This window comes from Dyadobacter sp. HNCC25DJ183, assembly GCF_056895175.1.
Genome location: NZ_JBXHAP010000010.1, coordinates 171,466 through 229,136 on the forward strand (window position 1 = coordinate 171,466; position 57,671 = coordinate 229,136).

The window sequence follows — 57,671 nt, forward strand, 5'->3', positions numbered from 1 at the left end:
CAATGTCGGGATGTACGAGCGTGCAGTACAGATCGTCAGGTACTGGAATGGTAAAAACGTCAAGTGGGTTGTAGCTTCTGATCACTACAAAACCGCCCAGAAGTGAGGGACCTACGTTATCTGCATGCGCGGATCCAGAGGCAATGCGCTCCCCCTCCATCGCAAAAGGCAGCAGCTCCTCGCGGGTAAGTGGCTTGCCAAGCATTTCATTGATCGCTACCACACCAGCGACTGCGCTGGCAGCGCTGGATCCCATTCCACTGCCCAGAGGCATATTCTTATGCAAAACAACTTCGCAGCCGAAATCTGTAATGCCCAGGTATTTGAGCAAATGCAGCATAACCCCGGTTACCGAATTTTTGGCTGCATTACGTGGAAGCCGACCTTCATCTCCGGTAATATCGGCGATAACGATGCCCGGCTCATCACGGCGGCGCAGCTCCACGGTATCCCCCGGCTCTTTGATCGCAAAACCAAATATATCAAACCCGCAAGCCACATTAGCAACCGTAGCAGGGGCAAAAGCTTTTACATAATTCACTGTAAGTGGTTGTTTTCTTTTAAGTATTGAAGGGTTGTATTAACGAATTGCGCTGCATCCTGAACCGACTCTCTGGCGTCTTCTTCCAAAACTTCGTCATAATCATAGTCGCTGAATTGCCTCTTTTCAAATGCTCTTTGCAACGTTGTATTTAACTCAATGTCCAAAATTCCTGTTTTTATGAATAACTCGCGAAACTTGGTATGTGAGCCTACGTGCGTTTTGACTTGCACGTTCGAAACAAAAAGCAGGGCTTGAATACAATGGAAGATTGCGTAATATGCCCGGTTTACGCTAGCTTCATTTCTGGCTTCTTCAAGGAAGCTTTGACTCACTTCCAGGCAATCCTCGGCTTTTCTTAGTATTTTTTCTAATGTGACCTCACTCATAATACGATACCTTCTTCATGAATGGCAGCGCTCAAAAGTGCATTTCCAGGCAGCAGTTTATCCACCGTAAACGGAATTGCTGAAATCCATAAGTTGTACTTCAAACCAAGCGAGCTGGTAATAGGAGACATTTTACTTATTTCTGCGAAAGTTTTCAACTCCCTATCATTAAGAACAACTAGGTAGTCCACGTCGGATTCTTCGTGCTGCTCACCTCTCGCATAGGACCCGAAAAGGATTACCTGATGCAGCCTCGTGCCATAAAGCGCACGCACCTCGGCAACGAACTCTTCTGTTAAAGCTTTTACCGGCTCCGGCACCTTCCTGTTGCTCATAGTTCAAATGGTTGAAGTACAATGCAATTTAATACATTACCCCAAATAGCTGCTGATACTCATGATGTCGGCGAAAACACCGGAGGCAGTTACTTCGGCTCCGGCGCCTGGGCCTTTGATCACGAGTGGGCGGTCTTTGTAGCGTTCTGTCGTGAATGAGATAATGTTATCACTGCCCGATAAAGTATAAAATGGATGCGACGGGCCAACTGTTTTCAGCTCGATCGTCGCCTTGCCATTTTCCAGCGTGGCGATGTAGCGCAGCTTTTCATTATTTACTTCTGCCTCAGCCTGCTTCTCTGCGAAGTAGTTATTTGATATTTCAAGCTCCCTGAAAAAAGCATCCACAGTAGGTGCATTCAGACAGTTACCGGGCAAAATCTGTGAAATCACGATTTCTTCCGGTTCGAGCGGCACGCCTACTTCCCGCGCCAGGATCAGGATTTTCCTTCCTACATCGGCCCCGCTCAGGTCATCGCGCGGATCGGGCTCCGTAAAACCTTTCGCTTTTGCTTCTTTCACTACATCAACAAAGCGGTTTTCCGAATTGAAATTGTTGAAAATGTAAGATAAGGTACCCGACAATATCGCCTCTATTTTCAGGAATTTGTCCCCACTTGCCATCAGCCCCTGAATGGTATTGATGATCGGCAAGCCGGCGCCTACATTGGTTTCATATAAAAATTTAACCCCGCGCTGTAAAGCAGTTCTTTGCAGCGACACATATTCGGAATAAGAACCGGAGTTGGCTACTTTATTGGGTGTTACCACCGAGATGCTCGCATCCAGCAGAATCTGGTAGTACTGAACAATATCCTTGTCCGAAGTACAATCCACGAAAACGCTGTTTGGCAAATTGAGCTCGATCATTCGCTGCACAAATGCCGGCAAGCTTGTCTTCACGCCCTCGTCCATCACCCGGTCACGCCAGTTTTCAGGTTTGATGCCGTCGGGATCGAGGAGCATTTTCTTGGTATTGGACAAGCCCGCGATATTGAGGTTCAACAGTTTCTCTTCTCTCAGGTATTTGGTCTGGTTGCGGATCTGTTCGATCAATGTACCGCCTATCAGCCCCACTCCCACTATAAACAGGTTCAGCGAGCGTGTTTCCGATTGGAAGAAAACGCCGTGAATCGCATTCAATGCTTTTGAAAGGTCGCTTTTTGCAATTACAACAGAGATATTCAGCTCTGAAGAACCCTGTGCGGTCGCTACGACATTGATACCGTTTTTACCCAAAACAGAAAACAACTTGCCTGAAACCCCCGTGCTTTTCTTCATCCCCTCACCAACTATCGCAATAATCGAGAGGTTTTTTTCAATTGAAATACTGTCGATATGCCCAAGGCTGATCTCTATCGCAAATTCTTTTTCCAATACCTCGGTTGCCTTTTGCGCATTTTTTGGGTCAATGGAAAAACAGATCGAATGCTCGGAAGAAGCCTGCGAGATCAGGATCACACTGATTGCATTCAGGGAAAGCGCCGTGAAAAGACGGCCGGATATCCCCGCAACCCCGATCATCCCGCTACCCTGGATATTCACCAGCGCAATCTCGTCTATGGACGAAATGCCTGTGATCGCATATTCTTTCCCGTTTGCTGCTTTCTGAACATAAGTACCTTCAAAGGCTGTATTGAAAGTGTTCAGTACTTTCAAGGTAATGTTTTTGGCAAAAGCAGGCTGCAAGCTGGGCGGGTAAATGACTTTCGCACCGAAGTGTGAAAGTTCCATCGCCTCAGCATAAGAGATAGAAGGAATTGTAAATGCATTGGTCACCTTGCGCGGATCAGCCGTCATCATCCCGTCCACATCCGTCCATATTTCAATGGAGTTCGCATCCAGCGCTGCCCCCAGAATGGAAGCGGTATAATCCGAGCCGCCGCGGCCGAGCGTGGTAGTAACTCCCTCGGCAGTGGAAGCAATAAAGCCTGTTACGCATTGTAATGCCGCGTTTTTGGCAAAATATTCAAGTATCTGTTTATTGGTAATTTCAAAATTCACGTCACCCATTCCATAAGTTGCATTGGTATGGATGATCTGGCGTGCGTCACAGAACTCGGCGTCGATACCTTTGCTTTTCAGGATTTCGGTGATCACCATGGTGGATAATCTTTCGCCGAAACTCATGATCAGATCGAGCGTGCGTTCTGATAGTTCTTTAATCCACGAAACGCCGCGGAGTATATCTTCCAGCTCATTGAAAAGTCCACGTATAGCCGCAAACGTACTGCTCTGGCTTTTCACCGGTATCAATCCTCTGACCACCGCGAAATGCCTTTCTTCAACGCCTTTCAGGAATTCAATGTAATCCGTATTTCCGGCTGCGGCCATTTTGCCGATCTCTATCAACCGGTTCGTGACCCCTCCCATTGCAGAAAATACAACCGCGAAACGCTCGCCTTTCGCAAGGTTTTCTTCGAGGATACTGATAACTGTTTTAATGCTGTCAACCGAACCGACAGAGGTGCCGCCAAATTTAAGAACCTTCATTGAACGCAATATTCGAATACACTTTGATTTACAGCCGAAATGGCCGCTTCTGTACTTGACGCAAATATAGCAATTCAAACGCCCCATACTTCATAGATACACCGAAATGACGGCTGCACCTCTTTCCCGATAAGGAACCTGCAAGTGAAAAGCCGGCCGGAATGAGTATAATATGAAGATGTTTTTTCAAAATATTAAATTTCAAATATTGTCGGTATTGTAGATAAATATTTTGCATTAATGTTTTTGAAAGAGTAAAAATTTTACAAAACTTAATAGACGTAAAATTTTGTTTGCCTAACTATCATTTTCACTCCTTAAAAATTCAATTATGAGAAAGAGCTTTACTTTAAGCTGTTTGTCCTTTCTGATGCTGCTCTCCGCAGCCAGCTTTGGACAAGAACTCAACCTAAAAGGGAAAGTGCAGTCTTCGGACGGAAATTTGCCCGGCGCCAGTATCCTCATCAAAGGGACCAGCCGCGGAAGCACAACCGATGCCGACGGACAATTCATGATCAGCGCTCCCTCCAATGCAACCCTGGTGGTTTCATTCATAGGCTACAAAACGCTTGAAGTGCCTGTGGGGTCCAGGACTACTTTTGACATTATGCTTGAACAGGACGCGACTCAGTTCAATGAAATCGTGGTGACTGCATTGGGTATTGCCCGCGAGAAAAAGGCGCTCGGCTACGCGGTGCAGGAAGTAAGCGGAAAAGCGCTGACCCAGGCGCGCGAGACTAACCTTGTGAATTCACTTTCAGGCCGGCTGGCCGGGGTACAGGTGACTAACTCCAACGGCGCCCCGGGATCTTCTTCCAGAATGATCATTCGCGGTGCGAGTTCAATCGGAAGCAACAACCAGCCACTTTTTGTGGTCGACGGTGTGCCGGTTGACAATAGCAATTTCGGATCGGGTACCGGTGTGGATTACGGTAATGCGGCTGCCTCCATTAACCCCGATGATGTAGAGTCAATCAGCGTACTGAAAGGCCCGAGTGCAGCTGCGCTTTATGGTTCTCGCGGAGCAAACGGAGTAGTACTGATTACCACCAAAAGCGGAAAAGGCACCAAGGGAATTGGTGTTTCCTTTAATACCAATACAGCATTCGAAAGTCCATTCAGACTACCTGAGTGGCAGAATGAATACGGACAAGGCGCAGGAGGTCAGTTCTCTTATGTGGATGGAAGAGGCGGCGGCAAGGGCGACGGGGTCGATGAAAGCTGGGGACCTAAGCTTGACGGCAGATTGCTCCCACAATTTGATTCTCCCATTGCCGCAGATGGTACACGGACCCCAACTCCTTGGATCGCACACCCGGACAATGTTGACAAATTCTTTGAAACCGGCAGAACGTATACGAATAGCGTTGCAGTTACCGGCGGGAATGAAACTGCTGATTTCCGACTGTCTTTTACCAATCTGAGCCAAACCGGTATCCTGCCTAACACGGACTACAAACGCCGCACTGTATCCTTAAATGCAGGCTGGAACCTGACCAAAAAACTTAGCGTGAGAGCGACCGGAAACTACGTTAAAGACGGAAGCGACAACCGGAACAATTTCGGTCTCTACTTCATCTGGTTTGGCCGCCAGGTGGATATGGACAAGCTTACTTCCTATAAAAAACCTGGCAGCATTTACCAATATAATTGGAATGATAACTACTGGACCAATCCTTACTATCTGCTGAATGAAAGTACGAGAGCAAATGAGAAAGACCGCCTGTATGGTAATTTTTCGGCTACATACAAGTTCACAGACTGGCTGACACTTACAGGTAGAAGCGGAACTGACTTTTATGAAGATCGCCGCAAAACCAAGGGCGCTGCCCGCCAGCCGGTAATTGGAACTTCCAACTTATTTGACAGCTACAATGAAGAGCAGATTTTTGTACGCGAATCGAACTCCGACTTTCTGCTTAATGCTACCCGCAAATTTGGCGAGTTCGACGTAACTGCTAATATTGGCGGCAACCACCGGACCAACTATGCGCAACGCAACTATATGGGAGCAACCGAGCTGGCCATTCCAAGAGTGTACAACTTCGGTAACTCCCGCCAGAAGTTGGTTGGTGAAAACAGCTACATCAAAAAGACAGTCAACAGCCTTTACGCATCTGCTAACCTGGGTTTTAGAAATTACCTGTTTGTAGACCTGACTGCCAGAAACGACTGGTCGAGCTCACTGCCTTCTGACAATCGTTCTTATTTTTATCCTTCTGCTGCTGTAAGTGCAATTATTACAGATATGTTCAATGTGAAATCCTCTGTACTTTCTTTTGCCAAAATCAGAGCAGGATTAGCACAGGTAGGTAACGATACTGATCCATACCGTCTGGTGAGTGCATATAAATATGAAAATGCATGGGGAAGTACGCCAAGCTTGTCGGAGAATAATTTGATGCTTAATGCAAATCTGAAACCGGAGATTACTTCGTCCTATGAGATTGGTACTGATATCAGATTGTGGCAAAACCGGGTTGGGATCGATGTTACTTATTACAGCAAGATCTCCAAAAACCAGATCCTGGACGTGAACATTTCCAATGCGACCGGGTTTGCTTCCAAATTATTGAATGCGGGAAAAATTAAAAATGCTGGTGTTGAGGTTCAACTGACTGCCACTCCTGTGAAGCTGAATAATTTTCAATGGGATATTGGTCTGAACTGGGCTAAAAACAACAACAAGATACTTTCGCTTGAAGGCAACCTGACCACTTATGCGCTGAATTCAAGCTATAATCCACTTACCCAGACGACCACCAACAATGCATTCCGTGGACTGGCGGTTGAAGCGCGGGTAGGTCAACCTTTCGGTACTTTCTTCGGAAAAGGGTTCCTGCGTGCTCCCGATGGGCAGATCGTGTATGATGAAAAGGGATATCCGATGATCGATCCGGTAAGCCGCGTGCTGGGAAGCTTCACTCCTGACTGGATCGGTGGAATTTCCAACACATTCACTTACAAACGCTTCTCATTAAGCACTTTGATAGACATTAAATCAGGTGGCGATATTTTCTCCCAATCTATCAACATCGGGCGCTACACCGGGGTTTTGAAGGAAACTACATTGGGTCGTGAAGAAGGTGTGATCGGAGCAGGCGTGGTTAATAAGGGTACTGCCGCCAGTCCTGAATATGTACCAAACGAAACGCGGATCTCTTCGGAAGAATACCACCACAAGTACTACCTGCTGACCAACAACGAGAACACCATTTTCGATGCCAGCTATGTAAAGCTGCGCGAAGTGAAGCTGACATATATGATCTCCGGCAAAGCCTTTAACAAACTGCCTTTCCGCGATATCGCTGTTTCAATTGTCGGACGTAACCTGGCTTTACTAAAAAGCAACCTTCCGCACATTGATCCTGAGACCAGCTATTACAATGACGGGAACCTGCAAGGCATAGAAAACGGCCAGATCCCTACAACAAGAACAATGGGTTTCAACATCAGCTTTAATTTATAAGCCAATTATTAACCGAATTGATATGAAAACGATTATAAATTCATTCATTTTCAGAGTTCTTCTTTCCGTCAGCTTACTGGGCTTTTCGAGCTGCACCGGAGAATTCGACGAAATCAACACCAACAATAACGGTGCATTCAACGCCACAGCCGACTTGTTCCTTCCTCACGGGATTCAGAGTGCAGTGGATATTTATTGGGGAGGTGCTCTCGGAATGGATGTGGGTGATGGTTTCTCTCAGCATTGGGCCAGAGTTCAGTATACCGACATTGATCAGTATACGGTTTCAAGCGACGTTTACACAGCCGGCTGGCAGGGACTATATACTGAATCGCTGGCCGATTACCAGCGCATTTACAAGATTGGTCAGGAAAGCGGCAATGTGAATTATCAGTCTGTCGCTATTATATTAAGGTCGTGGGCCTTCTCTTTGCTGACCGACATTTACGGGGATATTCCCTATAAAGACGCATTGCAAGGTCTGGAAGGCAATTTGCTACCTAAATATGACAGACAAAAAGATGTGTACGCAGCACTTTTGGTTGAACTAAAAACTGCTGGCGAGACGATCAATACGACTGACAATAACATGGCAATCACTGGCGACATTCTTTTTGGCAATGATCTTAACAGATGGAAAAAGTTTGCAAACACGCTTAGCCTGCGAATTCTCAGCAGGATGATTGACAAAGCAGATGCACCGGTTGACGTAAAGGCCGAAGTTACCCGGATTTTGAGCGATCCCGTGAAGTATCCGGTCATCACCTCGGTTTCTGAAAACATTCAGCTTAATTATCTGGACGTGACCAACAACCAGAACCCTGTGAATGTAAACCGCAAAACACGCGACGATCACCGCGTAAGTGCTACATTGGTTAATAAACTCAAAGCCTTGAATGATTCCAGGCTGCCTGTTTATGCCAACCTGTCTACGAAAAACCCGGCTTATGTGGGTGTGCCAAATGGACTATCCTCCTCAGAAGCAGGCGCATTGGGGCTGGAATTCACTTCACGTGTGGGCTCCTATTTCATCGCGCCTAACGCACCAGCTGTGATATTAAGCTATGCAGAACTGCTTTTTCTCAAAGCCGAATTTGCTTACAAAGGTATTGCAGCCGCCGGAGATGCCGCCAAGAATTATACAGATGCAATTACCGCTTCTCATGCGCAGTATAAACTCACAGTTGCTCCTGAATACTTGACAGCCAATGCGCTGAAAGCAGGAGCAGACGGTTTCACCCAGATCATGGAGCAAAAATGGATCGCATTGTACGGACAGGGATTGGAAGCCTGGACAGAATACCGCAGAACCGGCCTGCCTGCCTTGCAACCTCCTGTTTTGAACACGAACCAAAACGTCATTCCTACCAGAATGCCTTATCCCGGATCAGAGGAATCGTTGAATTTTGAGAACTTCAACGCAGCTCTTACTGCTCAGGGTGGAAAGAATGATATGAAAATGAAACTCTGGTTTGCCAAATAAGCATTTATACCTACGGCATTTAGTATGCCCGTAGAGGCTTTAAGTTCTTATACCTAAACAGTTTTGTTTGATAAAGACCCGGTCTGCACAGGCCGGGTCTTTTTTGCACCTGGAACTATGATTTCAATCATCGTATTGCTCTATTATTCATTTTATTGGCCCGATTATTCGGCACGAAAGAATTCCTTATTCCTAACACATGTTCTTTTGGTACGCTTGAAAACTTCATTTGTCGATGCATTAATATAATTCATCGAAGAAATAAATGTATTGGTCGAAGAATATTTTTTAAAAGGATAGGATCATCGATCTTCAATACATCAAATGCATTTTTTGTACATGCTACATTTCTATTTACACAAATAGAAATGTCCTTCGTATATATCAGCTTCTTATTTCGTAAATACTTAGTCAAAATGACCAAAGCATTTTTCAAACAGATTGTGACATGATTTGTTCAGCCTGCAATCTGAACACATAAGCAATTTCATATAAGCACAAATCGACATTGTTAAAAGAATACCTAGCAAAATACAATGTCAGAATTAAGGAATTAAGTATTCTAAATAGAATTGCCTAAAACAAAGCAACGTAATCGATCAACTTAAAGTGAAAAAACTCATTAAGACATGTTTCGCCATTCTTGTTTATTCACAGTTTTCGAGCTATTCAGCGGCTCAGGATCTGGCACAAAAACCTCCCAAGTGGGAAGTTGGCGTAGATCTGCACTCCCTCCTGTTCGACCGCCGTGAGCGGGCAATAATGTCTTCCGGATACAGTCTGATTATCAAGAGGCAATTTCAGGAAAACGCTCTTCGCTTTCGGCCAAATTTCGCACTGGAATACATGCCCAATCCCTCAGTGAAGGGTACAAATCAGCCAAGATCATATGACTTGTCTTTTGACCTTGGCTACGAGAGACAGCGGAAATCCAGGCGGTTTGTCCATTACTATGGTGTTGATTTTCGCCTAAAATTCATCAAAGTGAATAGCACGGTTGGAATTGGATTAAACGATTCCACTTCGACATTTACACAGGAGAAAGGACACACTTCTGGAATCGGAATAGCGCCTTTCATTGGGGGCAAGTACTTTATTACCGATCGAATTGCCATTTCCTTAGAAACGAGATGTATGTTGTCATATTTGAGAGTCCGAAGTAGTACTCAGCAAGTCAATATAGATAACCAACCGGTATCTCCCAAACTAGACGCCGCCAATACAAATGGAGTGAATTTCGATATACATCCCATCTCAGCCATTTTTATAAGTTACACTTTTTAACAGTCGCTATCTCTGTCCCTGCGCCAGCAACAGATCCAGCCGCCACTTGCGTATACTGATGCACGTACCCACCGGGCTGGAGTGGACCTTTACAAACCAACTCTCCAAGTGTTGCGGCGACTGCCTCTCCTGGTAATGCCCCTGCAACGATAAAAGTCGAAGCTAGAAGAAGTGATGGAACAACGAAAAAAAGCATCACTGTGAACATCACACGTCCGATGCCAACAAAGCCGACCATCAACTCTGGTGATATTCTATTATGTACTCCCCAAAACATCACTGCCTCCGCCACGAATGCAACCAACTATGAATGGAGTACAACAGGCGGTATAACGGCAAGCTCTCCTGGTGGGACAAGCACGGCATACATTACAGGCACCTCGGATGGCACGTTGAAGGTAAGATCATATTCGTCTGTTTGCGCAGCTTCAACAATAACGTTACTCAGCGAGAGCAGTGGGAAACAGGTAAAATCTATTAACACAATGCAGGTATATTCAAATTCTGACTTCAAAGGCAGCAAAAAGATTGAAGTTGATGTTCGGGACCTGCCACGTGGTACTTATTATTTGCATATCTCAACAAAGTCAGAATTAAATAAGGTCAAAATCCTACTTCAATAAACTAAATCTTGTGCGGTCTCCATTGCGCAGACCATTGTACAAAAAGAAACCGGTCAGGCTTGCGGCGCCGACCGGTTTTCTTTTTTGGTTTTTATGTAAATCAGAATGCGATACCTAAGCCTGCGCCCACGTTCACCACGCCTACAAATCGCTTTTCAGTGATTGGCTCAGAGAAGTCGAAACTGCCTCTTGTTGCCCGGATTGTCACATCTTTCAATTCTGCCTGACCGCCGATTACATCGCCGCTTAGCTGAAAAAACAGGTTTCCAAGAATTGGAAACCGCAAACTCGCGCCGCCGGCGAGTCCCAATGCAGAAGTCGATGCCGGCCTCAGATCAACCCTGATCGGCTCTCCACCCGTTTCTGACAGCCCAACCAGGTTTACAGAGGGAGAATCCGCCCAGATTTTCCCAATCTGACCATGCACTTCTATTTGCGCCCGGCCCATATTGATGTAAAATGCCGGTCCGATCATCAATGCGTTGAATTTCCATTTCGAGACTTTGGCATCCCACAAAAAAGTCTCATTTAATAGCTGCGCATAATCATTGGCCTTGTCTACAATTGGCTGCGAAATAGTCGTATTAAGGTTCATACTCCCGGAAGCCCGCAACCCGAATCCGCGGGCCAGTCGAAAATCAAAATTAGCCTGCCCGAAGTAACCTGAGCCTGCCAGACCGGAAAACGGATCGTCCAGTTTTTCACGCGCCAGCTCACCTACCGGCAAGCTGTAACCGGCTGTTACAGAAAGAAAGCTCCTTGTATTTTGTCCGTAACTCCGGGTGCAAACCAATGCAAAAAACAGGATTGACAATGCGAAGTACCTGAGGGAAATCTTCATGAAATGTGGGCTTAAAAAGTAACAGAATGGCCGTTTGTAATGATTTTTCACTTATGCTAACATCAAACATAGGTCTTTTATTACATTTTTATTTCACCTACTTAGTTTGGGGAAATTTTATCAACACAATGTTATATAAATGGCCGCAGGAGCCTGCTTTTAGCCTTGGTATAAAAATGGTAAGAGTCTGTTCAAACTAAATCATTGAACCATGGACAGTCGAGAAACAGATAAAGAAGCAAGAGCTACCAAAAACACCAAGAACGTTTGGAAATGGATTCTCGGAGTAGGTATCGTGTTGATGGCAATCGCTTTTTGGGGAGGTTTTTTCAACCATGATGAAAACTTTCGGGAGTCTGACAACCCTTCCCAAAGTGCAGCAACATCGGACACGGTAGCGACAGATACCGCCAATCAAATGTCTGCGGACACCGTAATGGAACACGTAAGAGGTACCGAATAGGTTATCGGATCAATGCTTCCCACAATATTTCAATGGGGTGCTTTGCTTTGCGCCCCGTACCATCCTTGATCTGGTGGCGACAACTTGTCCCGGAAGCAGCTATGATGACGTCATCGGGTTGCTGCCGGACAGTTGGGAAAAGCACCAGTTCGCCGATCTGCATAGAAACATCGTAATGCTCTTCCTCATACCCAAATGATCCCGCCATTCCGCAGCAACCTGAAGGAATAAGCTGTGTCTGGAAGTTTTCGGGAAGTGAAAGCATCTTTTTGGAAGCAGTTAAGGTTGATAATGCCTTTTGATGACAGTGCCCGTGCAGCTTGATAAGCTGCTTTTTTTGTGTAAAAACGGCCTTGTTAATGCGTTTTGCGTCCACTTCCCGGGCAATGAATTCTTCGAAGAGCAATGCGTTTTCAGCGATCCGCTGTGCATTGCTGCGCTCCTCTTCGGGAACAAGATCAATGTATTCATCCCTGAACGAAAGAATTGCCGAAGGTTCAATGCCGATCAGCGGCGTATCGTAGGTGATTTTGTCTTTTAACAAACTGACATTCTCAATCGCCAGCTTCTGCGCTTCTTTCACAAAACCTTTCGAAAGATAAGAGCGCCCCGATTCCGTATGTTTTGGAAAAATGACTTCGTAGCCTAGCGCTTCCAGGAGCTCAACCGCCTTCTTGCCGATCTCTACATCATTATAGTTGGTAAACTCATCGCAAAACAGGTACACGGTACCGATCTGTTGCGCATTAACTGCCGACTTCTTCCTTTTCTTCCACCACTGTGACAGCGTTTGCGAGGCCAGCGACGGCATACTGCGGTCAGGATGAAAGCCTACCATTTTATTAGCCACTTTCCGCAATGCAGGTTGGCCAAATACGCCATTGAATGCCCAAGGGGCGATTGATGCCAATTTCATCTGTTTTGAGAAATTCGCAATCAGCTTACTCCGGGCCGGGATACCGTGACTTTCGTAATATTGCTGCGTGAATTCCGCCTTCATTTTACCAATATCCACACTCGACGGACATTCTGATTTACAGCCTTTGCACGAAAGGCAGAGATCGAGAATCTCCTTTACCATTTCCTGGCTGGCTTCTATTTTCTCCTTTTTGTCGGCTGGTGTAAAATACTGGCGAAGGATGTTGGCACGCGCCCTGGTAGTATCGCGCTCGCGGCGTGTCGCCATGTAGCTGGGGCACATGGTACCTCCCGTCAACTCGGTCTTGCGGCAATCGCCCGAACCGCTGCATTTCTCAGCAAGCCGCAGGATACCTTCCTGCTTGCTGAAATCGAAAATGGTTTTAATCTCCGGCTGAGGTGTATCCTGCTGATATCTCAGAAACTCATTCATAGGCGGGGTATCGACGATCTTGTTCGCATTAAAAATCCCGTCCGGGTCCCAGATCCGCTTCACCTGCCTGAACATTTCGTATACTTCTTCCCCCATCATAAATGGAATGAACTCGCCGCGCAACCTCCCGTCGCCGTGCTCTCCCGAAAGTGCGCCATTGTATTTCTTCACAAGCTTGGCAGTATCTGCCAGTACCTGTCTGAACAGTGCCTTTCCTTCAGAGGTTTTCAGATTGATCATCGGCTCCACGTGCAGCTCGCCGGCGCCTGCGTGTGCATAATATGAAGCGTGCAGGTTGTGTGAGCGCAGCAGCGACTCTACTTCTTCAATGTAGGCAGGTAAGTCTTCAACCGCCACTGCACAATCTTCGATCAGATTGACGGGCTGTGTGTCGCCGGGCAAGTTCCGTATTAGCCCCAAACCTGCTTTACGGATATCCCAGGCCTTATTTGCATCATCTCCGAACAGAAGCGGATACGCATAACCCAGCCGCTGCTCGCGAAGCTGGCTTACCAATGCACTGGCCTGCGCTTCTACGGCCCCCTTGTGGCTCCCCCAAAACTCCACCATCAGCATAGCCGCAGGGTCGCCTTGCATGAAAAACCGGTTTTGCGAATACACATTATGGTCTTTGGTAAAATCCATAATGTACTTATCCACCAGCTCGGAGGCTTTCGGATTAAATTGCATCGCCAGCTGGTTGGCATGAAGGGCTTCGGCAACGGAATTGGTATGAATGCAAACCACGCCGACTGCCGCCGGAGGCACGTCGACCAATGCAAGCTTCGCCTCGGTTACAAAGCACAGGGTACCTTCCGAACCCGCGATCAGGTTGCAGAGATTGACGTTCCCGTGCTCAAAACTCCGCACAAGCGCGTCGAGCGCATAGCCCGAATTTCGTCTGGTTACTGTTGGTTTCGGAAACTGCTTTTTAATTAATTCCTGATCAACAGGATTGGATATCAACCCGAACATACCTGCCATAATAGCCTGTTCGCGTCCGTTCTTCGATTGCTTTTCGGCAATCTTTTTGGTAAAATCAGGTATTGTGTTATTTGTAAAAACGGCTTCCTCGCCGTCGGAAAGCAATGCATTAACTTCGAGCAGATTGCCCCTTGTGTCTCCCCAGGTAATGGAATGCAGCCCGCACGAATTATTCCCGATCATCCCTCCCACCATTGCGCGGCTTGCCGTAGAAGTTTCGGGGCCGAACAACAACCCGTAAGATGCGAGGTATTTGTTCAGGTCATCGCGGATCACGCCCGGCTGCACGCGCACCCATTTTTCCTCCTGGTTCACTTCCAGTATTTTGTTGAAATGCTTGGAGATATCTACCACAATTCCCTTCCCTACCACCTGCCCTGCCAGCGAAGTACCTGCCGCCCTGGGAATGAGGGTTACCTTATTTGTTTTTGCAAACTCGATCAATGCTTTGATATCCTGAACATTCCGCGGCAATGCTACCGCAACCGGCAACTCCTGGTAAACCGACGCATCTGTCGCGTAAATTGACTTTTGAGCTTTATGTAAGGTAGAATCATCGAAATACAGCTCGCCTTGAAACCGGGAGCGCAGCGCGTTGAACTGGAATTGGGAAACAGGACTCATAATGAACAGGCGAAAAATGCCTGGCTAAATTAAGGTACAAATGTTACTTATTGACCAGTAATTGAAAATTGCGCGGCTCCATTTGACAGAAGCCTTGCACAAAGCCGAAAATCCATTACGTATATTGGCACAATTTTTACACACGAATCTTACAAAAAACCGTCACTGATCGAGAACATGAAAAAAATTACATTACTGATACTCACACTATTCAGCTTCTCCGCCTTCGCGCAAAACACTGCTACCATTACCCTTACCGTTTCCAAGCAAGGACCCGTGAATGTCACGCTGATAAGCGAGGATGTTCACTTCCACCCCAATCTGGGCATCGGCCTGGCTGACGCTGAACTGGAACCTGTAATGGCGGTCAACTTTGCTGAAAAAGCCAGTGAGAAGGCAGTAATACAACTTAACAAACCCCAGATGATGCGCTTGCAATACAGCGGCAACAGGCTCAACAAGACGTGGATGCTGTTCATGCAGCCCGGCGACGACCTGACCATCAACTTTGCAGAAAACAATGACATTACATTCACAGGCAAGAATGCAAATTATCAGACTTTCCTGAAAAACTACTTTCTCGAAAATCAATATCAATACCTTCCTGTTTTCGGCTACAAACCTTCGCAGGTTGACAATAAGAGCGTGATCGCGCAAAGCGACAGTCTGAAAAAAGTACGACTGGAAGCTTACGAGAAATTCAAGACCGCCAATCCGGCAGTACCTGCATTTGAAGCCTACGTACTCGCAACAACCGCCACCGAGCCTGCCATTACGCTAAGACTGATACAGGAAAGAATCATGCGCCGCAACCGTGTCGCACAGCTGGATGCCACGCAGCGGAAAGAGCTGGAAGATGCCACACTTGCGGATTTCAAGATCATGCCCGACGACGCATTGCTGAGCCAGGCATACCGCGACGAGCTCCGCAACTGGGCGTTGATCCCGTCTACCCGAAAATATCCGCTCAATGCACAGACGCGTTATGAGATCAGTCCGGAAGCTTTGAAAGATGTGTACGCATTCAGTAAAGAACAACTGGCGCAGTATCCCAAACAGAAGGAGTACCTGCTTACTTACTGGCTCAACTACGCCGCAACCGCGATTCCGAATGTAGAAACTGCTAAAACACTGCTGGAAGATTACAAGACAACTTACCCGCAATCGGAGAACGGGACCTACATCGCTAAACTGATTGAAACCAAATCTTTATTGCAACCAGGAGCGCAGTTGGCGGATGTTACCCTGCTCGCACCCGATAGCAGCGCAGTTACCATTGCTTCTTTGCAGGGAAAACCGGTTTGCATGGTATTCTCTTTCAGCATTGGTCAGCACGAGCCCGGCCTGAAAGCTTTGGAAAATAAATACGGCGCAAAGGTGAATTTCGTCTATGTTTCAGTAGCGCCGGGTATTCCACTTTCAACCTGGAAGCAGTACGCCAAAGAGCGGCCGAATGTGAAGCATTTGTGGGCTTCTGACGAAAACATTGAAGTATTGAAAGACAAATACGCGATCGATATCCGCTATCCCTTTTTAGTCGCCGATGCTTCCGGCAAGATCATCAACCGCTGGATACCGCAGGAATTCCCGGCCAACAATACACTTGAAGCGGAATTGCAGAAAGTGGCGAAATAGACTTAAAAGCGCGGAGCAGTTCTCCGCGCTTTTTTTACGCAAAAACCCTGATACTATGCAGGGAGTCTACGTGCTGGTAATCGATCTGCAAATCGTAGTTATCGCAGATCTGCTTTACAATAGCGAGCCCTAACCCAAGAGACTCTGCTCCATTTGATTCTTTCTTAAACCTTTCAAAAAGCCGGTCGGGCGCGGCCTTCAATGCATTTCCCGTATTGCTGATAATGAAGAAGTCCTTACCGGCAGTTACCGTCAGCTGACCGTCGGGATAGTTGTGTTTGATTGCATTGCTGAGCAGATTCGTAACCAGGATATCTGCCAGTGCTGGCGAGATTATTTTGATGAACTTCCCGGTTTGCTCCGTTTTGACAGTAAGGTTTTTGTGAAGAATGATATCTTCGAAATCTTTCAGCCGCAGCAGGATTAATGCAGCCAGGTCCATTTCTTCCTGTTCGGTAAACTGCTGGTTTTCAATTTTGGCCAATAACAACAGCCCCTGATTCAAACGTGACATCCGCCGGGCTGCGTGGTAAATCTCCTCGATCCAGTGTGTTTGTCCCTCACTCAGGTCTTTGGATTGTATAAACTGCTCAACGCGTGCATTGATCAGCGCCAGCGGCGTTTGGATTTCGTGCGATGCATTTTCGGTAAACTCACGAAGGCTTTTATAATCATGCTGCATTTTGGATGACATTTTCAGCATTACCTCATCCAGCTCGTTAAACTCCGATATCTCACTCCCGGCAAGTTCCAGCTTCTTGTTTTTAGTCCAGTCAAAATCCTTGATTTTAGCAAGTGAGTCGTAAAATGGCCGCCACAGCTTTCCCGAAAGACTGCGCTGGAAAACGAACATCCCGATCATCAGCAACGCCAGGAATGTAATCATTGCAGCAGAAATCGCCTCGATCAGCTTGTAAGATTCCACGATCGATTTCCTGATCGTAACGCGGTAAGGCGACCCGCCGATCATTGTATAAAAAGTAAGCTGACGAAACGGGTCCATGCTTTCTTCATACCGGTTATAAATCAGCGTGTCCGTGAATTCCGTTTTATCCTGAATCTTCGCAACCGGCACTACCTCAATCTTGTTTTCGACGAAATATGAATTGCTGACCCATGTATTATTGGAATGGATATAGGTTTCAAAATCCCTTTTCTCTACCATCAGCCGGCTTTCCACTTCATCATAAATCATGAAAGTGATGATCCAGTAAAACGCAATTCCGACCGCCAGGTAAATAAACAGTGAGGCGAGCAGATAGATCCGGCTTGTCTTTTCAAGTAGTTTCAAGGAGCTGTGAATTTGTAGCCAATACCGTAAATGGACTGAATGTAATCTTTTCCACCTTTCTCAATGATTTTCCGGCGGAGGTTTTTAATATGGGAGTATACCATATCGAGAGAATCAGAAGAATCCATGTGATCGCCCCATAAATGCTCCGCAATTGCTTCTTTGGTCAATGCAACATCAATATTCGACAGGAAATACAGCAGTAAATCGTATTCTTTTTTAGATAGCACGGTATCTTTTTCATTTACAAAAACCTTACGGGCAGGCAGCTGCACCCGGATTTCTTTCCAAACCATATCATTATTCCCGCCAAAGTTGCGCCTGCGGATCAGGGATTTGACACGCGCATTCAGTTCCGACAGGTGAAACGGTTTGGTCATATAATCGTCGGAGCCGATTTCCAGGCCCTTGATCTTGTCCTCCAATGTATTCCGCGCCGAAATAATGATGATACCGGTCGCAGCCGCTATTTTCTTTAATGTTTGTACAATGTTAAAACCGTCGCCGTCCGGCAATGTAAGATCCACAATGGTGCAATCGTATTGGTACAGGCTGATCTTTTCATCGGCTTGCCAAAAGGTATTTGCTACCTCGCACACGAAACCCTCCCTGGACAGATACTCCACAATGCTCTCGGCAAGTCCTTTTTCGTCTTCGACCACTAATACTTTCATCTCTAAGAATTGATCCGCCCCAAAAATAGCTTCCGATTCTGGAAACATTTAGGAAGATAATAATTTATCCCACAGATGCTTGTAACAGGGTTTTTCCCAAATGTTTCCAGAATTGGCCAATAGTTTTGACCAAAAATCATTAACCGGAAAGCAAGCACTCCTATGTACCGACACCGATTTAAAACAATTCCTGGCAAAGAGAAAGGCCGGCAGACTCCCGGGATCGCATTCTGCCTCACGTTACTGCTGGCTCTTTTTTGCATTGATACCCACGCGCAGCAAGTACGGTTGCAGGACCTTTTGGAAGAAAGTAAACAAAACTTCCCTTTTCTGCGATCCAAACAGGCCGAGATACGCAGTGCCGAAAACCGCATTAAGTCTGTCAAAACGGGCTATTTACCCGCATTGATCGTTCAGCATCAATACACTTTTGCGACTGATAACAGCGTCGCCGGTGCATTTTTACCAAACGAAGGAAGCGCTATTTCACCTTCTGGAGGTATCAGGCCCGAGAATATTTACACCGGCACATTCGGCAGTTTCACGACTGCGCTGGTCGACTGGCGGGTTTTTAATTTTGGTAAAATAAAAGCGGAAGTCAATGCAGCCAAAGCCGACCTCAGCCGGACGCAGGCTGACTATGAAAATGAGCTTTTCCAGCATCAGGTGCGGGTGATCGACTCCTATCTGGTTCTTTTAATTAATCAAAAATTAGTAGAAGCCCAGCGGCAGAATCTGCAACGGGCCACTGTTTTTAAGAATGTGACCGACGCGGCTGTAATTGCCGGAATGCGGCCGGGCGTGGATAGCTCGCTGGCCGCGGCCGAGTTTGCGAAAGCGCGGTTGCTTTTGCTGGAAAGTCAGCGTTCTGAAAAGTCACAACGGCTTCGGCTTTCGGAGCTGACAGGCGAACTGCGCGACAGTATCCAGGTGGATAGTATGGGATTTTATTCGAAGCTGCCCTTCACCGAGGGAGCGGAAACTGCATTTCTCAACAACCCTGCACTGCGATTTTCGCAAGCGCAGCTTGGCGCCTCGGTAGCGCGAAGTCTGGCGGTTAAAAGATCGTTTTTACCTTCTGTTTCACTCACAGGCGCCGGCTGGGCGCGGGGATCAGGTATTTCCAATCAGGACGATTCCTATCACACCAGCTTTGCAAGCGGAACCAACTACCAGGTTTACAACTATTTATTCGGCATTTCCACACGCTGGAACCTGACCAATATCCTGAAAGTCAGAAACGATTATAAAACCGAGCAATTTCAGGTGGAGCGGTTCAAGGAAATTTACCAGACCCAAAAATTGCAGCTCGACCGCCAGTCACGCGAAGCTGAAATCCAACTGCAACTTTCCATGGAGCAAGCCCGCCTCACACCAGTCCAGCTGAATGCCGCCCAACGCGCATTCAACCAGGCCGAAGCCAGGTACCAAAGCGGCCTGACGGACCTTTTCACATTAGCCCAAAGCGTCAACGCACTAAACCGCGCCGAGGTCGACAAGTTTGTAACAAATGGAAATGTATGGCGCTCGCTGCTAATGAAAGCAGCCGCAGCGGGGGATTTGGGATTGTTTTTGAAGCAAATAGACAAGTAGCAATGGGGTTTTGTCACCCGCTTTGTCGCCCTGAGCGGACCGCCGGGCGGTAGAAGGGCTGGCACAACGCTACTATCCGGCAATAATGCCTTTGTCACCCTGAGCGCAGTCGAAGGGAATATGTGAGACGCATTGTGCAGAGCCCTTCGACTGCGCTCAGGGTGACAAGGGTAAGTTATCATGAAAACACATTGTACCAAGTGCTTTGACCGCCCGGCGGCCCGGTGCGCTCAGGGTGACAAAACATATAACTAAAAACATTAACATATTTCACGAGCTACCACTATGTATCAACTCATTCGAACCGCCCTGCGACAGCCTATATCCATTGTGGTGATTGTCATCGGCATTCTGTTTTTTTCTGTACTGTCGATCCGCAGCATTCCGGTGGATATTTTCCCAAATCTGGATTTACCGACCATTTATGTGGTGCAGCCTTATGGCGGGATGGCGCCGGATCAGATGGACGGATTTATTGCCACGCGTTACCAGGATCACTTCCTCTACGTTTCGGGAATCCGGGATGTGGATGTGAAAACGATCCAGGGACTTTCGCTGATCAAACTCTCTTTTTATCCCGGAACAGATATGGCGCAGGCGGCGGCTGAGGTCGCGAATAATGTGTCGCGGGCCAAAGCGTATATGCCCGAAGGTACGGTACCGCCGCAGGTTGTGCGTTTTGACGCGAGCTCTGTGCCGATCGGGCAAATGGTATTTGAAAGTGCCTCGCGTTCATTGAATGAAATTCAGGATTTCGCCTCGTCGAGGGTGCGGCCGATGTTCAGCCGGATCGAAGGTGTTTCGAGTCCGCCGCCATTTGGAGGTAACCAGCGCACGATCGTAATCCGCGTAGATCCCGAGCGGATCCGGAGCTACCATATGACGCCGGAAGAAATCATCAAATCCATTATTACCAACAACCAGCCTTCGCCGGCCGGTAACATCCGCATGGGCGACCGGACTTTGATGACGCCCGTCAATTCCCTGATCAAAAAACCCGAAGATTTCCTCAATATCCCGATCCGCGTTGGCGCGGGGCCAACGGTGTTTATCCGCGATGTAGGTACCGTGGAAGATGGTGCTGACGTGACGGTGAGTTATGCATTAATTAACGGTCGCCGCGCGGTTTATATTCCGGTTGTAAAAAAATCGGATGCTTCTACATTGGATGTAGTGAACAATATCCGCGCTGCATTGCCCCAGCTGCGCAATGCGGTTCCGGAAGATGTGAAGATATCTTATGAGTTTGACCAGTCTGTATATGTGACCAACTCGCTGAAAAGTCTGATCACGGAAGGTATCCTCGGTGCATTGCTCACCGGGTTAATGGTACTGCTTTTCCTCCGCGACTGGCGCAGTGTGATCATCGTAATTGTGACGATCCCGATCTCTATTTTGTCCGCAGTGATCTTGATGAACCTGTTTGGACAAACGATCAACATCATGACTTTGAGCGGGCTTGCATTGGCGATTGGTGTATTGGTCGATCAGGCTACGGTTACCATTGAAAATATCCACCAGCACCAGGAAATGGGCAAACCAAAGGAACAGGCGATCTGGGATGCCTGTAAGGAAATTGCATTCCCTGAGTTTCTGATCCTGCTGGCTATTCTGGCTGTATTTGCACCTTCATTTGTCATGAGCGGCATTCCGAGATCGATGTTTTTACCCCTTTCGCTGGCGGTAGGATTTGCGATGATCGCTTCGTTTTTGCTATCCCAAACATTGGTACCGGTACTAGCCAACTGGCTTTTGAAAGATCACCCGCACCACGAGGCGCCTACGCTGGCGCTGGATAGCCAGGAAGTTTCAGATGTGATTGAAGAAGGTGCGCACCCTTCACTGCCGGCTACGGGTTTTGAGAAATTTAAACTGAAATACCTGGGCCTTTTGTCGGGTATCATGAACCGCGGCAAGCTCGTTGTGCCGGTCTATCTGGTAGGAACCGTATTGCTGATCGTCGGCGGATTTTTGCTGATCGGTACTGATATTTTACCCAAAGCCAATAGTCACCAGTTCCAAATGCGCCTGCGCGTGCCCGACGGAACGCGGGTGGAACGTACGGAACAGGCTACATTGAAGGTACTCAATCTGATCAAATCGGAAGTGGGTAAAGAACACGTTGAGATATCCTCGGCTTACGTCGGTACGGTGCCTTCCAGTTACGGTACTTCTAACATTTTCGTGTTCAACAGCGGGCCGCACGAGGCAGTACTGCAGGTTTCGCTTCATGAGGATTTTCCGGTGCGAATGGATGCATTAAAGGAAAAGCTGCGTGAAAGAATTGGGAAAGAAATCCCGAACCTGACTATTTCCTTCGAACCTATTGAGCTGGTTGACAAGATCATGAGTCAGGGTGCCTCCACGCCGATCGAGGTAAGCGTGGCTGCCAAAGACGTGGAAGAAGCAGGAAGATTTGCCAAAAAGATCCGGAAAGAAATGCAGCAGATCGCATTCCTCCGCGATGTTCAGATCGCCCAGCCGCTTCAATATCCGGTTCTGGATGTAAAAATTGACAGGGAACGCGCGGGTCAGCTGGGTATTACCTCCACGCAGGTAGCGAGATCTATGGTCGCTGCTACATCTTCCAGCCGTTTCACGGATAAAAACCTTTGGCTTGATGATTCAAAAGGATTGGCGTACCAGGTACAGGTGCAGATCCCGGAATATCAGATGACCTCAGTTGAAGATATTGGAACAATACCTTTGAAAACCGGTGTAAGTAACCCGCTGCTGGCCGACGTAGCTACATTTTCTGAAAAGACGGCGCCCGGCGAATACGACCGCGCAGGCCCGAACAGGTTAGTAACCGTGACTGCAAACATTCACCAAAAAGACCTCGGTGCAGCTTCTGCGGCTGTGCAGCAGGCGATCAAGAATGCAGGCGAGCCGCCGCGTGGTGTTCTGGTTGAATTGAAAGGCCAGTCTGACCTACTTACAGAAACGCTTACCAGCCTGCAAACCGGTCTGCTGATCGCGGTGGTAATCATGTTCCTGCTGCTTGCGGCGACTTACCAGTCTTTCAAACTTTCGCTGGTGGTTTTATCCACCATTCCTGCGGTGGTAGTAGGATCGATCGGGCTGCTATTGCTTACCGGCGCGACGCTGAACCTGCAATCTTATATGGGACTGATCATGTCGGTTGGGGTGTCCGTTGCGAATGCGATTCTGATGGTGACCAATGCGGAGAACCTGCGACTGAAATTGCAGGATGCCCGCCAGGCAGTTGTACTCGCAGCCGGCTCCCGGATCCGCCCGATTCTCATGACGAGTATCGCGATGATCGCGGGTATGGTGCCGATGGCGTCGGGTATGGGTGAAGGCGGCGACCAGATCGCGCCGCTAGGACAGGCGGTGATCGGAGGTTTGATCGCCTCCACGCTGGCTTCCCTGTTAATCCTGCCGGCCGTTTTCACGATGGTGCAGCGCAAGGCTTCCGTTCTTTCCGTGTCCCTTGATCCGGAAGATCCTGAGAGTAATTTTTTCCGTAAAAAACTTCAAACATCCATTTCCATGAATACCCTGAAATCCCTTCTTATCATTCTGACGGTTACGATTGGAATGAGTGCGTGCAGTTCCGAGGCAGAAACGAGTAAAAAACACGAGCAAAAAGCGGAACAACCTGCTGCTGTGGAACTTGCGGAGGTACAGAGTTTGAAACCGGCCAAGCAAATTGCATTGCCAGGCGAACTGAAACCCTGGAACAAAGTGAGCATTTACCCGAAAGTGAAGGGTTTTGTGAAAACAGTGAATGCAGACCGGGGAACAATGGTGCGGAAAGGTCAGGTACTGGCGGTACTCGAAGCGCCTGAGATATTGGCAGAGCTCAGCCAGGCCAAAGCGCAGGTGATCGCAGCCGAAGCGAATTTGCACGAGGCAACTACCAAATTTCAAACCAGCGCATTGACTTACAGCCGGTTATTAAGAACCAACAAAACAGAAGGCGCAGTTTCACTCAATGAACTCGATCTGGCAAAAGCTAGGGTATTGACCGACAGCTCGGCGACTGCTGTAGCAAAAGGGAATGTACAGGCGGCGAAATCGTTTATGGAAACGAAAGCAGAATTGGCCAGGTACCTGACTGTGACAGCCCCATTCGACGGGATTGTGACCGAGCGGAATGTTAGTCCGGGCGCATTGGTAGGGCCGGGTGAAAGTGCGGCAAAGCCGCTATTTATGCTCGAAGACAACACCAAACTGCGACTTACACTGGCTATTCCGGAAAATCTGTCGAGCGCAGTTCCTTCAAAAGGCGAGGTGAAATTTACCGTTTCGGCCAGTCCGGAGAAAAAGTATACAGCAGTTTATGCCCGTAGCTCGCGGACTTTATCGGAGGAAAACCGCTCAATGATCACGGAATTTGACTTTAACAATAAATCAAATGAGCTAAAAGCCGGCATGTACGCGCAGGTTTTGCTGAATACAGAACGCACTTCCAATACGCTGTTTGTCCCGGTAACGTCCGTCGTAAATTCGAGCGAACAGGTTTTTGTAATTCGTGATAAAAACAAAAAAGCGGAATGGGTACCTGTGAAAAGAGGAGTGGTAGTCGATACGCTGGTAGAGGTTTTTGGCGACCTGCATGCGGGTGATCAGATTGTGAAGAAAGCTTCGGAAGAGTATCGGAATGGGGAGAGTTTGTAGGGTGACAAACAAAAGGTTAGGGTCATCAGAGAAAAAGCCGCTTCCGCGGCTTTTTCTCTGATATTAAAACTTGAAACCTTACTTCCTGCTATACGTATCCTGCGTGGCTTGCGGGAAGGTTCTCAGGATATCGGACATGGTGTTTTTAACCATGCTTTCGCGATCTTCTTTTTTGGTTGGTGCTTTTACCTTACCGGAAGCCCAGCCTTGCCAGATCATTCTGTCGCTGTTTTTCTGATAAATATTAAGGATAAAGCGGCTTTCCTGGTAATTGTAGGTTGAGATGTTATTTCCACCGCCGTACCACCACATATATGGCGAGTACATGTTGTTGGAACGTACCTGCTGACGGTCTTTTACGTCTGTCATAAATCTGACAATCAGTTCAGGGCTCTGCTGGTCGTACTTATAACCCTTGGACTCCATTACCTCTTTCACTGCATCACCCAGTCGTCTTCTGTTCAACTCACTCCCTAGCAGAGGGTCATTCTCAATGTTATGTTCTGCCTCTACTTTGAAGGTTTTGAATTGCTTTAAATTAACTGATGAATCGTAGTCGTAACTGACCTGAAGGGCCTGGCTGCACGCCATAATCAGAACTCCCGCCACAACCGCAACACCTGCGGATTTCATCAACTTCACTATGGTTTTCATCTTCAATTGAACGTTTGGTTTAACTAATATATCTGACAGTTCCCGAGGGTAAAAGGTTTAAAATGATCGGAAAACAATGTATAAACTCATTTTTTTACAAAATGGTATGCGTGCATATAAATTTCATTACAGTAACAAAAAAACGCCCGGATTTAGCCGGGCGCGTTGCACTGGGAAGTATTTGGGGACCACAAACTTTTAATTTAAACTAAACGGTTTTATAGTCAGGATGAACGTAGGGTGAACGGTAGGCGCGGGCGAGTAGGCCGGTAGCTTCTCTGTCTCCCACAATTTCGCGCTTTACAGGATCATAAACAAGAGGCCTGCCGGTTTTCATGGAGAGATTTGCGAGAATACAGCTGGCTGTAGAAATATGTCCTTCTTCAATGTCAGCCACCGGTCTGCTGTTATTATCAATCGCGCTCAGAAAGTCGAGCATGTGAAGCCGCGTGGCAGGCGCTGCATTCAGCTCGATTTTTTCTTCCTTGATATCCTCTGGATATTTCTCTTTTTCATAGACCACATCCTTATGGATTTTCTCGCCTTTGCCTTGCGGAATAAAATCGTACGACATGGTACTTGCCCAGAGCGTGCCTTTTTCACCATACAAAGTAAATGACCACGGATAATCGGGATTGTTGGGAGTACCCCAGGTGCGGTGCTGCCAGACACAGTTCAATTCATCGTATTCAAAAATGGCGGACTGTGTATCCGAGATATTGGACTTACCTTCTTTTTGTACGTAAATGCCGCCGGTTGAACTGATCTTTTTAGGCCAGCCGAGTTTCAGCATCCAGCGCACGGTATCAAACATGTGTACGCACATATCACCGGTAATGCCGTTTCCATACTCCATAAATGTACGCCACCAGCGAACGTGCGGTATTCCATCGTACGGTCTGAGCGGTGCGGGACCAGTCCATTTTTCATAATCAAGAAACGCCGGAACTGCTTCTACGGGCGGATTACCATTGTTGCGCATGTGGTAATAGCAGCACATTTCAACATGAGAAATTTTGCCCAGAAGGCCGGCATCAACAATATTCTTCTTGGCGTCGATTAAATGCGGCGTGCTCTTGCGCTGCGTTCCTACCTGCACTACTTTCTTGTATTTGCGTGCCGCGGCCACCATTGCCTCCCCTTCCATTACATCTACACTGATTGGTTTCTGCACATATACGTGCGCCCCGGCTTTCACTGCGTCGATCATTTGCAATGCATGCCAGTGATCGGGCGTGCCGATGAGGACAATATCCATTTCGTTTTCTGCCAGCATTTTCTGGTAGTCGCCATACAGTTTTGGCACTTTACCCGATTTCTGCCGCTGACTTACCAGCTTACCCGCTTCATTCAACTGGTTTTTATCTACATCACAAAGTGCGAGCACTTCCACGGGCGCAACCTGGATCAACCTGAACAAATCGCTTTTCCCGTACCAGCCTGTTCCGATCAGTCCTACGCGTAAGGTTTTGGCGGGATTGATCAGGTCCATTCCTCTTGCTCCAAAAGTAGAAAGCGCCAGCGCCGCCGTCGCACCATGCAAAAAGCTGCGCCGGTTGATATTGAAAGTGTTCATGCAGAATTTTTATTTGTTCAAATCCAAAACTATGCTCCTAAAAGTACTGGCAGGACTTGATTTTACTTGATCCACATCCGGCTTGTTACCATTTACAGGATCTGACGTCTAATAGAATAGTATCCAAATTTTCTATGAAGTCAGAATCTTACTTGCTAACACACGATGAATCGTGCTGCTATTTTGAATTTTTAAGTGAAGGGAAACAGAAGGAAGATCGAAAGGTTGTGTTGTACTCCTTGATGGATAATTGCAATAAGTATAACTTATGTCTGGGGCATGTTCTTCCTAATGGCGAATTATGTGACTTAACAGTCAGCAACAACGGAGATATGGAGAAGATTATCTCGACTGTTATTAAAACGATATCAGTTTTCCTGAATAAGGATCCGTCTCGATCCATCTATTTTACAGGCAGCACTCCTGTGAGGACCAGGCTATACAGAGCGATAATTAGTCGAGAATTTCGTGAAGCAAGAAAATATTATGAGATTTATGGGGTCGGGCAAATGGATAAAGAATCCTTTAGCCCGAATACTAACTATGTAGGTTTTCTTATAACACTTAAACGCACATTAAAATGAACACCATTGATAAATCTAAACGAAGAATCCCCAGGGAAGTAATTACCTACCCTACGCTTGAAGCCTTTGTTGAGGCAAAGCTGAAAATAGTCCGCGAGCAGCTAAAAAATGTAGATTTTTCACTCCTTGAAAAGACAAAAAATAACCTACTTCAAAAACTCCCCCACATTCTCCTTCGTCACAAGCTGAAAAGGAATTAAAGCCTCCTTTTCAAAAGCTTCCTTTTTTGCTGCTTTTACAGCGGTTTCAATTGCTTTGCTGCCTTGTTCTCTGGCGTTTTGGAAGACGGTCGCGTCTAATGTGCCTTTTTTGACGGCTTGCAATGCGTCAGGGATTGCGTCTACACTTACTACAATAACTTTATTTTTGATGCCGGCTGCTTCCAGTGCCTTTACCGCCCCCATTCCCATTTCATCGTTATGCGCAAAAATCGCGTTGATCTGTGAACCGTAAGATTGAATCCAGTTTTCGGTCAGAGACATTCCCTTGGCGCGGTCCCATTCGCCGGTTTGCTCCGCGAGCAGCTTCAAGCCCGGATTTGCTTTCAGGATTTCTTTTGCTCCATTATCTCTTTTCAGCTGCGCAGCTTGTCCCATAAAACCGTGCATCATCAATATATTCCCTTTTCCACCCAGCTTTTTCGCCAGATATCGCATCGCAATCCGGGCGGATTCAGTATCATCGGAGCCTACGAATGCGGTTGGTTTAGCAGAGGTTTCCGAATTCACATTAATGATCGGGATATTGGCATTCATTGCCAGTTTGACCGCCGGCGAGCTGGCTTCTACCTCACAAGGATTCATTATAATTGCATCAACGCCCTGTGCAATAAAGCTTTCCACCTGCTCTACCTGCTTCAAAGCCGAACGTTCCGCGTCGACGGTGATCAACTCCACGCCGAGCTCCTTGGCCTTCGCCTCCATCTCGTCACTCACATTGACAATAAACTCATTCTGCATACTCAGCATAGTAGCGCCGATGACCAGCTTCTCACCGGAAGATTCGCCCGAACTTCCATCCTGAGATTGATTACACCCTGAAAAAAGAACAGTGGCGATGAGAGCGGCAAAAATTAAGTTGGTTTTCATAGGTACTTCGGCTATCGGCTTTCAAAATAAAATTTACTAAATACATTTTCCCTCCTCCATCCTCCCTTTCCTCCTTTCTCCTTAAAATCAATCCTTCTTCCCGAAACCATCCAGCACCACCGCACCAATGATGATCACGCCCATTACTACCTGCTGGTAATAGGAAGTCACATTCAGCAAATCCAGACTGTTACTGATCACACCGATCAGCAATGCACCGATCAGTGTGCCCGTCATCGTACCGGTTCCTCCCGAGGTACTTGTACCGCCGATAATCGCTGCTGCAATTGCATCGAGTTCAAACCCGGCACCTGCATTTGGCTGACCAGTTGTGATCCGGGCTGTAAGTAAAATCCCGCCCATTGCCGATAGTATCCCGCAGATCGTGTAAACCCACATTTTCACATTCCCGACACGAATTCCGGAAGCACGCGCGGCTGACTCGTTTCCACCCACCGCGTACATATATCTGCCCAAAACAGTCTTGTTCAAAATCACCGTGCAGACGATGAATGCGACGATCAGGATAATGATCGGAAATGGAATACCAAAAACATTTCCCCCGCCAATGAAGTTGAATGTATCCGACAAATTCGAAACCGGTCTTCCTTTACTGATGATCAAAGCCAGGCCGCGGCCGATCGTCATGGTACCCAGCGTAACGATAAATGGCGGCACTTTACTTTTCGTAATTACCAATCCATTGAATGCGCCGAAAAGCAATCCGCTGCCAATTCCGGCTAACAAAGGAACCGCAAGCGGATAAGTATCCGGATGTGCGAAAGTGGCCGCGACTACGCCGGTGACCGCCACCATCGATCCCAAAGACAAATCGATTCCGCCAGTAATAATCACAAACGTCACCCCGAATGCCAGCAGCGCATTGATCGAAACCTGCGTACCGATAATCAGCAAATTGGAAACCGTAAAAAACCGCGGGGTACTGAATGCCAGCACAACGCAGAGAATGAGAAACGCCAGGTAAATGCCGTACTGGCCGACTTTGGTGAAACGAAAATTTTGAGTCGAAAGCATAGGGTAACTTCGGCTTTCGGCAGTCAGCCGTCGGCTTTTTAGTGTTTTTATATGTTAATTTTATACGGATGAATATCAAAAGCTAACGGCTAACAGCCAAAAAAAGCCGAAAGCCGATTGCCGACAGCCCCTAAACAACCGCATTCCTCATTATCAATTCCTGCGTTGCTTCCTGTCTTGACAGCGTTGCAGTTTGTCGGCCTTTTGATAAAACGACGATCCGGTCGCTCATTCCTAAAATCTCCGGCAGTTCAGAGGAAATCATAATGATCGCCATGCCGTTTTCTGCCAGGTTCCTGATGAGTTTGTATATTTCAAATTTGGCCCCAACATCGACTCCCCTGGTTGGCTCGTCTAATATAATCAACTGTGGCGCAGCTAGTAACACTTTACCAATCACCACTTTCTGCTGGTTACCTCCGCTCAGAGTGCTCACTTTCTGATCCATTCCCGAAGTTTTAATCCGCAGGTCGGCGATCATTTGCGCGGTATCGGCTTCTTCGCTTTTTGTGTTAATGAAAATGCCTTTTTGGTGGCGCTTCATGCTTGATAGTGTGACATTATTCTTTACAGACATTCTTGGGATAAACCCCAAACCCTTCCTATCCTCGCTCACATAACCGATGCCATTTTTTAATGCTTTTAATGGAGAATCGATCTGTACGGTTTCACCCGAGATCCTGATCATTCCCTCATCCATTTTGTCCAGACCAAAAATGGCGCGCGCAATTTCAGTTCTCCCCGCGCCCATTAATCCGGCCAACCCAACTATTTCTCCTGCATGTACCTTGAAACTGATATTGGCAAACTTTCCCTTTTTACCCAGATTTTCAACTGCTAGAACTTCCTCTCCGATACTCGCATTTCCCTCCGGAAACATTTGTCCGATCTCCCGCCCTACCATCATCGAAATCAGTGAGTTCTGATTCAATTCTTCCGCGCTTTTTGTCCCGATGTACTTCCCATCCCGCAAAACGGTAATCCTGTCCGAAATGCGGAAAATCTCGTCCATTTTGTGAGATATGTAAATGATACTGACGCCCTCGGATTTCAGGTCACGGATCATTTTGAACAGCATTTCTACCTCCTTATCTGAAATGGCAGAAGTAGGCTCGTCCATGATGATCACCTTCGCCTCATTCGAAATCGCTTTCGCAATCTCCACCATCTGCATCTGCGCAACGCTCAGGTGTTTCATTTTGATGTCGGGAGAAATGTCGACGCCGAGCTGTTGCAGGATTTGCGCTGATTTTTCATTGATCGCTGAATCATCGAGCCAGCCTGGTATCCAGCCTCTTTTTACGCCAAATGCTTTTTCTCTCCCTAAAAAAATGTTCTGCGCGACTGTAAGCTCCGGTACGATCAGGATCTCCTGGTGGATCATCGAAATGCCCTTTTTGAGCGTATCTCCCACATTGCTGTCGTGCAGGTTTTTACCTTCAAAAACGATCTCACCCGAGTCCGGCGTCAGCAGCCCGATCAGGATTTTCATAAACGTCGACTTACCCGCCCCATTTTCTCCCATCAATGCATGCACTTCTCCTCTCCGCAGATTAAAGCTGATATTATCCAGCGCTTTAATCCCCGAAAATGACTTGGAAAGTTGATTGACAGTAAGAATAAAATCCGGCATAAGTCAATTTAAGAAAGGCTTTAACCCCAACCTGAATACTCAGCAAGTGGTTAAAGCCCTTTTTATTTTTGGTCAAAAATCAGGTTAACCTTCCCATTCTACGCCGGTATCCTTCCATGATCTGGAAGCCGCCGAGTCAAGTACCGCCTCGCACACTTTCTGTGTTTCGTAAGCATCCTTGAAAGTTGGTGAGCAAGGCTCTCCGGTTTGCAGACTCTCGAAGAAATCAGCAGCCTGGTGGATGAACGAATGCTCATAACCAATGCTCGTTCCCGGAATCCACCACCGCTTCATATACGGCTGGTCACTATCAGTAACCAGGATAGATCTCCATCCCCGAACGATTGATTCGTCGCTGTGATCGAAGTATTCCAACCGATTCAGATCATGCAAATCCCAGCGGATAGAAGCGTGCTCTCCATTGATCTCAAATGTATAAAGCGCCTTGTGGCCACGCGCATAACGTGTTGATTCAAAGAGACCTAGTGAGCCGTTATCGAAATGGCAATGGAAAATACAGGCATCGTCGATACCTACTTTCTTCACCTCCCCGCTTCCTGAATGCACGCGCTCTTTGATGAAAGTTTCGGTAACTGCAGATACGTCTTTGATACCGCCATTGATCCACATCGCTGTGTCGATGCAATGCGCCAGCAAATCGCCCGTTACGCCGGAACCTGCTGCGTCTACGTCCAGTCGCCACGTAGCAGCACCGCCTTGGGGTACGTCAGGACTGATCGTCCAGTCTTGCAGGAAGTTGGCGCGGTAATGGAAAATACGTCCCAGCTTGCCTGAATCAACGATTTGTTTAGCCAGAGTAACAGCGGGCACGCGACGGTAGTTGTACCAAACTGTATTTTTCACACCTGCTTTTTCAATGGCTTCCACCATGCTCCTGGCTTCTTCCAATGTGCGCGCAAGTGGTTTTTCACATAGGATCATTTTACCCGCAGCGGCGGCAGCCAATGCGATTTCGGCGTGGGTATCGTTGGGGGTACAGATATCGACCGCGTCAATATCGTCGCGCTCGATGATCCTTCTCCAATCGGTTTCGTAAGAAGCGTAGCCCCATTGCTCAGCAAAAGCTTTCACTTTTTCTTCGTTGCGGGAACAAACAGCCTGCAATACAGGGCGGTATTCAAGTTCAGGGAAGAAATCCCCGATCCTTTTATATCCATTGGAATGCGTGCGTCCCATCAGCCCGCTTCCTATTAATGCTATTCTTATCTCTTTTTTCTCCATCTTTTTTGATCCGTCGGCTAATGCCGACGGTTAGGGATTGGTGATTGATATTTTAACATCCATTTCCGTCGGCTTGAGCCAACGGAAATGGGTTTATGCCTCCTGGTACCAGCCGTGGGCTTTTCTTACGTTGATTAATGCGGCCAGGATATCATTCCATGTTTGCTGGTTAGTCATTACTTCGTTCGGGAACATACAGCCGTCCCAGCAGATGTGGCGGAAGGCTTTGGTCACATTGCCATCTTCATCGCGCATCCAGAAACCTGCATCGCGAACGATGTCGAGCTTACCATTCGGGTCGGTAGCCAGACAGTGGCGACCAGTTTTATCGTGAGAACCTGTTCCGTGTACTGTTCCGTCGTTTTGCGCAACGTGGAAATCGAATGTATATGGACGTAACGCAGCGGTCATTTTCTTCAAACCTTCCTCCTGTGCAACGCGATCTCCCCATTGAAAATCTTCGGGCAGGATACGATCCTCAGGTGCATTATACCCGAGCAGGTACAGGAATGTGTGCGACATATCCGCCTGGAATCCCATATTCGGGCGATCCACAGCTTTCAATGTTTCCATCATGGTTTTCCAGCTGTGCATTCCACCCCAGCAGATCTCGCCTTCGGCAGCCAGCTTTTCACCAAAATCGGCAGCAACATCACACGCGCGGCGCCATGTTTCAGCAATTTGTTTGGTATTTCCGGCAGGATCGGCAGCCCAGGCTTCGGGAGAGCAAGCAGAATCCACGCGGATCACGCCGCCTTTACGAACACCGAGGTCACGCAGTTTTTTGCCAAATTCACAAGCTATGCGTACCTGATTGACAAACTCGTCGCGCGCTTCCTGCGTACCCATTGCGGATCCCGCCCAAACGTTGGCAACAAGGCTACCCACTTCCAGGCCCAATGCATTCAGCTTATCAGCAAGTTGTCTCGGTCCGTCTTCGGTGTTCATATAAATACCCACGTGCGGATCAAACAAACCAATGTCAATTCCATCGAACTTGATACCGTCTACCTCGGCAGCAGCAGTATGTTCGAGCATGGTATCAAAAGAAATAATCGGCTCCGAGTCAGAGCCCTTTCCAACAATCCCAGGCCAGGTGGCATTGTGGAGTTTGGGATAATTATTTTCAGGCATGGTTTAAGAAGTTTGAAAGTTAAATTGTTGATCAGAGTTTATGAGTGAAGAGTTTATGAGTTTAAAGTTTACGAACGCGAGATATTTGAACTAATCAAATCCAAACTCATGAACTCCAAACTCATAAACCTTAAACTCTAGAGCACCAAATCCGGGTTTCCTGGACCGAAATGCTTCAATATCACAATGGGGTCTGTTTTGGATGGGTTGCTGATCACCACTCCTTCAATTGCTGCCTTTTCGGTTACAAAGAATTCGTCGTTCGTCAGCTGTCCGTAGCGGATCAATGCAGGCGTTTCAATATCCCATTCGCCGAATTTTCCATGTCCCTGCATCACGATCATGCCGTAAGCGGCAGCATCTTTAATGGTTACAGTTTGTCCCGGGAGTACCGTCAGTTCCTTGGCGCTGTACGCCTCGTTTTTATAGCAGATCCAATTTTCACTATATCCTTCCTGCTCCATTTCAGCAACATCTTTGACCGGTTTTGGACGCATGAAATGCTTTTCCATCAGATTTGGATTTACATTCAAATCCCAGTCGATCACTTCCATCAGCAGGTCATAATCGCCGATTCTGTCTTTCGGCGTTCCTTTCCAGAGCAATTCTTCCGGAATAACCGCCTCATTCACAAGCGACTGATACATCGCAAAAATATCCGAGGCTTTCTGAGGCTCGTAGGTACACAAGCTGCCCGGTGCGTGCAACATGCCAGGAGGCACATCCCAGCCTGTTCCCGGTTCCAGACGAAACGCCTGGGAGTAGTTGGTAATCTTGTTATCACCCTTGGTGAAGTTCATCAAGCACTCTTTGATTTGCTCCTTCGTCGTACCAGGAGCAATACCAATGAATGTGTATGGAAAATCACCACCGTGGTTATTCAGTTGAGGTGGGAAATAATATGCTTCCGGCTTTCCATTCTGACCCACCATGGCAGCGTGCTCATCGCGGTGGTGAATGTGGTGCGGCAGCGGCCCCATATTGTCAAAAAATTTGGAGTACATAGGCCAGCTTTTGTATTGATCCCAAAGTCTGTCGCCTATAATTTCGCCTTTCAATTCTTCGACCGCATCCCGCAATGTCACTTTTTGAACCCCGGATTCATCTTCAAAGACGATTTGGCTCAAACCTTCATTTTCGCCTGTCAGTGGCCCGTTTTCCGCAGGAGTGGTTGACGAGAGCCAGCGCTCATCAATACCGCCACGCTCACCACCCAATATATAATAATCGTCCGGGTGTAATTTGATCCTGCGGCCGGGAACGCAAAATGAGCGCGGCACCCACGTAGGTGCTAAACGCAATATTCCTTTTCCCTGCTCCAACGCCTTCTCAGCTATACTTGAAAGTCCCATTGTATTATATTAAAAGTTGGTTTAGTTGATACTTGTTATTGTTTTATTGCAAGGCTTAATGCTGTGCTATATTGCTGCTGTACTTTGCTTTTTTTGGCGCTCACATCGACTAGATTGAGGTGCGCCAACCACCTTTTGTCATGCTGAGCGCGGTCGAAGCACCGCACCACGCCTTTGTTTGTAGCGGCCCTTGGACTGCGCTCAGGGTGACATAGGCGGCAGTTGCCTAACATAACAAAGCCTTGTTACGCCGTTGTCACCTTTAAAAGCAACTCCGCAATCGCCTCCTTCTCAGTCAATACGTCCAATTCCAGCTCGTAAAGCTTTGTTTCGTCGGGTTCTACAAAGATCAGCGTCCCGTCTTCTCTTGCTTTTGCTTGTCCGGAAAGTGGGTGCGTGCTGGGTTCCAGGCCGGTTACGTATTCGCCTTTACCCCAATGCTGCCAGTTGGCCAGCCAGGGTAGCTGCTCTTTTTTCCATTTTAAAGACACTGCCAGTCCGAGCTTTTCATTATGCAGGCCGCAAATGCTGTCTCCGAAAATATCGGCTTCCACATCTATCAAAGCCACTTCTTCTCCTGTTCCCAGATGACTTTCCAGCGGTGCGGGGCATTTTTTAAATTCGTTACCTTCTTTAAAGATCTTTGCATTCTCCTCGCCGTGGCGCGGGTGCCATTTTCCATTCCAGAGAATGTCCGTACCCTCGTCAGCCAGTGGCCAGCCGAAATTGAAATGGTACAAAAGCATATGCGGCGCAGGTGTATTGGCCCGGTTTGTCACTTCGTCTTTAATGCGGATCCCGGGTTTTCCCAAGGTGGCCGATATGGTTCTTTTCAGTTCGAAATTGGGACCGAACGGCTTTGTTTCCCGGATCATGCCGGTGATACTCATTTCCAGCTGACCTTTTCTCAAATCAGGCTGTACAATGGAGATAACCTCGGCAGGCGCATTCCCGATCAAACCGTGCAAGCCGCGGTCACCATATTCGTCCGACTCCGGTCCGCCTGCGTGAGAAAGGCCGCAAGTAGTGAGCAAACCGCCACCAAAAGTACGCAGCCAGTCAATCCCTTTATCCGAAAAAGGCTGTGGATAAGTAACGCCCACGTGACTGATCCACGCCAGACTGTGCTCATTATAAAATGCTTCCGCAATATCCATTGCCCTGTCAAGTACCACTTTGAAACGCAGCCCGGTGCCGGTATTCACCCACGCAATCCGGGTACCTCTCCCCGCGCCATTATCAAGCACCGAAGTTTCGATACCCCCTACCTGCACGTGATTGGATACTTTATCTACCCAGCCCTGGTTTATTGAATCGGCACTTTCCATTGTTTTTATTATTGAGTTTTGTAAAGATTAAAAGTCGAAAAACCCTGTTATTTAATCCTTCTCATAAGCTTTTGTCACTTCAATTTACTGTTCTTAATAAACCTTTGTCACCCTGAGCGAGACGCTAGCTCGACGAAGTTTTCAGCCAACCCCTCACCCTGGCATTAAACTCTTCCGTATCCTCGAAATGAAACGCGTGTCCTAGTTTTTCGTACAAAAACAGCTCTGCCCCCGGGATACTATTTGCTACTTCCTCCGCCATCCACACCGGGGTAAAAATGTCTTCCCGTCCACCGATCACGAGGGTTGGTTTATCTATTTTGTGCAAATCGGGCAGTGCGTTGTGGTTCATGCAAGCAGCTGCTTGCCCTTCCAAACCGTGTAAAGGCTGCGGGAATGCACCGTAAGCGTCCTGTTGCCGGCCCTGCGCGAGATCTGCGTGCTTTTCAGCATTGTCCCACGACGATTTTGAGAAAATCAGCAATTGAATGTACAGACTGAATTCCTCCGGCCTGAACCTGGCTTTGGCATTCATGATATGCTGGAACAACCCTTTCGCATAATTGTCGCAACGCGCCCAGGGACACATTAACACGAGCGATTTTACCTTTTGAGGATGCCTGATCGCCAATTGCTGTGCAATGGTACTGCCCATTGAACAGCCGATTACATTCACATTCTCCAACCCAAGCGAGTCCAGCAGACCTGCATAATCGTCGGCCATTTGCTCCGAGGAATAAGGCCCGGCTGGTTTATCAGTCAACCCTACACCCCTATTATCCCCGATAATGCAGCGAAAATGATGCTTCCAATCCGCCACATGCACATTCCAGACCGACCCGGGAGCTGTTATTCCCATGATCAAAAGCAGCGGTTCACCAGAACCCCGCTCTTCGTAGTACATGTTTATTGCGTTGGTTTTAATAGTGGGCATATGTTGGGGATGCTTCGGCTTTCGGCGGTCGGCCGTCGGCTTTTTTATTATAAAATGATTTATCAGGATTAGGTAAAGTAGCTAACAGCTAATTGCTAACAGCTATCAGCTGACTGCCGACAGCCGAAGTCAAACTGCCAAAATCATCTCAACCCCGGAATCAACTTTTCCTGGATCCACTTTCCGTCGTGCAAAGTCACGTAATCCGGATCGTCGAGTGCTTCTGCGCCTTCGTCTTCGCAGATGATCCAGCCTTTGTAATTGATATCTTTCAGCCACTGAGTTACCCCGAGTAAGTCCACGCTTCCATTACCCATTAATGCAAACTCAGGTGCGCCGTCCCAATCTTTGAAATGCACGTGGTTGATCAATGCCTCGTACTCTTTCATTTTAGAAAGCGGGTCCATTCCGCCGTTGATAATGTGGCCAACATCCGGCGTCCAGCCGGTAGCCGATATATCCAGTGATTCGAGTACGATTTTGTAATCCTCTTCCGTGCGGATAATGGATGTGTGGGGGGAATTGGGATGGTAGCTGCACGGAATGCCCTTTTCAGCGGCCCGTCTTGATACTGTATTCACAATATTGACCAGATTGGCCTGGCGCTGAGCAAGGTTATGCCTCCCGCTCGGGATCTGTACTGTGTTCAGGATCGCACCAGGAAAACGTTGCAGTACCCTGATCGCGTGGTCGGCAACCTCCCTTTCCCGCTCCGTTTCTTCGGCTTCGTTCCAGTCGAGTGCCAGTGCCAGTGCAGCCAGCTCGATGTTCTGCTCCCTCAATTTTGCTTCCAGGAGATCCGGATCAACCAGCTCGCCCATCCAGGTGAAAATAGGTTGAATGCCACTGAAACCTGCCTTTGAAATAACCTCAATCATGTGTCCGAGCCGGCCTTCATACGTTTTACCGTTGCCGCTCATAAACCAGGTATATACCTCAGAACCAAAACGAAATGGAAGTTGTACTGACATTATTTTAAATCTGTTTGGTCAAAAACTAAAATCAAGGCGCCTTTTTCTTCACAACCTCACCAGGCATGATCAGCGAGTCAAATCCAGCCAGATCGGCCGGCTTTACATTGGCTTTGTATCCGTTGAAATTGAAGGTAGTGGGCTTGTAAGGGCCAACAAATGCGATATTATTAGTTGGCTTAATGGACTTTTCCATTCCCAATCCCCAAAACATTGCATTCACTGCCATTCTTCGGAAGCCTTCGTTCAGCAGATCTTGGGAAGCGCCGTGGGTAGTTGTAAAAGATTTCCCTTTGCTCCCGCCCTCCACCTGGTATTCTTTGATCCAGGCGACCGGCAACAACTCTTTTGTAGGATCCGGTGCGGAAGTGGCCGTCATTCCATTCAAAACCTGTCCCCGCGCCAGTACAGTACCTTTCGGTTCGGCAGTATACCCGCCGGATTGTACCCACACATCTTTCACACCGGTCATAATCGGGTGCGCGGCTTCTGATTGCTCGATGATCAGCTTCGAAGACTGTTTGTGGTTGGTACCATAGTGCGACACCCAGGTTTCGCCAAGTACCACTTCTCCAAAACCATCTTTCCAGGCAGTTTTGTCACCCTTATAATTCCATGTATAATGCTCCCATTTAGGGTCATTTTTAATTTCAAATGCGTGTGTAGATGTGCGGAAAGCTACAATCGGGCCGCCCCGCCGGATATACTTATCAATATGCTGCATTTCCTTATCTTCAAAATGCGCAAACCGCATGAACATCACCAGCAGATCGGCTTTATCAAGTACTTCCAATCCTTTCAGATTGGAGCTGCCCGGCAGGATATTGCCCTCATCATCCAGGCCCCATATCACTGTGCAGGTAAATCCATAACGTTTTGCCATAATCCGCGCCAGCGCAGGAAGTGACTCCTCACTGCGGTATTCATGATCAGTAGCAATGAAAACGATGTTTTTACCCAATCCCGGCCCTTTATCGCCTTTGTAAACAACTTGATATCCGGAAGCGTCGCCCTGCGCGAATGCGGCAGAACTAAGCAGGAAGAACAAGAAGAGAAATTTCAGGTTGTGGGTCATAGTGACTTGTTTACTTCGGCTTTCGGCCTTTTTGTTTACTGTTTGAGGTCCTTACGACATCAACTTAATAGGTGACTCTGGTCACGATGACGAAGTCCATCGCAAAAAAGCCGACTGCCGAAAACCGACAGCCGAAGTCACTTACAATCCATGCTTCAAACACATCTCCCTGATAAACCGGTAGCCATTTTCGGCAATATCCCAGGGCTCGTTAAACTCCCGCCATACGCCAATCGCATTGGCGAAGCCCGGGTCGTTTCTTGAAAATGCTTCGATTGTAAGCCAGCCTTGATAATTGATGGCAGCTAAACCCGCAAATGCATCATCCCACAAAACCTGTCCGGTACCGGGGGTTCCGCGGTCGTTTTCGCTGATGTGCACGTGGGCAAGTACCGGCGCGATGGTTTGCAATGCGGTACCATATTTTTTCTCCTCGATATTGGAATGGTGCGTATCAAACATCGCGCGCACATTCGGGTGATTAGCGGCTGTTACCAGCTTGTGCAGCTGCTCCATGGTATTGCACAAATAGCACTCAAAGCGGTTGAGCGCCTCCAATGCAAATGTGATATTTGCCTGAGCCGCATATTCCGCAGCTGCATTCAGTACTTCTCCTGCCAATGCATATTCCTGGTCCTCCGCAGGGCGATTTACAAAAACCGTGTGCGCTGAGTGGAATGGCCCACAGATGATCTTTGCATTCAGGTCGTGTGCCCTGTCTACTGCCCATTTGATTTTATCCAAAGCTCTCTGACGTACCTCAACCGACTCGCTTACCGGATTTTCATCCGCACCCAAAGTCATCACAGCTGTTGTTTCCAGGCCGAGGTCTTTGGTATATCCACCCATTCGCTGGTAAGCAGACGACTCCTGAGGTCCAAGATAAAATTCCACACCGTCGTAACCGATGCCTTTCAGCCTGTCAATAATCGGAAATAAATCATCCGACACCGACGCCGTCCAGGCAAGTACATTGAATCCAATTTTGTTCATGATATTTCTGGCTAATAGCTTTTAGCAGTTTAGCTATTAGCTTTTAGTTATTAGCTTTTAGTTATTAGCTTTTTAAAATCCTTTGCTCTGGATCCCCGGGTTGAAACCCGGGGCAATTGATTTTTTGCCCCTAGGGGGCTGTTTTATTGTTTGTCTTTCCTTTTCTCCTTCGTCCTTCCTCCCTTTCCTCTTTCCTCCTTCCTCTAAACTAACAGCCAAAAGCTAATGGCTAATAGCCAAAAGCTATTGTTTAATCCTCAAATCCTTGAACTCCACTTTCATGGGTGGGCCTACGTGCACCTGCATACCCAGATAGCCTTTTTTGCGACCGTTGTAGGTGTCATTGTCTGTCACCTCGCTCATGAGTACGCCGTTGATATAATGTTGCAAACGGTTGCCTTTGATCACCAGGTGGAAGGTGTTCCAGTCTTCACTTTTGATTAGTGTTTTGAGAGAATCGGAAGCGCCCAGTGAGCCGGTTACTTCGAAGCCTTTCCAGGCATTGGCTTTGATGTTGCTGCGAACACCTTCGGGCGTTTTTTCGCCTGTGTACTCGTTGATCACCGTTTTTTGTCCGCGGTAGGCCAGTGTTGTGCGGCGGCGTTCTTCGTAATTCTGGCCGGTATATGTATTTTTTCCGTCAATATCGGCCTGGTATCCTCTTAGTGCATTCGGCACATCCTCTACTTTTTCGCTCCGGTACTGAATGCCCGAATTACCACTCTGCTGGATTTTAAACGAACCTTTCAGTTCAAAATCCGCCGGCTGGCCGCCTTGCCATACAATGAAGGAATTAGTCTTAAGAAGTGTTTCCGGGGTGATTTCGCCTACCAGATTCCCATTCTCCACGCGCCAGTATTTTGCATCATACTCCCAGCCTTTCAGGGTCTTCCCGTCAAAAATGGAAACAAACCCCTTCTCTTTCTTCTGGGCCACCGAAGTAGCCTGGCTTGCGATTACCAGCAAAGCTGCCAGCATAAAACCGGCTTTGACAAATCTGAAATTCATTTGAATGGGTTTTATAGGTTTAGTGACTTCCTTAATCTGCCTTTCCCTTACAAGAGGGTTTTTATAAAAGTTAATACTCTTAAAAAAGCAGAAAATTATATCCAAAAATTCCTAAAAATATCTGGCCGACTATCCTGTACTAACCTGCTTGAAGGCGTGCGCAGCAAATAAAAAAGCGGAAAGACCAAGGTCCTCCCGCTTTTACAACAACTCACTCACACAACCAACTTCACAAGCTCATTAAGGCATTAACACTTTGTCTATCACGTGGATTACACCATTCGATTGATAAACATCGGCAGTAGTAACTTTGGCTGAATTACCTTTCGCATCGGTTACGATCAAATCTTTTCCCTTCATTGAAAATGTAAGCTCCGCGCCTTGTGCTGTTTTCGCCATTGCCTTGCCGCCGCCATCTTTAATCATTTTCGCAACTGCTTTCGAGTCCACTTTGCCAGGAACCACGTGGTAAGTCAATACCGAAGTTAGTGTTCCTTTGTTTTCCGGCTTCAACAGATTATCAACTGTGCCAGCAGGAAGCGCTTCAAATGCCGCATTAACCGGTGCAAAAACTGTAAATGGACCTGTTCCCGAAAGTGTTTCTACCAGTCCGGCCGCTTTCACAGCTGCTACCAGCGTAGTGTGCTCTTTGGAGTTTACTGCATTCTCAATGATGTTTTTAGAAGGGTACATAGCAGCACCACCAACCATCACGGTTTTTTCTTTTTGAGCAAAAGCGGATCCGGTTGTAAACATCGCTGCGAGCAGCAAGCCCATGATTTTTGTTGACATTTTCATAATAAGAAATCTAGTTTAGTGATTTCCTTTATGTACGCCAATCGGCTTGCGATCGATTGAATGCCTGAAAATTATTGCCTGCCAGTTGCTGCAACAGAAGGTAAAGCACGGGTATCTAAGAAAAAATCAGTGTAGAACGACGAAGGAAATAGTTACCAAAAATTGGTAACTTTGGTCTAACATCTAAATAAATGGAAAATGGGGAAAAATACATCCATATCAATGGGCCAGCATTTTGATTCATTTATTCAGACTCAGATAGCCGAGGGCCGATATGCTACTACCAGCGAAGTGGTTCGGGCAGGTCTCCGATTATTAGAGCAAGAAGAGCAGAAGCTGAGCTTATTAAGACAGGCACTTATTGAAGGCGAAGAAAGCGGCTGGGCTGAAAACTTTGACCCGGCAGATTTTAAGTCAAAACTAAAAAAGGATCATTCAGGCAATGAGTAATTACAAACTTACCCGCCTTGCAGAGAATGATTTAATTAAAATTTGGGAATATACAGTTCATGAATGGTCCTTGCACCAAGCTGAAAAATATCTCGACGGGCTGCTGTCGAGTTTCGAAGCGATAGGAGACGGAAAAATAAAAGGCAAGGCTATTGATCAGGTTCGAAAAGGTTACCAGAAAACTTTGTACGGAAAGCATTACATATTTTTCCGTTTTTCAACCGAGAACAAAGCTGAGATTATTCGCATCCTTCACGTTAGCATGGATGTAGAAAGGCATCTTTAAAGGAGCAAAGCAAATACGATTGCCTTTGGCTTTGCTCCTTTGTATGTTTCAGTTTACGGAAGCGGATCGCCCGGCAGTTTTTGTTTAGGATCATAAACTGCCACACCAACCCGGGAATCGGCGCAGCCGTAGTAGAGATACCATTTCTTCTTGTGGTAAACCATTCCTTCAATGAATACAGTACCGGCTACGTACTGACCGCTTTTTTCAAATGCTTCCATGGGCCGGAAGAATGGTTTATCCAGACGGGCCAGTACTTTGGAAGGATCATTTTTGTCAAAAAGCACCTGACCGGCGCAGTAGCTGTTGGGCGTAAACTGCCTGTCACCATCCTCGCCTTTATCGTTTTTACCATTATATAAAAGGACAATACCTTTGTCGGTTACAATCGCAGGCGGGCCGCATTCCGTGAGATTGCTGTCAAAATAGCCTTTGCGGGGTGAGATCAGGTTTACCAGATTCTGGTTATTATCCACAACAGGCTCCCAGTTGATCAGATCTGTTGACGTAGCCACATTTACATTCGCCTCGCCGAAATACAGCCAGTACTTCCCATTGATTTTCGCAATTACCTGTTTGTCGCCGACCAGTTTGGTAACAATCGAGCCCGATTTTGTCCATATTTCGTTGAACTTACCGCCATAAGCTTTCTTGAATACTGGTCCGTGCTTTTCCCATTTGATCAGGTCCCTTGAAGTCGCAACGCCAATGCGCGCTTTATCCTGGTTCCATTGGGTATAGAATACAACGTACAAACCGTCTTCGGTAACTGCCACGCGCGGGTCCTCACAGCCGCCGGGCCACTCCATTGCCTTCTGACTGTCTTCCGCGGGAAACAGCACGGGTTCTTTTCTCCTTTTAAAATGGATCCCGTCTTCACTTTCTGCATAACCAAGCCGCGAAGTACGCTTTCCGATCGCCTTACCCGCTTTGTCTTCCGCCCGGTAAAGCACCACAATCTTGCCGTCTTTGATAGCAGCGGCCGGATTAAAGGTATCGTTCGACTCCCAGTCAATCTGCTTCTTGTTCATCGGGCAGAAGAATGTGGAGGTGCTATCCGGTGAGATCACAGGATTTACATTGGCCGGACGTTTGAACCCACCGAAAGTCCAGTCAGGCAATTTGTTTTCCTTTTGAGCAGCCACTTCGCCGAAAACAAGCGCGAGGCAGAAGAGTAATCCGGTAGTCGATTTGTTCATAGGTTGGTAAAAAATTAAAAAATCCGGTCTGAATATTCAAACCGGATTTTCTATTTCAAAGAAAACTTGTAATTATTTATTGGCCACCAGGTTTACATCCAATGTAAAATCATTGTCAATTGCCTTGTCGCCCAGGTTTTCAAAGAAGTTACTTGAACGGAATTTGATATCGTATTTGGTACGATCAATCGTCACTTTCGCATTTGCAGTTACTTTTTGCGCGTCTGATTTCACGGTAGCGGGGAATTTCACTTCCTGTGTAATGCCTTTGATGGTCAGTTTACCAGTCACATCATACGCATTCGCGCCTTTCGGAGTTACCGAAGAGATAACCAGCTTGGCTTGCGGGTGTTTCTCAACAGAGAAAAAATCATCACTTTTAAGGTGGCCGGTAAGCTTGCCGTTCATATCCTTGTCAGTTACATCAGTTACCACAAGGTTCTTGATATCTGCCACAAAGCTCCCGCCTTTCAGCTTATCTCCGTCAACGACCAGAGAGCCGCTCTCCAATGGAACAGTACCTGCGTGGGTTCCTGTCACCTTTTTTGCTCCCCAGGTTACGCTGCTGCTTTTAGTGTCAACCTTCAATGTTTTGTCTGCGACCTTCGTCTTGCCAGGCCCGTCAGCAATTGCAGCAACATTGAACAACAAACCGGCTGCGGCTAGAAGAAACATTTTTTTCATAGTGGATTCCGTCATTTTAAAGTGAGAAAGATTTTTTTGTAATATAAAAAGATATAGTGAAATATAGAACTCCTGTTTCAAATGCGTTACGGTACTTTCGGGCTAAAAGTTGCGTACGGCTTCAACAATGCAGATCCGCTCAGCTTATACAGGATCTCCTTCCCCTCACTCCAATCCGAAAGTCCTGAAACTGCATTGATGTGCCCTTTCTTGCCAACATTGATAAACTCGCTTCCCCAGTGTTCGGCAAATGTCTGTGAACGTGAGATACTCGCATACATATCATTGGTACTCGCCACTACAATCGTCGGAAAGCCGATTTTCCCTGTCGGGACCGGTGTAAAACCTACCACGAAGTTCAGGCGTTTTGATAGGTCCGCGTCAGCCGGCGCTACGAGCAATGCGCCTTTGATATGTTCCGACTGAAACTCCTGCGCCCAATGTGCCACAGTAATGCAGCCCAGACTGTGAGCGACCAGTATTGTCGGACCTGTGAGCTCGCTGATTTCTTTTTGCAGCTGGCCTACCCAGTCGTTCTTAACCGGCCAGTCCCAGTTTTCCTGTTGTACCCGGCTGAAATGCGCTGGATACTGTTCTTCCCAGATCGTTTGCCAATGCTGCGGTCCTGAACTGGCAAGACCCGGAACTGTCAGGAAATGTGTGTCTTCGAACCTCTGCATAATAATACTACAACTTAACAGGTGAATCGTTTTCTAAGTAAAAACACCGGGAATATATTACTTCTTCGCAACCAACACACATCTGAAACCGAGATTATTACTCCCGCTTGTAACCTCACCTTTCCCGCGGCTGCCCGCTTTGTAGCGAATGCAATATTCATCGCTGCAAAGAAACGACCCGCCCCGTTGTACACGCTTCACAGCGCCGGGCTCGTCGGGATCATAGCTATCGGCAGGCCCGGTCGGGTTGACTTTCGCACTTTTCTGATAGTAATCCGGGCGATACAGGTCCTCGCACCATTCCCACACATTTCCGTCCATATCATAGAGTCCGTACGGATTCGCCGGGAATGTTTTCACTGGCGCGGCAGCCAGGTAACCATCCTCCTTCGTGTTTTTATCAGGGAAGCTGCCCTGGTAAATATTGGCCACCCATTTGTTACCCGGTTTGAGCTCATCGCCCCAGTAGTAAGTGTGGTTACCTTTCCCGCCCTGGGCCGCGTACTCCCATTCTGCTTCGGTAGGAAGCCGCTTGCCAGCCCATTTGGCGTAAGCAGCTGCATCCTCGTAGGAAACGTGGATCACGGGATAGTTCTCCCGACCTTTAATTGAGCTTTGCGGGCCCTCGGGATGAGCCCAGTTTGCGCCGGGCACATAATTCCACCATTGTAGCGGGTTATCAAGGTTCACGCGCGTGGACGTGGGTGTAAACACCGCAGAGCCCGGCACCAGTTTATCAGCAGGCACACCCGGGTAATCTGCCGGGTTCAGCGGCCTTTCTGCCACAGTCTTGTAGTTTGTCGCTTTGACAAACGCAGCAAACTCTGCATTGGTTACCTCGTGCGCATCCATATAAAACCCGTCAAGCGTCACTTCGTGCATGGGCCGGGAGTCGGGGAATTCGTCGGCGCCCATTAAAAACTTCCCGCCTTTGATCCACACCATTCCTGTCGTGTCGCCTGTACCCGCAGTGATATTTACTGCATTCGCGATTGCCGCCGCCCGGGAAGGTATCCCTTCCGAGATGCACTGGGCAATGCTGTCTGCTTTTCTTTCCTCAGCGGTCTTTTTGCTTCCGCAACCCAAAGCAGCACCCGCAACAAGCACGAGCAGGGCCAATCTTTGAAGGTTGTTTTTACTGGTTTTCATTGATCTCACTAAATACTAATTGTTAGTTACTTTAAAAATATCCTTCAATGCCTGCATAGCAGCGTGGTAACCGCACATTCCATGCACCCCGCCACCGGGAGGTGTTGACGAAGAACATATATAAATGTGCTTCGCCGATGTGCGGTAAGGCGACGCGCTCAACACGGGCCTTGAATAAAGCTGAAAAATATCCTGAATGCCCCCATTAATATCACCGCCAATATAGTTGGAGTTATAACCTTCGATCTGCGCCGGGCTCATGGTACTCCTGCCTTTTATCAATTTCGTGAAACCCGGCGCAAACCGCTCCACCTGCTGTTCGATAGCGGCCGTCATATCACGCGTCGATCCGTTAGGAACGTGGCAATATGCCCAGGCTGTATGCTTGCCCTCAGGCGCGCGGGTATTATCAAATGTGCTTTGCTGCGCTACGAGTACAAAAGGCTTATCCGAATGAATGCCTTTTGCTATTCCTGCTTCATACTTTGCAATTTCTTCAATGGTATTGCCAATGTGAACGGTACCCGCCTGCCGGCACGCTTCCGCCGTAAATGGTATTGGTTGTTCCAGGGCCCAGTCTACTTTAAAGACACCAGCTCCGTAACGATAGCTTTGTAACCTGCTGCGATACGAGGATGAAAGTTCATTCCCGGCAATTTGTACAAGCTGCCTGGGGGTAACATCCATTAATATAGCTTTTGAGGCCGGTAATTCATTCAAGTTACCCACACGGAAATTTGTTCTGATCTCTCCTCCGAGTGATTTGAAATAAGTGGCAAGCGCATCGGCCAGTGACTGACTTCCTCTCTTTGGAATCGGCCAGCCGTACAAATGTGCCGCCGCCATCAGCATAATCCCGAAAGCAGAAGTGGCAGCGTTTTCAAGTGGTTGAATGGAATGCGCCGCCATTCCCGCCCATAATCCTCTGGCTTCTTTCGCTTTAAACCTCCCTGCCGACCACATTGCAGGCGGCAATGCTTTCAATCCGAAATTCGCCAGTTTGAGCGGATGTTTCGGAAAGGTTAACGGACCTAAAAGATCAGGTAAAATGTCCGGGATAATGTCTACCAGCCCGCCCATGAAGTCCATGTATGCAGACCTGTCCACACCCAGGCTATCTGCCGTTTTCGAAACCGACTGATCCAGGATTGCGGCATTCCCATCATCAAAAGGATGCGCTGCGGCAAACGTTGGCTGGATAAATTCCACCCCCAGCTTGCGCAACGGGATGCTTTTGAAGAATGGCGACATCAAGGCCATCGGGTGCACCGCCGAACAAATGTCGTGAACATAACCCGGCAATGTCAGCTCGGCACTCCGCATTCCGCCACCAATCGTTTCTTTTGCCTCCACAATCAAGACCGATAATCCACGGCGTTGCAGCGTAATCCCTGCCGCCAGTCCGTTTGGACCAGCTCCGACCACTACCGCATCATATCGATTACCGCTCACGTTGTTATTTTTTAGCAGATGCAAGCACCTTTAATGCTTCTTCATCTTTGTACTCTTCCATCAGAACCTTCAACTTGCTTTTCAGGTCGGCGGCAATGGACTCTGTTCCTTTTGTGCCATAAATGTTATTGACCTCGGTAGGATCTTTCTGCAAATCAAAAAGCTCCCAGGAATCAGGTCCGCCGTAGAAATAAGCCAGCTTGTAGCGGTTCGTTCTCAAACCGAAATGCGGATATACGTGGTGAGGCTGCGGGAATTCATAGTAATGGTAATATGCCTCTTTCCGCCACGGAACCTGCGCAGTCTGCCCGCTTTGAAGTCTTGGTAAAAATGATTTACCCTGCATGTCAGCCGGCACTTTCACGCCTGCGATGTTCAGCACGGTAGGCGCCCAGTCGATATTTACAACCAGGTCATTGTTCCGCGTTCCCGGCTTGATTACACCAGGGTAGCGGATCACAAATGGCGTTTTCAATGATTCCTCGTAAATAAAACGCTTGTCAAACCAGCCGTGCTCGCCCAGGTAAAATCCCTGGTCCGAAGCATATATCACCACCGTATTCTTCGCCAGTCCACTCTTGTCCAGATGATCAAGCAGCTTGCCAATGTTCCTGTCCAGCGATTTCGCTACGGAATAGTAATCACGCAGGTAACGCTGGTACTTCCATTCGGTGAGTGCTTTTCCGGTCAGTTTTTTGTCCGCAAATTCCTTTGATATCTTGTCATAATATCCTTTAAATGCCTTTTTCTGATCTGCATTAAAACGATTATAAGTCCAGTCTTTGTCAAAATCGGCATTTACTTTCAAGTCCTGTTTCAGCCGCATTGTTTTTTCAATAGACATATCCTGGTCCAGCGCGGCGGCTCTTCCTTTATAATCATCGTAAAAATTCGAGGGAAGCGGGAAATTCACATTGTCATAAGCACCCAGGTCCTGCAAGTCCGGCAGCCACTCGCGGTGGGTAGCTTTGTGCCCTACTATGAGGAAAAAAGGTTTTGAGTTGTCCCGCTTGTCCAGCCATTCCGTCGAAAATTTCGTGATCAGATCAGAAACATAGCCGGTGTGGCGCGTAGTATCATTGGGCTGACCTATGAAATCGGGATTGTAATAGCTGCCTTGCCCTGGCAGTACATTCCAGTAGTCGAAACCGGCCGGCAGACTATTTAAATGCATTTTCCCGATCCAGGCTGTCTGGTATCCATTCTGTCGGAGGGTTTCCGAGAGCAGCGTCTGATTGGTGTTGAAGCGGGTATTGTCATTTCGTTTATAGCCATTTAAGTGGCTGTACTTACCGGTAAGCAAAGTAGCCCGGCTCGGCCCGCAAATGGAATTGGTAACCAGGTTATTCGTCAGCAATGCGCCTTCTCTGGCGATGCGGTCGATATTGGGTGTTTTAACATACTTATTTCCATACGCGCTGATCGCCTGGTAAGCGTGATCATCGGAGAAAATGAAAATAATGTTAGGGCGGCTGGCTGTTTGTGCAGCAGCGAAACCAATAGACAAAATAGCCGATCCAGCGACAAAAACGGCTTTTCGAAAAGAGAACAAGAGATCTGTAAGCATAACTCTATTAAATTGATAGACAAAATAAGCTTATTGCAGATGATTAATCAAATATTTACGCATTTTTGACTTTGAGCTACCTCAGATTAAAAGTTCAAATTGTCTATTTCTTCTCAAAACTCAACCATTAAAAACACAAAAAAGCCGGAACCTTGGCGGTTTCCGGCTGATCAGGGAGGAATTTGCGTGCTTATTTTTTCGCGCTGTTAATCGCCTCTGCCATTTCCAAATGGTGTTTCAGGGCTGGCACTTTGCCTGCTGCCCACGATTTCACGTCCGGATCCTTGGCGTCCTTCGCTGCTTCCTCAAACTCGCTGATATCCTCTTTATGATCGTCAACCATAAAAGAGATGTATGCTTTATCAAAGTCGGCGCCTTTCTTCGCCGCCAGATCGTCATATTTCTTTTGCTTGTCGTTGCTCAGCATCGCAGGCAGCGTGATGTTTTTCTGCTGGGCCAGCGCTTTCAGCTCATCGTTGGCTTTCCCGTGCTCGGTTACCATTGTTTCTGCAAATTTCTTTACATCTGCACTGGCTGCGTTTGTTTTTGCCAGCTCGCCCAGCTGCACTTCCATCATACCTCCATCAGCAGCGGCTACTGCAAACTCTGAATCATCTTCCAGATTGGTATCGTCCAGCTTCTGCTCATTTTGCTCTTCTGCTACTTCCGCAGTATCCTCAGTCTTATTGGAATTGCAAGCAGAAAATGCCATCATAGTAGCCAGTGCCAGCGAAGTAAATGCGATCTTTTTCATAAACATTTTAATTTTTTTGTGATTTCTGATTCAAGCAGGTGAAAAAATTGTGCCAAGATCAGTCTACCTTTATCAGACGATCACCCAGAATTACACCTACAACCCGTGTGGCGCTACATTTTCTTATTCAAGAAAGGAGTGAATGTATTTTTTAAAAAAAAGTTATATTAGCTTTGTTAGCTGCCTTATTGGCCAACTATATTCGTACCCTCACCTGTTAATAGGAAAGAAAAAGAAGCCCCGCTTCTGAGAAAAGTAATGACGCAGGACAAACAATTTCAGATTCTTCTCGCTGACGACGATGACGACGATACTTTTTTATTTCGTGAAGCATTAGAACAAGTCTCTCCAAATTCACAACTGTCTGTGGCCTCCAATGGTGTTGAGCTGACAGACAATATCCATAGCACCGAGCCGAAACCCGACCTCATTTTTCTGGACATGAATATGCCGGTAAAAAACGGGCTCGAATGTCTTGAAGAAATCAGGGCTACTCCCGGCTTTGAAGACACGCCCATCATTATCCTGTCTACCTCAGTCGCCCAGTACCTTTGGGAATCGGCGTATAAAGGTGGAGCGAACCTGTACATCCAAAAGCCTACGAGTTTTGCAGGACTTGTAAATGTCCTGGAGAAGTGCCTGTTCCACAGCCTCAACCAGGCTACTCCGACACAAGTGGAACAGTTTTTGATTACGAACTAATTTTTTGAGGCTTGAATCAGCGTTCTTATATGAATGAAACGACCGTTATTGCGAATGAACAAGAATCGTTTATTAAGAATTTAAGAATTGAAACTGCTGAAAGCCATCAAATTCTTGAAAATAATCAGCTTTCCAAAACGTTACTTGACCCTGCTGTTACCCTATCCGATTATCAGGCGTATTTGTCAAAAATCTATGGAATTACATTGGCTTGTGAACTGCAGATTTTTCCAGTTGTAAAAGACATTTTACCGGATTGGAATAGCAGGTACAAATCTGCCTTGATCGTAAAAGACTTGTCCCGTACAGGAATGAGCGACGATCAGATCCGCGACTTGCCAATCCATCAGTTTGATTGTTCAGGCACTCCGGAAGCAATGGGCATTATGTATGTCATGGAGGGTTCGACCCTGGGCGGGAAGATCATTTACAAGCATGTTCATAACAAGCTCGGGCTGGATCCGGAAAGTGGCGCGGCCTACTTCTGGGGTTATGGAGATCAGACAGGCAGCATGTGGAAATCGTTTGTGTCGCTGCTTGCTCAATATGCCGCCGGGAGTAAAAGCAGTGCGACCATTATCGACAGTGCTAAAAAAACTTTTACAGTAATTAACAGCTGGCTAAGCGACAGAAATATTTAGTCGAAATGAACATTAAGGATATAGTAAACAGGGACATCGTTAATCTGACGAATTGCGAAAGCGAACCAATTCACATTCCGGGGAGCATTCAACCGCACGGGTTCCTGTTTGGCATTAAAAAAGACACCCTCCGAATCGAATACTGCAGTGAGAACACCAGCAGCTACATCGGTCTGACACCAGACGCGATTTTGGGTAAGTCACTGAAAGAAGTGGTTCCGGCTGATCAGGCCAGCGAATTTGCCACTTACGCAACTGCGCGGGTTATTGATACCGCACAGCCATTTGTATTTACCCTGCAAGAGGTTTCCTATAACACCACTGTACACCAGAGTGGCGATACCATTATACTGGAATTTGAACCGTTTCCTGACGGAACGATCAACTTACCGAACCTATATAACCAGACAAGGCACTTTGTGTCCGTACTGGAAAAAACGACTTACCTGCAGGAGCTTTGCCAGGAAATTGCGAACGAAACGCGGGAGATCACAGGCTATGATCGTGTGATGATCTACCGTTTCGATACCGAGTACAATGGCGAAGTAATTGCCGAGAGCAAGGTAGATGAGATCGACTCTTTTGCCGGCCAGATGTACCCGCATACGGACATTCCTGTTCAGGCGCGCGAGCTGTATATCCGTAACCCGCTGCGTATGATCGCGGACATAAATTACGAGCCTGTACCTTTGCTGACCATTGATGAGGGAAATACTAAAAGCAACCAATCCCTCGACCTGAGCCTCTCCATTTTGAGGAGTGTATCCCCTATTCACATTGAATATTTGAAAAATATGGGGGTAGGCGCCACATTGACGATTTCTCTTCTGCAAAACGGAAGACTGTGGGGTTTGATAGCGTGTCACCATTATTCTCCCAAAGTGCTGCCCCATTACACGCGGCTTTCTGCCTTGCTTCAAGGGCATTTTCTTACGTCGCAGATCGCGGTGAGGGAAACTGCGGAGGAATTTGAAATAGGTCAGGAAGTAGATAAGGCGCTTTCGGATTCTCTTACGCTGCTGCACGAAAATGAGGACTTTATAGAAGCTTGCCACCAATCGCCTTCCCTGCTCAAACTTGCCAATGCAACAGGGGCTGTGATCTATTACAATGGACAGTTATATAAAAATGGCATTGTTCCCAGCGACGAAGAGCTGGTCACTTTGATGACAAAGCTAGCCGAAAGGTATCCGACGCAGGGTTTTCACACAGATAGTATCTCGGACATTTTTCCCGAAGCCAAATCTTTTTCGAACTCTGCCGCTGGTATCATTTATCATTCGGTAGCCTCCATGAACCCTGACGGTATTATGTGGATCAGGTCGGAGAAAGTTGAAACGATCAACTGGGCCGGAAATCCCGATAAAGCAATCTTGAATAACGAAGACGGATTCCGCCTTTCACCCAGGAAATCCTTTGAGCTGTGGATGGTTGAGGTAAAAGATAAGAGTCTGCCGTGGAGAAAATTGGAGCTCAGCGCTGCTTCCAATTTCTCGTATGCATTGCAGAAGCACATTAACTACCAGCTCATCCAGGTACAAGAGGATAAAAACCGTATCCTGAATGAAGAACTGAAAACGGCTAATAAAGAGCTGGCTAACCTGAACTGGATCAGCACGCACGACTTGAAAGAGCCGCTCCGGAAAATACAGATATTTGCTTCCAAGGTACTCGACCGCGAAGATCCGTACCTCTCGGCACAAGTGAAGGATTCGGTAGAAAGAATGCGGTTTGCTGCTGAAAAAATGCAGGCGCTGATTGAAGATATCCTGACCTATTCCAAAACCGGGAATATGGAAAAGGTATACGAGCAGGTGGACCTGAATGAAATTGCCGCGACCGTGATCAAGGATCTGCGGGACACGATCGAAGAGAAAAAGGCGGTGGTAACCTTTGACAAGCTGCCCGTTTTGTCAGTAATCCCATTCCAGATCCGCCAGCTGTTTGTGAACCTGATTAGTAATGGAATCAAGTTTACAACTCCGGAAGTTGCACCATTGATCCACATTCGTGTATCGAAAGTGAATGGAAGCGAAATTGGTGAAGACAAGGCTGTTGCCGACGCCCCGTATTATCGCATTGCATTCATAGATAATGGGATCGGCTTCGAAGATGAATACAAGGAGCGGATATTCGACGTATTCCAGCGGCTGCATCCTGCGCACCGTTATCCCGGAACGGGTATCGGGCTCGCGATCTGTAAAAAGATCATGGAAAACCACAAAGGTTTCCTGATTGCCTCTTCCGAACTGGGAGTGGGCTCCATCTTCAATGCGTACTTTCCGGTAGAATAGCTTCAAACCTGAAATTCAAACTGAGTATATACTTCCTCAGCAAAGCCTGATACGGGCCCGGCTGAGGAATTTTTATTTATAACAACCTCGCTGAGATGCTGATTTAGAAGTATTTGTTGCGGTGCGTCTCACCTCTTTCCGCTGGTACTACTTTGTTATAACAAAGGCCTAGAAAGTAAATGATTGTGAACATGCAAGCAACCGCAGTAGGGACGCTCACGGAAGTACCTGAAATATCCGCACGACAGATTAAAAAGTTAAGAAAAGATCCCGCGCTGACAGCCGCAGCTGTGGGTTTGAATTATATCAAATCGGGCTACGCGCCCGGGTACCTGCGCAAAGGAAAGTCACCGCGATTTTTTTATGTAGATCCCCAGGGAAACAGGGTTAAGGACAAGGAGGTTATCAAAAGGATCAAGTCGCTGGTCTTGCCTCCTGCATGGAAGGAAGTATGGATCAGCAATGATGTGAATGCGCATTTGCAAGCCACAGGGATAGACGATGCCGGCAGGAAACAGTACCGGTACCACCCACAATGGAACCTGATCCGTAATCAAACCAAATACTTCCGGCTGCTTACCTTTTCTGATGCACTTCCTGCACTCAGGGAACAGGTGGAGCACGATCTCAGAAGGCGCGATTTCGATCTGAACAAGTCCATTGCTTTGGTGGTAAAGTTAATGGACAAAACCTGCATTCGCGTGGGCAATCAGCGCTATAAACTGAAACACGGATCATCGGGCATTACCACGCTCGACGCCCGCGCAGCTACTGTTACGGGAAGTCGTATCCGGTTTGTATTTACAGGAAAAAAGGGAATCAAACAGGATATTACCCTACGAGATACACAGCTCGCCAGATTGGTCAAGCAGTACAAAGAAATGCCCGGAAAAAGGCTGTTTCAGTATACCTCGGAAGCAGGCGGCAAATGTGCGCTCAATGCCAGGCAGGTCAATGACTACATCCGTGAACATACCGGTTCTCACTTTTCGGCCAAGGATTTCAGGACGTGGATGGGGACTGTGACTGCATTTGAATATCTCTGTACCCAGGAAAAACCATCCTCTCAGCGCCAACTGACGAGAACCCTGAATACCTGTCTTGATGTGGTGGCGGCGCATTTGGGGAATACACGGGCAGTTTGCAAAAAGTACTATGTGCACCCCGCGGTTTTCCTGGCTTATGAAAACGACCGGATCAAGCGTTTCGCTGGCAAAGACGTAGAAGAAATGAAATGGTTTTCTGCCAGCGAGCAGAGGGTAAAATCGCTTCTTGCACATCCAAAATCGTGAAAAATTCGCCAGCCGGGCAAGAATTCCTACATATACGCTTGCAGAAGTTGGGCTCAGGTTCAATGGAACAATATGTAACCTCTTGGCACAGCATTTTTGTTTAGCATTACAAATAAGAAATCATCAACACTAAAAAGAATAGATCATGGAAACCAATGAAAATTTAGTTGAGGTATTAAACGACCTGATCAGAATTAATAACGACCGCATTGAAGGCTACGAAAGAGCGATTAATGAGGTTGAGGATATCGACATCGACCTGAGAGGAATTTTTCAAAAAATGGCTAATGAGAGCCGTGAGAATATCAATGAGCTGAGCGCTGAAATCAGAACCCTGGGCGGAGAAATCGCTACCGGCACAACCAACTCAGGTAAGATTTACCGGGTTTGGATGGACATCAAAGCTACATTCACAGGCCACGACAGACAGTCTGCCCTTGAAAGCTGCGAATATGGTGAAGATGCCGCACAGGAAGCCTACGACGACGCACTGGCAACCGATGTTGATCTGCCGGTAAACATCAGACAGATCATCGCTAACCAGAAAGCCGAACTGCTCGAATCACATAACCTGATCAAAAAGTACCGCGATGTACATCAGGCAATCAACAGCTAAAAGCCAATAACACACCAGCACACACTAGCAAAGAAAAAGGCGAAATCGATTGATTTCGCCTTTTTCTTTTTTCAAAACAAATTGCTTTGTTCTTATCGAAGGTCAACCACTTCCACGCCGGGATATTGTTTTGCATTGAAGGTGAAGTAAGTATCAGCTACCGCTACATCAGGTTGAAACTGATCGACTTTGTAGGTTACCTGCTGTCCGTTTTTCTGGAATATTTTCCAGCTGTTAATGGACTTGTCTGCCTTATTTACTTCAATCTGCACCTTATCAACCTGGCTGCTTTTGTTGGTAGATGTAAGCTCCACCACTTCCAGGGACTTGGCGCCTTCTTTTTTCTCTTTCAAAAAAGCATATTTAAAGCCTTTCTTGTAAGCTGAATAAATTCTCGTCGGGTCAAGGTCGCCGCCTGCTGTCGGATCAAAATCCTGCAGGTTTACTTCGTTGGTTTCCTTGATATATGTCGCCATCAGCTTCCCGTCGTTGAAGATCTCCTGTCCGGCCATTTTCAGCCTGAACTTTGTACCTTTTACAGTTGCCTCGCCTTTCAGTGGCTTGCCTCCTTCGGGCGAATAGGTAAATGCGGCTTTGAAGGATTTGATCTTCTGATATTTGTTGCTCATTGCTTCCAGAATTGCAGATGACCTTTTATCACCCTGCGCAAATGCAGCAGAGCTGACGGCGATCAACATAGCAATAAGTAAGCACGCATTTATTCTCAGATTTTTCATATTGAGGTTTTCAGTAAGTTAAATTGATTATGAGGTTGTACAAATCTTAGACCATCACGAAAAATGAAGGTTTAATTCACGCCCATCACACGCAGGTGCTCTTCGAGGCCGCTCAGGTCGTGGAACATGACGTCGCGCGCCTTGCTTCCGGTAAACGGACCTACTACGCCGAGCACTTCCAGCTGGTCCATGATCCGGCCTGCGCGGTTGTAGCCGAGCTTCATTTTGCGCTGGATAAGTGAGGTACTGCCCTGCTGATGCGTGACGATCAATCGTGCCGCGTCGGGCAGCAAGCCGTCAAAATCGTCAGGATTCAGTTCAGCTTTTCCTTCCGAAGCATCTTCGCCTTCGTATTCAGGCAATGCATAAGCTTCGTCGTAGCCACGCTGGCTTCCTATAAATTCGCAGACATCTTCAATTTCACGGGTGTCGATAAACGGACATTGCAGACGGATCACTTCCGAGTTGATCGCCAGCAGCATATCTCCCTGTCCTACCAGCTGCTCAGCACCACCCATATCCAGAATGGTCCGCGAGTCAATGCTGGATGTTACCCGGAATGACAAACGTGCAGGGAAGTTGGCTTTGATCAAACCTGTAATTACTTTCACGGAAGGCCGCTGGGTAGCTACTACCAGGTGAATACCAACCGCACGGGCCAGCTGTGCAAGCCGGGCAATGGGCGTTTCAACTTCCTTTCCGGCCGTCATCATCAAATCGGCAAGCTCATCGATCACAAGTACGATATAAGGAAGGAACCGGTGACCTTTTTCGGGGTTCAGTCTTCTTTGGGCGAATTTCGCGTTGTACTCTTTCAGGTTTCTTACAGCCGCTTCCTTCAACAAGTCGTAGCGCGAATCCATTTCGATACACAAAGAGTTTAAGGTGAAAATAACCTTTTTGGTATCTGTTATAATTGCCTCCTCTGCATTCGGCAACTTGGCTAAAAAGTGCCTTTCCAGTTTGTTAAACAAGGTAAGTTCTACCTTTTTAGGATCGACAAGTACGAATTTCAGCTCAGCCGGGTGTTTCTTATATATCAGCGA

47 protein-coding genes (2 of these 47 only partly in view) are annotated in these 57,671 nt (G+C 47.3%); 15 read left to right on the forward strand and 32 right to left on the reverse strand.

Going from position 1 to position 57,671, the window contains the following annotated elements:
* The 4 genes in view from AC1XTG_RS23885 to thrA are tightly spaced (at most 36 nt apart) and all read right to left on the reverse strand, a layout consistent with a single transcriptional unit that may run on beyond the window.
* Positions 1-541 carry the 5' portion of a homoserine kinase gene (locus AC1XTG_RS23885; RefSeq protein ID WP_484843712.1) on the reverse strand. Its footprint begins 395 nt before the window's first position, so 541 of the gene's 936 nt are visible here — the first part of the coding sequence; the start codon lies at positions 539-541; the stop codon falls past the left edge of the window.
* Positions 538-930 (reverse strand): HEPN domain-containing protein, encoded by a 393-nt coding sequence (locus AC1XTG_RS23890; protein ID WP_056291467.1) that lies wholly within the window; start codon positions 928-930, stop codon positions 538-540. The genes AC1XTG_RS23885 and AC1XTG_RS23890 overlap by 4 nt, the downstream gene beginning before the upstream one ends.
* Positions 927-1,265: a nucleotidyltransferase domain-containing protein gene (locus AC1XTG_RS23895; protein WP_056291470.1), complete on the reverse strand. Its 339-nt coding sequence runs from the start codon at positions 1,263-1,265 to the stop codon at positions 927-929. The genes AC1XTG_RS23890 and AC1XTG_RS23895 overlap by 4 nt, the downstream gene beginning before the upstream one ends.
* A gap of 36 nt (positions 1,266-1,301) precedes the next feature.
* Positions 1,302-3,758, reverse strand: coding sequence for a bifunctional aspartate kinase/homoserine dehydrogenase I (gene thrA / locus AC1XTG_RS23900; RefSeq protein ID WP_056291473.1), 2,457 nt, complete (start codon positions 3,756-3,758; stop codon positions 1,302-1,304).
* A 331-nt stretch (positions 3,759-4,089) separates the two neighbouring features.
* Between thrA and AC1XTG_RS23905 the strand changes: the two genes are divergently transcribed.
* The 3 genes from AC1XTG_RS23905 (at position 4,090) to AC1XTG_RS23915 (ending at position 10,617) form a co-directional block, all read left to right on the forward strand.
* Positions 4,090-7,227, forward strand: coding sequence for a SusC/RagA family TonB-linked outer membrane protein (locus tag AC1XTG_RS23905; protein ID WP_056291475.1), 3,138 nt, complete (start codon positions 4,090-4,092; stop codon positions 7,225-7,227).
* Positions 7,228-7,249: 22 nt separating this feature from the next.
* Positions 7,250-8,710 (forward strand): SusD/RagB family nutrient-binding outer membrane lipoprotein, encoded by a 1,461-nt coding sequence (locus tag AC1XTG_RS23910; RefSeq protein WP_056291477.1) that lies wholly within the window; start codon positions 7,250-7,252, stop codon positions 8,708-8,710.
* A gap of 1,484 nt (positions 8,711-10,194) precedes the next feature.
* On the forward strand, positions 10,195-10,617 hold the full coding sequence (locus AC1XTG_RS23915) for a hypothetical protein (RefSeq protein ID WP_484843713.1): 423 nt from the start codon (positions 10,195-10,197) through the stop codon (positions 10,615-10,617).
* Between the two features lie 100 nt (positions 10,618-10,717).
* Here AC1XTG_RS23915 and AC1XTG_RS23920 read toward each other — a convergent pair whose 3' ends face one another.
* A complete protein-coding gene (locus AC1XTG_RS23920) occupies positions 10,718-11,458 on the reverse strand; it encodes a hypothetical protein (RefSeq protein ID WP_484843714.1) in 741 nt (246 codons plus the stop codon).
* Between the two features lie 211 nt (positions 11,459-11,669).
* Here AC1XTG_RS23920 and AC1XTG_RS23925 point away from each other — a divergent pair, with 211 nt between their 5' ends.
* Positions 11,670-11,921 (forward strand): hypothetical protein, encoded by a 252-nt coding sequence (locus tag AC1XTG_RS23925; protein ID WP_484843715.1) that lies wholly within the window; start codon positions 11,670-11,672, stop codon positions 11,919-11,921.
* A 1-nt stretch (position 11,922) separates the two neighbouring features.
* Here the strand turns inward: AC1XTG_RS23925 and AC1XTG_RS23930 are convergent, their stop codons facing one another.
* Positions 11,923-14,880 carry an FAD-linked oxidase C-terminal domain-containing protein gene (locus tag AC1XTG_RS23930; RefSeq protein ID WP_484843716.1) on the reverse strand — a complete coding sequence of 986 codons (2,958 nt, stop codon included), beginning with the start codon at positions 14,878-14,880 and terminating at the stop codon, positions 11,923-11,925.
* 177 nt (positions 14,881-15,057) lie between these two features.
* Here AC1XTG_RS23930 and AC1XTG_RS23935 point away from each other — a divergent pair, with 177 nt between their 5' ends.
* Positions 15,058-16,515 (forward strand): hypothetical protein, encoded by a 1,458-nt coding sequence (locus AC1XTG_RS23935; protein ID WP_484843717.1) that lies wholly within the window; start codon positions 15,058-15,060, stop codon positions 16,513-16,515.
* A 34-nt stretch (positions 16,516-16,549) separates the two neighbouring features.
* Here AC1XTG_RS23935 and AC1XTG_RS23940 read toward each other — a convergent pair whose 3' ends face one another.
* Together AC1XTG_RS23940 and AC1XTG_RS23945 are read right to left on the reverse strand one after the other, a co-directional pair.
* A complete protein-coding gene (locus AC1XTG_RS23940) occupies positions 16,550-17,806 on the reverse strand; it encodes a sensor histidine kinase (protein WP_484843718.1) in 1,257 nt (418 codons plus the stop codon).
* On the reverse strand, positions 17,803-18,480 hold the full coding sequence (locus tag AC1XTG_RS23945; RefSeq protein ID WP_484843719.1) for a response regulator transcription factor: 678 nt from the start codon (positions 18,478-18,480) through the stop codon (positions 17,803-17,805). The genes AC1XTG_RS23940 and AC1XTG_RS23945 overlap by 4 nt, the downstream gene beginning before the upstream one ends.
* Positions 18,481-18,642: 162 nt before the next feature.
* Here AC1XTG_RS23945 and AC1XTG_RS23950 point away from each other — a divergent pair, with 162 nt between their 5' ends.
* Together AC1XTG_RS23950 and AC1XTG_RS23955 are read left to right on the forward strand one after the other, a co-directional pair.
* The gene (locus AC1XTG_RS23950) at positions 18,643-20,073 is read left to right on the forward strand and encodes a TolC family protein (protein WP_484843720.1); all 1,431 of its coding nucleotides are present in this window, start codon (positions 18,643-18,645) and stop codon (positions 20,071-20,073) included.
* 285 nt (positions 20,074-20,358) lie between these two features.
* On the forward strand, positions 20,359-24,717 hold the full coding sequence (locus AC1XTG_RS23955; RefSeq protein ID WP_484843721.1) for an efflux RND transporter permease subunit: 4,359 nt from the start codon (positions 20,359-20,361) through the stop codon (positions 24,715-24,717).
* Positions 24,718-24,795: 78 nt separating this feature from the next.
* Here AC1XTG_RS23955 and AC1XTG_RS23960 read toward each other — a convergent pair whose 3' ends face one another.
* Positions 24,796-25,371: a DUF4136 domain-containing protein gene (locus AC1XTG_RS23960; RefSeq protein WP_056291494.1), complete on the reverse strand. Its 576-nt coding sequence runs from the start codon at positions 25,369-25,371 to the stop codon at positions 24,796-24,798.
* A 208-nt stretch (positions 25,372-25,579) separates the two neighbouring features.
* Positions 25,580-26,947 carry a Gfo/Idh/MocA family protein gene (locus AC1XTG_RS23965; RefSeq protein ID WP_484843722.1) on the reverse strand — a complete coding sequence of 456 codons (1,368 nt, stop codon included), beginning with the start codon at positions 26,945-26,947 and terminating at the stop codon, positions 25,580-25,582.
* Between the two features lie 134 nt (positions 26,948-27,081).
* Between AC1XTG_RS23965 and AC1XTG_RS23970 the strand changes: the two genes are divergently transcribed.
* Positions 27,082-27,531, forward strand: a complete 450-nt coding sequence (locus AC1XTG_RS23970; RefSeq protein WP_484843723.1) for a DUF6934 family protein — start codon at positions 27,082-27,084, stop codon at positions 27,529-27,531.
* Between the two features lie 146 nt (positions 27,532-27,677).
* Here the strand turns inward: AC1XTG_RS23970 and AC1XTG_RS23975 are convergent, their stop codons facing one another.
* From AC1XTG_RS23975 to AC1XTG_RS24035, 13 genes are all read right to left on the reverse strand, one after another.
* Positions 27,678-28,619 carry a sugar ABC transporter substrate-binding protein gene (locus tag AC1XTG_RS23975; protein WP_056291499.1) on the reverse strand — a complete coding sequence of 314 codons (942 nt, stop codon included), beginning with the start codon at positions 28,617-28,619 and terminating at the stop codon, positions 27,678-27,680.
* 87 nt (positions 28,620-28,706) lie between these two features.
* Positions 28,707-29,654, reverse strand: a complete 948-nt coding sequence (locus AC1XTG_RS23980) for an ABC transporter permease (RefSeq protein ID WP_056291501.1) — start codon at positions 29,652-29,654, stop codon at positions 28,707-28,709.
* 130 nt (positions 29,655-29,784) lie between these two features.
* Complete coding sequence (locus tag AC1XTG_RS23985) at positions 29,785-31,287, reverse strand: sugar ABC transporter ATP-binding protein (protein ID WP_484843724.1); 1,503 nt, start codon at positions 31,285-31,287, stop codon at positions 29,785-29,787.
* Positions 31,288-31,371: 84 nt separating this feature from the next.
* Positions 31,372-32,529 carry a Gfo/Idh/MocA family protein gene (locus AC1XTG_RS23990; protein ID WP_056291504.1) on the reverse strand — a complete coding sequence of 386 codons (1,158 nt, stop codon included), beginning with the start codon at positions 32,527-32,529 and terminating at the stop codon, positions 31,372-31,374.
* Between the two features lie 93 nt (positions 32,530-32,622).
* Entirely contained in the window at positions 32,623-33,663 is a 1,041-nt protein-coding gene (locus tag AC1XTG_RS23995) for a sugar phosphate isomerase/epimerase family protein (protein ID WP_056291506.1), read from the reverse strand.
* Between the two features lie 137 nt (positions 33,664-33,800).
* A complete protein-coding gene (locus AC1XTG_RS24000; RefSeq protein ID WP_056291508.1) occupies positions 33,801-35,015 on the reverse strand; it encodes a class I mannose-6-phosphate isomerase in 1,215 nt (404 codons plus the stop codon).
* Between the two features lie 245 nt (positions 35,016-35,260).
* Positions 35,261-36,343, reverse strand: a complete 1,083-nt coding sequence (locus AC1XTG_RS24005; protein WP_056291510.1) for an aldose 1-epimerase family protein — start codon at positions 36,341-36,343, stop codon at positions 35,261-35,263.
* A gap of 124 nt (positions 36,344-36,467) precedes the next feature.
* Positions 36,468-37,277, reverse strand: a complete 810-nt coding sequence (locus AC1XTG_RS24010; RefSeq protein ID WP_056291512.1) for an alpha/beta fold hydrolase — start codon at positions 37,275-37,277, stop codon at positions 36,468-36,470.
* A gap of 143 nt (positions 37,278-37,420) precedes the next feature.
* Positions 37,421-38,248 carry a sugar phosphate isomerase/epimerase family protein gene (locus tag AC1XTG_RS24015; protein ID WP_056291515.1) on the reverse strand — a complete coding sequence of 276 codons (828 nt, stop codon included), beginning with the start codon at positions 38,246-38,248 and terminating at the stop codon, positions 37,421-37,423.
* A 31-nt stretch (positions 38,249-38,279) separates the two neighbouring features.
* Entirely contained in the window at positions 38,280-39,323 is a 1,044-nt protein-coding gene (locus AC1XTG_RS24020) for a ThuA domain-containing protein (protein ID WP_484843725.1), read from the reverse strand.
* Positions 39,324-39,464: 141 nt separating this feature from the next.
* Positions 39,465-40,316, reverse strand: coding sequence for a sugar phosphate isomerase/epimerase family protein (locus AC1XTG_RS24025; RefSeq protein WP_484843726.1), 852 nt, complete (start codon positions 40,314-40,316; stop codon positions 39,465-39,467).
* A gap of 243 nt (positions 40,317-40,559) precedes the next feature.
* Positions 40,560-41,294 (reverse strand): 3-keto-disaccharide hydrolase, encoded by a 735-nt coding sequence (locus AC1XTG_RS24030; protein WP_229238847.1) that lies wholly within the window; start codon positions 41,292-41,294, stop codon positions 40,560-40,562.
* A 270-nt stretch (positions 41,295-41,564) separates the two neighbouring features.
* A complete protein-coding gene (locus tag AC1XTG_RS24035; RefSeq protein WP_484843780.1) occupies positions 41,565-42,116 on the reverse strand; it encodes a fasciclin domain-containing protein in 552 nt (183 codons plus the stop codon).
* Between the two features lie 204 nt (positions 42,117-42,320).
* Here AC1XTG_RS24035 and AC1XTG_RS24040 point away from each other — a divergent pair, with 204 nt between their 5' ends.
* Together AC1XTG_RS24040 and AC1XTG_RS24045 are read left to right on the forward strand one after the other, a co-directional pair.
* Positions 42,321-42,572 carry a type II toxin-antitoxin system ParD family antitoxin gene (locus AC1XTG_RS24040; protein WP_056291524.1) on the forward strand — a complete coding sequence of 84 codons (252 nt, stop codon included), beginning with the start codon at positions 42,321-42,323 and terminating at the stop codon, positions 42,570-42,572.
* A complete protein-coding gene (locus AC1XTG_RS24045) occupies positions 42,565-42,858 on the forward strand; it encodes a type II toxin-antitoxin system RelE/ParE family toxin (protein WP_056291526.1) in 294 nt (97 codons plus the stop codon). The genes AC1XTG_RS24040 and AC1XTG_RS24045 overlap by 8 nt, the downstream gene beginning before the upstream one ends.
* Positions 42,859-42,911: 53 nt before the next feature.
* Here the strand turns inward: AC1XTG_RS24045 and AC1XTG_RS24050 are convergent, their stop codons facing one another.
* The 7 genes from AC1XTG_RS24050 to AC1XTG_RS24080 all read right to left on the reverse strand — a co-directional run bounded on the left by AC1XTG_RS24050 (position 42,912) and on the right by AC1XTG_RS24080 (position 50,343).
* Entirely contained in the window at positions 42,912-44,057 is a 1,146-nt protein-coding gene (locus AC1XTG_RS24050; protein WP_484843727.1) for a glycoside hydrolase family 130 protein, read from the reverse strand.
* A gap of 72 nt (positions 44,058-44,129) precedes the next feature.
* Entirely contained in the window at positions 44,130-44,732 is a 603-nt protein-coding gene (locus AC1XTG_RS24055; RefSeq protein WP_056291727.1) for a YceI family protein, read from the reverse strand.
* 95 nt (positions 44,733-44,827) lie between these two features.
* The gene (locus AC1XTG_RS24060) at positions 44,828-45,421 is read right to left on the reverse strand and encodes an RBBP9/YdeN family alpha/beta hydrolase (RefSeq protein ID WP_484843728.1); all 594 of its coding nucleotides are present in this window, start codon (positions 45,419-45,421) and stop codon (positions 44,828-44,830) included.
* Positions 45,422-45,478: 57 nt separating this feature from the next.
* Positions 45,479-46,570: a formylglycine-generating enzyme family protein gene (locus AC1XTG_RS24065; protein ID WP_484843729.1), complete on the reverse strand. Its 1,092-nt coding sequence runs from the start codon at positions 46,568-46,570 to the stop codon at positions 45,479-45,481.
* A 15-nt stretch (positions 46,571-46,585) separates the two neighbouring features.
* Positions 46,586-48,022 carry a phytoene desaturase family protein gene (locus AC1XTG_RS24070; protein WP_484843730.1) on the reverse strand — a complete coding sequence of 479 codons (1,437 nt, stop codon included), beginning with the start codon at positions 48,020-48,022 and terminating at the stop codon, positions 46,586-46,588.
* A gap of 4 nt (positions 48,023-48,026) precedes the next feature.
* Positions 48,027-49,589 carry a sulfatase family protein gene (locus AC1XTG_RS24075; RefSeq protein ID WP_484843731.1) on the reverse strand — a complete coding sequence of 521 codons (1,563 nt, stop codon included), beginning with the start codon at positions 49,587-49,589 and terminating at the stop codon, positions 48,027-48,029.
* Positions 49,590-49,779: 190 nt separating this feature from the next.
* Entirely contained in the window at positions 49,780-50,343 is a 564-nt protein-coding gene (locus AC1XTG_RS24080) for a DUF4142 domain-containing protein (protein WP_056291733.1), read from the reverse strand.
* 258 nt (positions 50,344-50,601) lie between these two features.
* Between AC1XTG_RS24080 and AC1XTG_RS24085 the strand changes: the two genes are divergently transcribed.
* The 5 genes from AC1XTG_RS24085 to AC1XTG_RS24105 all read left to right on the forward strand — a co-directional run bounded on the left by AC1XTG_RS24085 (position 50,602) and on the right by AC1XTG_RS24105 (position 55,888).
* Entirely contained in the window at positions 50,602-51,045 is a 444-nt protein-coding gene (locus AC1XTG_RS24085) for a response regulator (RefSeq protein ID WP_056291735.1), read from the forward strand.
* A 29-nt stretch (positions 51,046-51,074) separates the two neighbouring features.
* Entirely contained in the window at positions 51,075-51,686 is a 612-nt protein-coding gene (locus AC1XTG_RS24090) for a biliverdin-producing heme oxygenase (protein ID WP_484843732.1), read from the forward strand.
* A 5-nt stretch (positions 51,687-51,691) separates the two neighbouring features.
* A complete protein-coding gene (locus AC1XTG_RS24095; RefSeq protein ID WP_484843733.1) occupies positions 51,692-53,980 on the forward strand; it encodes an ATP-binding protein in 2,289 nt (762 codons plus the stop codon).
* Positions 53,981-54,171: 191 nt separating this feature from the next.
* Complete coding sequence (locus tag AC1XTG_RS24100) at positions 54,172-55,272, forward strand: DNA topoisomerase IB (protein ID WP_484843734.1); 1,101 nt, start codon at positions 54,172-54,174, stop codon at positions 55,270-55,272.
* A gap of 145 nt (positions 55,273-55,417) precedes the next feature.
* Positions 55,418-55,888: a ferritin-like domain-containing protein gene (locus AC1XTG_RS24105; RefSeq protein WP_056291542.1), complete on the forward strand. Its 471-nt coding sequence runs from the start codon at positions 55,418-55,420 to the stop codon at positions 55,886-55,888.
* 92 nt (positions 55,889-55,980) lie between these two features.
* On the opposite strand, the gene lolA1 is transcribed toward AC1XTG_RS24105, so the two are convergent.
* Positions 55,981-56,625, reverse strand: a complete 645-nt coding sequence (gene lolA1, locus AC1XTG_RS24110; RefSeq protein ID WP_056291544.1) for an outer membrane lipoprotein periplasmic chaperone LolA1 — start codon at positions 56,623-56,625, stop codon at positions 55,981-55,983.
* 71 nt (positions 56,626-56,696) lie between these two features.
* Positions 56,697-57,671, reverse strand: partial view of an FtsK/SpoIIIE family DNA translocase gene (locus tag AC1XTG_RS24115; RefSeq protein WP_484843735.1) — the end only. 1,557 nt of this gene lie beyond the right edge of the window; only the last 975 of its 2,532 coding nucleotides appear in the window; its start codon lies off the right edge, out of view — the gene reads right to left on this strand; the stop codon is at positions 56,697-56,699.

Coding starts and splice junctions, on each gene's coding strand:
- AC1XTG_RS23890 (WP_056291467.1), bottom strand. CDS start 930: ATGAGTGAGGTCACATTAGAAAAAATACTAAGAAAAGCCGAGGATTGC.
- AC1XTG_RS23895 (WP_056291470.1), bottom strand. CDS start 1,265: ATGAGCAACAGGAAGGTGCCGGAGCCGGTAAAAGCTTTAACAGAAGAG.
- thrA (WP_056291473.1), bottom strand. CDS start 3,758: ATGAAGGTTCTTAAATTTGGCGGCACCTCTGTCGGTTCGGTTGACAGC.
- AC1XTG_RS23905 (WP_056291475.1), top strand. CDS start 4,090: ATGAGAAAGAGCTTTACTTTAAGCTGTTTGTCCTTTCTGATGCTGCTC.
- AC1XTG_RS23910 (WP_056291477.1), top strand. CDS start 7,250: ATGAAAACGATTATAAATTCATTCATTTTCAGAGTTCTTCTTTCCGTC.
- AC1XTG_RS23920 (WP_484843714.1), bottom strand. CDS start 11,458: ATGAAGATTTCCCTCAGGTACTTCGCATTGTCAATCCTGTTTTTTGCA.
- AC1XTG_RS23925 (WP_484843715.1), top strand. CDS start 11,670: ATGGACAGTCGAGAAACAGATAAAGAAGCAAGAGCTACCAAAAACACC.
- AC1XTG_RS23930 (WP_484843716.1), bottom strand. CDS start 14,880: ATGAGTCCTGTTTCCCAATTCCAGTTCAACGCGCTGCGCTCCCGGTTT.
- AC1XTG_RS23935 (WP_484843717.1), top strand. CDS start 15,058: ATGAAAAAAATTACATTACTGATACTCACACTATTCAGCTTCTCCGCC.
- AC1XTG_RS23945 (WP_484843719.1), bottom strand. CDS start 18,480: ATGAAAGTATTAGTGGTCGAAGACGAAAAAGGACTTGCCGAGAGCATT.
- AC1XTG_RS23950 (WP_484843720.1), top strand. CDS start 18,643: ATGTACCGACACCGATTTAAAACAATTCCTGGCAAAGAGAAAGGCCGG.
- AC1XTG_RS23955 (WP_484843721.1), top strand. CDS start 20,359: ATGTATCAACTCATTCGAACCGCCCTGCGACAGCCTATATCCATTGTG.
- AC1XTG_RS23960 (WP_056291494.1), bottom strand. CDS start 25,371: ATGAAAACCATAGTGAAGTTGATGAAATCCGCAGGTGTTGCGGTTGTG.
- AC1XTG_RS23965 (WP_484843722.1), bottom strand. CDS start 26,947: ATGAACACTTTCAATATCAACCGGCGCAGCTTTTTGCATGGTGCGACG.
- AC1XTG_RS23970 (WP_484843723.1), top strand. CDS start 27,082: ATGAAGTCAGAATCTTACTTGCTAACACACGATGAATCGTGCTGCTAT.
- AC1XTG_RS23975 (WP_056291499.1), bottom strand. CDS start 28,619: ATGAAAACCAACTTAATTTTTGCCGCTCTCATCGCCACTGTTCTTTTT.
- AC1XTG_RS23980 (WP_056291501.1), bottom strand. CDS start 29,654: ATGCTTTCGACTCAAAATTTTCGTTTCACCAAAGTCGGCCAGTACGGC.
- AC1XTG_RS23985 (WP_484843724.1), bottom strand. CDS start 31,287: ATGCCGGATTTTATTCTTACTGTCAATCAACTTTCCAAGTCATTTTCG.
- AC1XTG_RS23990 (WP_056291504.1), bottom strand. CDS start 32,529: ATGGAGAAAAAAGAGATAAGAATAGCATTAATAGGAAGCGGGCTGATG.
- AC1XTG_RS23995 (WP_056291506.1), bottom strand. CDS start 33,663: ATGCCTGAAAATAATTATCCCAAACTCCACAATGCCACCTGGCCTGGG.
- AC1XTG_RS24000 (WP_056291508.1), bottom strand. CDS start 35,015: ATGGGACTTTCAAGTATAGCTGAGAAGGCGTTGGAGCAGGGAAAAGGA.
- AC1XTG_RS24005 (WP_056291510.1), bottom strand. CDS start 36,343: ATGGAAAGTGCCGATTCAATAAACCAGGGCTGGGTAGATAAAGTATCC.
- AC1XTG_RS24010 (WP_056291512.1), bottom strand. CDS start 37,277: ATGCCCACTATTAAAACCAACGCAATAAACATGTACTACGAAGAGCGG.
- AC1XTG_RS24015 (WP_056291515.1), bottom strand. CDS start 38,248: ATGTCAGTACAACTTCCATTTCGTTTTGGTTCTGAGGTATATACCTGG.
- AC1XTG_RS24020 (WP_484843725.1), bottom strand. CDS start 39,323: ATGACCCACAACCTGAAATTTCTCTTCTTGTTCTTCCTGCTTAGTTCT.
- AC1XTG_RS24025 (WP_484843726.1), bottom strand. CDS start 40,316: ATGAACAAAATTGGATTCAATGTACTTGCCTGGACGGCGTCGGTGTCG.
- AC1XTG_RS24030 (WP_229238847.1), bottom strand. CDS start 41,294: ATGCTGGCAGCTTTGCTGGTAATCGCAAGCCAGGCTACTTCGGTGGCC.
- AC1XTG_RS24035 (WP_484843780.1), bottom strand. CDS start 42,116: ATGTCAACAAAAATCATGGGCTTGCTGCTCGCAGCGATGTTTACAACC.
- AC1XTG_RS24040 (WP_056291524.1), top strand. CDS start 42,321: ATGGGGAAAAATACATCCATATCAATGGGCCAGCATTTTGATTCATTT.
- AC1XTG_RS24045 (WP_056291526.1), top strand. CDS start 42,565: ATGAGTAATTACAAACTTACCCGCCTTGCAGAGAATGATTTAATTAAA.
- AC1XTG_RS24050 (WP_484843727.1), bottom strand. CDS start 44,057: ATGAACAAATCGACTACCGGATTACTCTTCTGCCTCGCGCTTGTTTTC.
- AC1XTG_RS24055 (WP_056291727.1), bottom strand. CDS start 44,732: ATGTTTCTTCTAGCCGCAGCCGGTTTGTTGTTCAATGTTGCTGCAATT.
- AC1XTG_RS24060 (WP_484843728.1), bottom strand. CDS start 45,421: ATGCAGAGGTTCGAAGACACACATTTCCTGACAGTTCCGGGTCTTGCC.
- AC1XTG_RS24065 (WP_484843729.1), bottom strand. CDS start 46,570: ATGAAAACCAGTAAAAACAACCTTCAAAGATTGGCCCTGCTCGTGCTT.
- AC1XTG_RS24075 (WP_484843731.1), bottom strand. CDS start 49,589: ATGCTTACAGATCTCTTGTTCTCTTTTCGAAAAGCCGTTTTTGTCGCT.
- AC1XTG_RS24080 (WP_056291733.1), bottom strand. CDS start 50,343: ATGAAAAAGATCGCATTTACTTCGCTGGCACTGGCTACTATGATGGCA.
- AC1XTG_RS24085 (WP_056291735.1), top strand. CDS start 50,602: ATGACGCAGGACAAACAATTTCAGATTCTTCTCGCTGACGACGATGAC.
- AC1XTG_RS24090 (WP_484843732.1), top strand. CDS start 51,075: ATGAATGAAACGACCGTTATTGCGAATGAACAAGAATCGTTTATTAAG.
- AC1XTG_RS24095 (WP_484843733.1), top strand. CDS start 51,692: ATGAACATTAAGGATATAGTAAACAGGGACATCGTTAATCTGACGAAT.
- AC1XTG_RS24100 (WP_484843734.1), top strand. CDS start 54,172: ATGCAAGCAACCGCAGTAGGGACGCTCACGGAAGTACCTGAAATATCC.
- AC1XTG_RS24105 (WP_056291542.1), top strand. CDS start 55,418: ATGGAAACCAATGAAAATTTAGTTGAGGTATTAAACGACCTGATCAGA.
- lolA1 (WP_056291544.1), bottom strand. CDS start 56,625: ATGAAAAATCTGAGAATAAATGCGTGCTTACTTATTGCTATGTTGATC.